Source organism: Rhizobium etli CFN 42 (assembly GCF_000092045.1).
In the GTDB taxonomy this organism is placed as follows: Bacteria; Pseudomonadota; Alphaproteobacteria; order Rhizobiales; family Rhizobiaceae; genus Rhizobium; species Rhizobium etli.
In genome coordinates this window covers 115,104-172,774 of sequence record NC_004041.2, presented here as the reverse complement: position 1 = coordinate 172,774, position 57,671 = coordinate 115,104, and the positions used below count along the sequence as shown (strand labels likewise).

The 57,671-nt window shown below is 56.6% G+C and carries 51 protein-coding genes and 3 pseudogenes (1 of these 54 only partly in view); 8 read left to right on the top strand and 46 right to left on the bottom strand.

Going from position 1 to position 57,671, the window contains the following annotated elements:
* Positions 1-223 precede the first annotated feature (223 nt).
* Positions 224-670, top strand: a complete 447-nt coding sequence (locus tag RHE_RS30190; RefSeq protein ID WP_244425866.1) for a MerR family transcriptional regulator — start codon at positions 224-226, stop codon at positions 668-670.
* A 53-nt stretch (positions 671-723) separates the two neighbouring features.
* Positions 724-1,236, top strand: a complete 513-nt coding sequence (locus tag RHE_RS30185) for a PIN domain-containing protein (RefSeq protein WP_244425864.1) — start codon at positions 724-726, stop codon at positions 1,234-1,236.
* Positions 1,237-1,272: 36 nt separating this feature from the next.
* On the opposite strand, the gene virB11 is transcribed toward RHE_RS30185, so the two are convergent.
* Genes virB11 through RHE_RS30125 form a run of 13 tightly spaced genes read right to left on the bottom strand, consistent with a single transcriptional unit; the run spans position 1,273 to position 11,414 of the window.
* Positions 1,273-2,301, bottom strand: coding sequence for a P-type DNA transfer ATPase VirB11 (gene virB11, locus RHE_RS30180; protein ID WP_011053377.1), 1,029 nt, complete (start codon positions 2,299-2,301; stop codon positions 1,273-1,275).
* Positions 2,302-2,309: 8 nt separating this feature from the next.
* Positions 2,310-3,485 carry a type IV secretion system protein VirB10 gene (gene virB10, locus RHE_RS30175; RefSeq protein WP_011053376.1) on the bottom strand — a complete coding sequence of 392 codons (1,176 nt, stop codon included), beginning with the start codon at positions 3,483-3,485 and terminating at the stop codon, positions 2,310-2,312.
* Between the two features lie 8 nt (positions 3,486-3,493).
* Positions 3,494-4,351 carry a P-type conjugative transfer protein VirB9 gene (gene virB9, locus RHE_RS30170; RefSeq protein WP_011053375.1) on the bottom strand — a complete coding sequence of 286 codons (858 nt, stop codon included), beginning with the start codon at positions 4,349-4,351 and terminating at the stop codon, positions 3,494-3,496.
* Entirely contained in the window at positions 4,348-5,019 is a 672-nt protein-coding gene (locus tag RHE_RS30165; protein ID WP_011053374.1) for a virB8 family protein, read from the bottom strand. The genes virB9 and RHE_RS30165 overlap by 4 nt, the downstream gene beginning before the upstream one ends.
* 1 nt (position 5,020) lies before the next feature.
* On the bottom strand, positions 5,021-5,302 hold the full coding sequence (locus RHE_RS34730) for a hypothetical protein (protein WP_011053373.1): 282 nt from the start codon (positions 5,300-5,302) through the stop codon (positions 5,021-5,023).
* Between the two features lie 41 nt (positions 5,303-5,343).
* On the bottom strand, positions 5,344-6,276 hold the full coding sequence (locus RHE_RS30160) for a type IV secretion system protein (protein ID WP_011053372.1): 933 nt from the start codon (positions 6,274-6,276) through the stop codon (positions 5,344-5,346).
* Between the two features lie 2 nt (positions 6,277-6,278).
* Positions 6,279-6,512, bottom strand: coding sequence for an EexN family lipoprotein (locus RHE_RS30155; protein ID WP_008537008.1), 234 nt, complete (start codon positions 6,510-6,512; stop codon positions 6,279-6,281).
* Positions 6,509-7,210 carry a P-type DNA transfer protein VirB5 gene (gene virB5, locus RHE_RS30150; protein WP_011053371.1) on the bottom strand — a complete coding sequence of 234 codons (702 nt, stop codon included), beginning with the start codon at positions 7,208-7,210 and terminating at the stop codon, positions 6,509-6,511. The genes RHE_RS30155 and virB5 overlap by 4 nt, the downstream gene beginning before the upstream one ends.
* Positions 7,207-9,573 carry a VirB4 family type IV secretion/conjugal transfer ATPase gene (locus RHE_RS30145; protein ID WP_042120098.1) on the bottom strand — a complete coding sequence of 789 codons (2,367 nt, stop codon included), beginning with the start codon at positions 9,571-9,573 and terminating at the stop codon, positions 7,207-7,209. The genes virB5 and RHE_RS30145 overlap by 4 nt, the downstream gene beginning before the upstream one ends.
* The gene (locus tag RHE_RS30140) at positions 9,566-9,904 is read right to left on the bottom strand and encodes a type IV secretion system protein VirB3 (RefSeq protein WP_011053369.1); all 339 of its coding nucleotides are present in this window, start codon (positions 9,902-9,904) and stop codon (positions 9,566-9,568) included. Before RHE_RS30140 ends, RHE_RS30145 begins: the two co-directional genes overlap by 8 nt.
* Positions 9,905-9,909: 5 nt before the next feature.
* Positions 9,910-10,209: a TrbC/VirB2 family protein gene (locus tag RHE_RS30135; protein ID WP_011053368.1), complete on the bottom strand. Its 300-nt coding sequence runs from the start codon at positions 10,207-10,209 to the stop codon at positions 9,910-9,912.
* Complete coding sequence (locus tag RHE_RS30130; RefSeq protein WP_011053367.1) at positions 10,206-10,874, bottom strand: lytic transglycosylase domain-containing protein; 669 nt, start codon at positions 10,872-10,874, stop codon at positions 10,206-10,208. Before RHE_RS30130 ends, RHE_RS30135 begins: the two co-directional genes overlap by 4 nt.
* A 3-nt stretch (positions 10,875-10,877) precedes the next feature.
* A complete protein-coding gene (locus RHE_RS30125; RefSeq protein WP_011053366.1) occupies positions 10,878-11,414 on the bottom strand; it encodes a hypothetical protein in 537 nt (178 codons plus the stop codon).
* 98 nt (positions 11,415-11,512) lie between these two features.
* Here RHE_RS30125 and RHE_RS30120 point away from each other — a divergent pair, with 98 nt between their 5' ends.
* A complete protein-coding gene (locus tag RHE_RS30120; protein ID WP_042120136.1) occupies positions 11,513-11,884 on the top strand; it encodes a hypothetical protein in 372 nt (123 codons plus the stop codon).
* A gap of 742 nt (positions 11,885-12,626) precedes the next feature.
* Here the strand turns inward: RHE_RS30120 and RHE_RS30115 are convergent.
* A pseudogene (locus tag RHE_RS30115) lies at positions 12,627-13,542 on the bottom strand (ArdC family protein).
* 294 nt (positions 13,543-13,836) lie between these two features.
* On the opposite strand from RHE_RS30115, the pseudogene groEL reads away from it, so the two are divergent.
* Positions 13,837-14,060 (top strand): annotated as a pseudogene (gene groEL, locus RHE_RS34725) (chaperonin GroEL); the annotation flags it as partial.
* Positions 14,061-14,807: 747 nt separating this feature from the next.
* On the opposite strand, the gene RHE_RS30105 reads toward groEL, so the two are convergent.
* The 10 genes from RHE_RS30105 to RHE_RS30060 all read right to left on the bottom strand — a co-directional run bounded on the left by RHE_RS30105 (position 14,808) and on the right by RHE_RS30060 (position 29,044).
* Positions 14,808-17,606 (bottom strand): sensor domain-containing protein, encoded by a 2,799-nt coding sequence (locus RHE_RS30105; protein WP_011053362.1) that lies wholly within the window; start codon positions 17,604-17,606, stop codon positions 14,808-14,810.
* A gap of 175 nt (positions 17,607-17,781) precedes the next feature.
* Positions 17,782-20,043, bottom strand: coding sequence for a methyl-accepting chemotaxis protein (locus RHE_RS30100; RefSeq protein WP_008534399.1), 2,262 nt, complete (start codon positions 20,041-20,043; stop codon positions 17,782-17,784).
* 292 nt (positions 20,044-20,335) lie between these two features.
* The gene (locus RHE_RS30095; protein WP_008534397.1) at positions 20,336-21,301 is read right to left on the bottom strand and encodes a helix-turn-helix transcriptional regulator; all 966 of its coding nucleotides are present in this window, start codon (positions 21,299-21,301) and stop codon (positions 20,336-20,338) included.
* Between the two features lie 296 nt (positions 21,302-21,597).
* Positions 21,598-22,863, bottom strand: a complete 1,266-nt coding sequence (locus RHE_RS30090; protein ID WP_004671504.1) for an NAD(P)/FAD-dependent oxidoreductase — start codon at positions 22,861-22,863, stop codon at positions 21,598-21,600.
* A gap of 63 nt (positions 22,864-22,926) precedes the next feature.
* Positions 22,927-23,238: a putative quinol monooxygenase gene (locus RHE_RS30085; RefSeq protein ID WP_004671505.1), complete on the bottom strand. Its 312-nt coding sequence runs from the start codon at positions 23,236-23,238 to the stop codon at positions 22,927-22,929.
* A gap of 12 nt (positions 23,239-23,250) precedes the next feature.
* Complete coding sequence (locus RHE_RS30080; RefSeq protein ID WP_004671507.1) at positions 23,251-24,354, bottom strand: NAD(P)-dependent alcohol dehydrogenase; 1,104 nt, start codon at positions 24,352-24,354, stop codon at positions 23,251-23,253.
* 58 nt (positions 24,355-24,412) lie between these two features.
* Positions 24,413-25,411, bottom strand: a complete 999-nt coding sequence (locus tag RHE_RS30075) for an ABC transporter permease (RefSeq protein WP_026188838.1) — start codon at positions 25,409-25,411, stop codon at positions 24,413-24,415.
* A 5-nt stretch (positions 25,412-25,416) separates the two neighbouring features.
* Positions 25,417-26,358: an ABC transporter permease gene (locus RHE_RS30070; RefSeq protein WP_004671512.1), complete on the bottom strand. Its 942-nt coding sequence runs from the start codon at positions 26,356-26,358 to the stop codon at positions 25,417-25,419.
* 12 nt (positions 26,359-26,370) lie between these two features.
* Positions 26,371-27,900 (bottom strand): sugar ABC transporter ATP-binding protein, encoded by a 1,530-nt coding sequence (locus tag RHE_RS30065; RefSeq protein ID WP_004671513.1) that lies wholly within the window; start codon positions 27,898-27,900, stop codon positions 26,371-26,373.
* Positions 27,901-27,955: 55 nt separating this feature from the next.
* Positions 27,956-29,044, bottom strand: a complete 1,089-nt coding sequence (locus RHE_RS30060) for a substrate-binding domain-containing protein (RefSeq protein WP_004671515.1) — start codon at positions 29,042-29,044, stop codon at positions 27,956-27,958.
* Positions 29,045-29,299: 255 nt separating this feature from the next.
* On the opposite strand from RHE_RS30060, the gene RHE_RS30055 reads away from it, so the two are divergent.
* The 3 genes from RHE_RS30055 (at position 29,300) to RHE_RS30045 (ending at position 32,174) form a co-directional block, all read left to right on the top strand.
* Positions 29,300-29,929 (top strand): 2,3-bisphosphoglycerate-dependent phosphoglycerate mutase, encoded by a 630-nt coding sequence (locus tag RHE_RS30055; RefSeq protein WP_008534389.1) that lies wholly within the window; start codon positions 29,300-29,302, stop codon positions 29,927-29,929.
* 364 nt (positions 29,930-30,293) lie between these two features.
* On the top strand, positions 30,294-31,400 hold the full coding sequence (locus RHE_RS30050) for an NAD(P)-dependent alcohol dehydrogenase (RefSeq protein ID WP_004671520.1): 1,107 nt from the start codon (positions 30,294-30,296) through the stop codon (positions 31,398-31,400).
* A 189-nt stretch (positions 31,401-31,589) separates the two neighbouring features.
* Positions 31,590-32,174, top strand: coding sequence for a hypothetical protein (locus tag RHE_RS30045; RefSeq protein ID WP_042120096.1), 585 nt, complete (start codon positions 31,590-31,592; stop codon positions 32,172-32,174).
* An 81-nt stretch (positions 32,175-32,255) separates the two neighbouring features.
* On the opposite strand, the gene RHE_RS30040 is transcribed toward RHE_RS30045, so the two are convergent.
* The 11 genes from RHE_RS30040 to RHE_RS29995 form a co-directional block, all read right to left on the bottom strand.
* Positions 32,256-33,788 carry an IS66-like element ISRel8 family transposase gene (locus RHE_RS30040; protein WP_011053360.1) on the bottom strand — a complete coding sequence of 511 codons (1,533 nt, stop codon included), beginning with the start codon at positions 33,786-33,788 and terminating at the stop codon, positions 32,256-32,258.
* A gap of 68 nt (positions 33,789-33,856) precedes the next feature.
* Positions 33,857-34,210, bottom strand: a complete 354-nt coding sequence (gene tnpB / locus RHE_RS33970; RefSeq protein WP_011053359.1) for an IS66 family insertion sequence element accessory protein TnpB — start codon at positions 34,208-34,210, stop codon at positions 33,857-33,859.
* Entirely contained in the window at positions 34,207-34,593 is a 387-nt protein-coding gene (gene tnpA / locus RHE_RS33965) for an IS66-like element accessory protein TnpA (RefSeq protein ID WP_011053358.1), read from the bottom strand. The genes tnpB and tnpA overlap by 4 nt, the downstream gene beginning before the upstream one ends.
* A gap of 276 nt (positions 34,594-34,869) precedes the next feature.
* Positions 34,870-36,150 carry a bifunctional 3,4-dihydroxy-2-butanone-4-phosphate synthase/GTP cyclohydrolase II gene (locus tag RHE_RS30025; RefSeq protein ID WP_004671523.1) on the bottom strand — a complete coding sequence of 427 codons (1,281 nt, stop codon included), beginning with the start codon at positions 36,148-36,150 and terminating at the stop codon, positions 34,870-34,872.
* Between the two features lie 16 nt (positions 36,151-36,166).
* The gene (locus tag RHE_RS30020; protein ID WP_004671524.1) at positions 36,167-36,685 is read right to left on the bottom strand and encodes an NAD(P)H-dependent oxidoreductase; all 519 of its coding nucleotides are present in this window, start codon (positions 36,683-36,685) and stop codon (positions 36,167-36,169) included.
* 360 nt (positions 36,686-37,045) lie between these two features.
* On the bottom strand, positions 37,046-37,444 hold the full coding sequence (locus tag RHE_RS32575) for a GFA family protein (RefSeq protein WP_010029274.1): 399 nt from the start codon (positions 37,442-37,444) through the stop codon (positions 37,046-37,048).
* 11 nt (positions 37,445-37,455) lie between these two features.
* Positions 37,456-38,751, bottom strand: coding sequence for an LL-diaminopimelate aminotransferase (locus RHE_RS30015; RefSeq protein ID WP_011053357.1), 1,296 nt, complete (start codon positions 38,749-38,751; stop codon positions 37,456-37,458).
* Positions 38,751-39,920, bottom strand: a complete 1,170-nt coding sequence (locus tag RHE_RS30010; protein ID WP_004671529.1) for an ABC transporter substrate-binding protein — start codon at positions 39,918-39,920, stop codon at positions 38,751-38,753. Before RHE_RS30010 ends, RHE_RS30015 begins: the two co-directional genes overlap by 1 nt.
* Before the next feature lie 123 nt (positions 39,921-40,043).
* Positions 40,044-41,165, bottom strand: a complete 1,122-nt coding sequence (locus RHE_RS30005; RefSeq protein WP_011053356.1) for an LLM class flavin-dependent oxidoreductase — start codon at positions 41,163-41,165, stop codon at positions 40,044-40,046.
* 60 nt (positions 41,166-41,225) lie between these two features.
* A complete protein-coding gene (locus RHE_RS30000) occupies positions 41,226-41,633 on the bottom strand; it encodes a carboxymuconolactone decarboxylase family protein (RefSeq protein ID WP_004671531.1) in 408 nt (135 codons plus the stop codon).
* Between the two features lie 72 nt (positions 41,634-41,705).
* Positions 41,706-42,215, bottom strand: a complete 510-nt coding sequence (locus tag RHE_RS29995; protein WP_008534378.1) for a flavin reductase family protein — start codon at positions 42,213-42,215, stop codon at positions 41,706-41,708.
* Between the two features lie 134 nt (positions 42,216-42,349).
* Between RHE_RS29995 and RHE_RS29990 the strand changes: the two genes are divergently transcribed.
* Complete coding sequence (locus tag RHE_RS29990) at positions 42,350-43,117, top strand: SDR family oxidoreductase (RefSeq protein ID WP_004671535.1); 768 nt, start codon at positions 42,350-42,352, stop codon at positions 43,115-43,117.
* Between the two features lie 489 nt (positions 43,118-43,606).
* On the opposite strand, the pseudogene RHE_RS29985 reads toward RHE_RS29990, so the two are convergent.
* From RHE_RS29985 to RHE_RS29940, 11 genes and pseudogenes are all read right to left on the bottom strand, one after another.
* A pseudogene (locus RHE_RS29985) lies at positions 43,607-44,644 on the bottom strand (IS256 family transposase); the annotation flags it as partial.
* Positions 44,645-44,833: 189 nt separating this feature from the next.
* The gene (locus tag RHE_RS29980) at positions 44,834-46,063 is read right to left on the bottom strand and encodes an alpha/beta fold hydrolase (protein WP_008534369.1); all 1,230 of its coding nucleotides are present in this window, start codon (positions 46,061-46,063) and stop codon (positions 44,834-44,836) included.
* A 129-nt stretch (positions 46,064-46,192) separates the two neighbouring features.
* Entirely contained in the window at positions 46,193-46,882 is a 690-nt protein-coding gene (locus RHE_RS29975; RefSeq protein ID WP_004673291.1) for a GntR family transcriptional regulator, read from the bottom strand.
* Positions 46,883-47,002: 120 nt separating this feature from the next.
* Complete coding sequence (locus RHE_RS34720; RefSeq protein ID WP_276328767.1) at positions 47,003-47,527, bottom strand: N-acyl homoserine lactonase family protein; 525 nt, start codon at positions 47,525-47,527, stop codon at positions 47,003-47,005.
* Positions 47,528-47,551: 24 nt separating this feature from the next.
* Entirely contained in the window at positions 47,552-47,779 is a 228-nt protein-coding gene (locus RHE_RS34715) for an MBL fold metallo-hydrolase (protein WP_244425863.1), read from the bottom strand.
* 17 nt (positions 47,780-47,796) lie between these two features.
* On the bottom strand, positions 47,797-48,924 hold the full coding sequence (locus tag RHE_RS29965; protein ID WP_004673287.1) for a zinc-dependent alcohol dehydrogenase family protein: 1,128 nt from the start codon (positions 48,922-48,924) through the stop codon (positions 47,797-47,799).
* A gap of 12 nt (positions 48,925-48,936) precedes the next feature.
* Positions 48,937-49,821 (bottom strand): MBL fold metallo-hydrolase, encoded by an 885-nt coding sequence (locus RHE_RS29960; RefSeq protein ID WP_011053353.1) that lies wholly within the window; start codon positions 49,819-49,821, stop codon positions 48,937-48,939.
* 352 nt (positions 49,822-50,173) lie between these two features.
* Positions 50,174-52,732, bottom strand: a complete 2,559-nt coding sequence (locus RHE_RS29955) for a sensor domain-containing protein (RefSeq protein ID WP_004673285.1) — start codon at positions 52,730-52,732, stop codon at positions 50,174-50,176.
* A gap of 431 nt (positions 52,733-53,163) precedes the next feature.
* Positions 53,164-54,363: an ABC transporter substrate-binding protein gene (locus tag RHE_RS29950; RefSeq protein WP_008534366.1), complete on the bottom strand. Its 1,200-nt coding sequence runs from the start codon at positions 54,361-54,363 to the stop codon at positions 53,164-53,166.
* Positions 54,364-54,547: 184 nt separating this feature from the next.
* Entirely contained in the window at positions 54,548-57,061 is a 2,514-nt protein-coding gene (locus tag RHE_RS29945) for a methyl-accepting chemotaxis protein (RefSeq protein WP_011053352.1), read from the bottom strand.
* Between the two features lie 211 nt (positions 57,062-57,272).
* Positions 57,273-57,671 carry the 3' portion of an SDR family oxidoreductase gene (locus RHE_RS29940; RefSeq protein ID WP_010031458.1) on the bottom strand. The gene runs 243 nt beyond the window's last position, so the window shows 399 of its 642 coding nt (coding positions 244-642); its start codon lies beyond the right edge, outside the window; it ends in the stop codon at positions 57,273-57,275.

The following is a 57,671-nucleotide window of genomic DNA, read 5'->3' as shown; positions in this document are numbered from 1 at the left end:
CGGCCCTATTTTTCTGCATAGTTGGTGAGGCGGCCCCTTTGCATTGCACGATCACATCGAAAGCGGAGCGCTTGCCGTTGGCGGTAACCCACGCTTCAAGTGGTCGAGCTCGTTCGCCGCGCGCTCCTATGGCGCCCAGAAATCGGAGATGGAAAGCGGAAGATATTTCAGTTATTGCAGTTATGAGCGACTTGCCCTATATACATGGTCAGAGGTGTTCGCCATGACCAGCCATGTTCTTCAATTTACCAAGTTGTCGGATCGCGACCGCAAGGCCGTCGCGCCTATGCCAAATCTGGCGGAGGGCGACCAACTGGAACTACGGATTCGCCGTGAAGGTGGACAACTTCAAACCCTTTCTCTCCCAGCCTCGGCTCTCGCGCCTGTCGAGGCACTCCTCGAACATCTGTTGCGCGGCAAGCGTGTTGCCGTGCTCACGGAAGATCAGGAATTGAGCCCGACCGACGCCTCCACCATCCTCGGCATCTCACGTCCTCTCGTGGTGCTGCGCATGGATCGCGGCGATCTGCCCTTCCGCTATGTCGGCAAGCACCGCCGAGCCAAGTTGAAGGATGTTCTCGCGCTCAAGGTCAAGCTCGATGCTCGCCAGAAAAGCCTCGACGCGCTGGCCGAGGACACAGAGGATCTGATCGTCAATCATGGCCTCTAAGCCGCCTGTCGCGGTCTATGATGCCTGCGTCCTCTACCCTTTCCATTTGCGTAATGTTGGTCCAGTGTGCTTTCGACGGTCTCGTCGACGCACGCTGGACCGACGACATCCACGCCGAGTGGATTCGCAATCTGGCCATCGGCTCACCCGAGATACCCTTCTCCCGTCTGGAAGCGACCCGTGATCGGATCAAGGAAGTTTTGCCCGATGCCGATGTCGGCAACCACCGAATTCTCATCCCCGACCTCTCGCTACCGGATCCGGATGATCGTCATGTTTTAGCTGCAGCCATCGCCGGAAAGGCTTCTGTGATTGTCACGTGGAATCTCAAGGATTTCCCAGCCGCGGACCTTCGGCCTCATGGAGTGACCTGCGTGTCGCCAGACAATTTTCTCGTGGGCCTCCATTCCACCTTTTCGAACGCATTGATCGACAGCATCAGGCGCGCCCGGTTGAATTTGCGCAAGACAGCACCGGCGGTTCACGAGTTCATTGATGCACTGGACCACCAAGGGCTCCGCGCGTTTTCAGTGGTCCTGCGTGAGAAGGCCGCACAATTGGACTGACGGTCGAGAATTGTTAGAGTCCCGGACGCAACCCCGTTAAGCTCGATCCGACGAAGAGCGGCCGAGGTCAGTCGCGGCATCTCGATAGTAGATCTCACTCACCCGAAACCGCCCGTCGATCCGCTTGCATTGGACGATGACGTCGACCGCGATCGTCAACATCTCGCGGATGTCGTGCCGTTCGAGGTCCCCGCCGCCCTCCGACTCCTTGACCAGCAATGTCAGCTGCTCGAAGGCGAGGCGGGCGGAATCGGCATGGACCGTGGTGATGGAGCCAGGATGGCCGGAGTTGACGTTGCGGATGTAGTAGAAGGCGGTTCCGTCTCGCAATTCCTGCAGCAGGATGCGGTCGGGCCGCATGCGCAGGCAGGATTCGAGCAGGTCCTTCGCGCCGACCTTCGCCAGGCCCTGACCGCCTTTGGAATAGAAGAGCCGAACATGGTTGGGTTGCGGGACCACCAGCTCGGGAGTGTCTTCGATCGAAATAATCCGCTCGCTTTGCGGAATGTGGCGGATCAGCGCTTTCGATAGAGTTGTTTTTCCCGACCCGGTGGCGCCGGAGATGATGATGTTCTTTCTTGCAAACACCGCCTCCCGGAGAAACGCCTTGTAGGCGCCGATGCGATAGTATTCCAACAGCCTGTGGTCTGATCGTCTCCCGTCATCTTGGGCCGGCAAGACATCGGCGAACAATCCCCCATGATCGAGATCCTCGAGGGTCAGCGACACGGAGGACGGCTTGCGGATGGTGATGCTCACGGTTCCCTTCGTCGTTGCCGGCGGGATGACGATCTGGATCCGCTCATCGTCCGGCAAGGTCGCCGACAGGATCGGTCGCGTCTCGTCGATCGACTGATTGGAGAAGCTCGCGACCGAGCGGGCGAGACGCATCAACCTGTCGAAAGAGAGTTCGGGCATCTCATAGGTCTGCCATCCCTCCCTCCCCTCCGTGACGACCTGTCCCGGCCGGTTGACGATGACCTCATAGAGCGTCTTGTCGCGCAGGAAGCGTGATAGTGGCGAAAGCAGTTCGCGCACGACGCCGGCGTCGGCAGCTTCAGTCATTGCCGAACCTATTTTGTCACGAGCTTCGAGGAGGGGCTGAAATCCCCAAGCGCAGCACGGTCGTAGATTCGGTTGCGGGGCTCGGTCACACGAAGCCGGTAGACGCTGGAGAAATCGAGGTCGCGGGCGACGAAGATCGAAACCAGCTCGCCCTGATGTTTCATGAGCGTCGGCGGAATGTTGATCGATTGCTCGACGGCGATCGCCGCGGCCTGCTGACCGGCGCTGGTGGTATTTTGCGCTTCGACGTCGCTGTCCTGCAGCCGGCTGCTGGCATAGGAACTGGCATCACCGACGATCGACAGGAGCATTGCGCTGCCGAACCGCTCCCACCAATGGGTGTCCACATAACCATCGATGCCGGCCCGGCCAAGCGCATCGGTTGCCGGCGAAGCCAAAGTGATGATCACGCCTTTCGGCGTCTTCGCCCGGTTCCAGAGAACGAACAGGCGCTTTTGGCCACGGCGAAGACTGCCGCGATATTCTCCGACGATCTGCGTGCCTTTTTCCATCAGCACCACGCGGCCATTATCTGAGAGAACGTCCCGGTTGATGACGCAGCTCGTGAACCCTAGCTGATCGGAGGAGAGCGCGGTCTCGAGAACGCAAGGAATGGATGTCCCCATTGCGACAATGAAATCGCGGTTGCCCAACGTGCCGGCACGCGATCCCTGCAATTGCGTCGGCGTCAGCAAGCGGTCGAAGCGCTGGTCTTCGTTTTCACCCTGCGAGCCGAGGCCTGCTTGATTGTTGCCGAACGGCACATAATTCGAAGCCTGATCCGCCGCCGCATCCTGATCCTGCCGCCGCGTGGCCGGCGATTTCTCGCCGCCATAGGCGATGACCGGCGCACGGCGGGCAGCGTCGAGCAGCTTGTCATCGTCGGTCGGCGCCCGCTCGGCGGCGACAGGCGTCGGGAGTTGGACTGCTGGCGGCGGCACCACTGGTTGGACCGGCTCCTTCGCCGGTTCGAAATCCAATGTCTGCCGGATGACAACCCGCTCCGGCTGGGCACCGTCTGACGGTTTGTCCTGCCCTCGCATCGACCAGAGAGCGAAGGCGACAAAGACGACGATCGCCAAGGCGACAGCGCCGCGTTTGAGGATCGGGTTATTGTCGAGCCGGCCACCGGCCGACGTCTCGGCGCGCTCGCCCGGAATCTGGGTCATCTCTTCCTCGGCCATGTCACCTCCTATTGCGCCGCGCCGGGCGGCACTTTGACGACGCGCTCGACCGATGGTGACGTCGTGTTGGTCTCGGGATTGGTGCCGACGCGATCGTAGGCTTCGTTGAAGACGCAAAGCAGGTCGCCGCCACGGCGCAGTATGAACTTGCGGCTGATCGCGTGAACGAGGACGAGATTGCCGTCGACTGACTTCGGAACCAGGCTTTCGCTGCCGTCGGAATTTTCCGTATAGATCGCCGGCATTTCCTGGTTGCCGGCAAAGGCGAAGGTGGTGACCTTGCCGTTGTCATAGACCGCTTGCGGTTCGAGCGCCTGGGACCCTTGCGCCGAATAACGCCAGTTGCGCGGTCCATAAGCTTCGTGAAGGGCAAGCACGCGATCGGCCTCGCCGGCCTGTGCCGCCTGCGCGCGCGCAGCTGCTTCCTGGCGCCGCCGCTCCGCCTCATCAGCGGGATAGCGATATTTCACATAGAAATAGGTGTTCTGACCGGCTTCGACGCTGCCGTCGCGGACGGTGAGTTCCATCTGATAGCTGCGGGTCGAGCCGTCCCGTCGTGTCGTCACGACCGAGATATTCGTCACCGGCTGATTTTCCCTGGGCTTCAGGAACAGGATGTTGCCGGCCGGCGCCACTTCCCAAGCAACGCTGTTGCCAAGCGCCACATGAGCGATTTCCTCGTCGGCGGCGAATTCGATTTGCACCGAAGACCGCAGCGTGCCGACGACTTTGGTGATGTTATAGGGCTGGTAGTCGACGAAACGGATGCGGCTGTCCTGCGTGGCGCCGCGCGGCGTCTCGAGGGCGAGCGCTGCAGACGAAAACCCGGTGGCCAGGATGAGCGGAAGGAGAAAGTGCGGTCTCAATTGATGGTCTCCGGATCGGCGCGATATTCGCTGACGACGAAGCCGAGCGGATTGGTCAGCCGGTCGGTCGAGGACATCGGAGCGTTGGCATAGGAGAAGGTCAGGGTCGCAACCCAGTGCGTGGTGCGCACCTCGTCACCGCGGGTCACGGTCCTCATATAGCGGACGGATGCCACATTGGCGTTGATCAGCGAGATGGAAACAATGTTGATCCGCGACGTGGCGCTGCGGCCATAAATGTTTTGCGGGGAATCGGGATTGCTGCCGCGGTAGACTGCGGCAAATCGAGTCTGTTCCGGCTGCGTCGATAGCAACGCGACGGTGCGGAAATTCTCCTCGCCCTCGCTCCAGACGTAGCCCTCGCGGGCGCGGACATATTTGGCCGCGAAATATTTGGTGACGGCCTCGTCGTAGGTGCCGGCGGTCGATGTCAGCGCCGAGACGACGTCAACAATGCCTGTGGAATTGTCGACCCGCACGACGAAGGGCTGGACGGTTTTCAAAGGCGTGAGGCCGGCAATGGCAAAGACGGAAACGGCAGCAAGCGTGCCGGCGCAAACAGCGACGAACCAGGCGATGCGGGCAGAGCGCTCGACCTGGATCATCCGATCCTGATCGAACCGGCGGGCCTTGTCGAAGTAACTTTTGAGGTTATCGGTGGTCACCATGTCACTCGCCCTCGCATGGACGGTAGGAGCCCGCGACATGGAAATGCGCGAAAGCGGCTGGTCTGGCTGAAGATGGTTCCGCCACATAGGAGGCAGCGTGAGTGGTCGGCTCTGCGGGAACAGCCCCGGTCGCCGGCTGCTCGCCTCCACTGCCCTGCCATTGCCACATGGCGCGGTTCAGCGGCCGGCGGGAATAACCATCACATTTGGGCAACGAGTGGGAAATCGAACCGCAGCCTACGAGACCGGCGGTCAGCAAAAACGATAAAACGATACGGAGCATCCCAAAAAAACCTGTTCAATTGTCTGAAGCGTTGGTGGCCGTCATTCGGTCCGGCCTGGAGTCAGGCGGCGGCCAACGGAACGCGCGCCTCGGCCGACCGCTCTGACTGTGTGGGATGTCGCCCAGGCGAGCGTGCTTTCATGCGCATCGCGGGCGGCGCCGTAGCCGTAGGTGAGCGACGCCCCGCCCGCCGCGAGAGCTGAAGCGATGCCGGGCAGTTGGTAGAAGACGTAGAGTGCGGCAACGCAAATGGCGCAGAGCGCGATCGGCCGCATAAGCACGTCACTATAGCTTTCGATCGCCGTAAACGTCGTGTCGATGCAGGTGATCAGCAGCGAGCCGATCGCCACCACCAGCACCTGCAGGATGACGAAGTTGGCGAGTTGGCCGATCCAGGATTCCGTGAATCGGCGGGTCGACTGGAACATGGCGAGCGCGATGAAGATCGGACCTATTGCCAGCACGATGGCAAGCGCCAGCCGGGCATAGAGCGAAACTATATAACCGATCGCCGCGACAAGAAAACTTGCGCCGATAACCAGCAGGCCGCCCACGCCGGTGACGATATCGATAGGCCACGAACCCCGCGACCATATCTCTTTGGCGCACCTCTGGCCCTTATCCAGCAGGCTGTCGAATGTGGAGGCGCTCGGCGCCGCGCCGGAGTTCAGCGCCTGCGAGATTTCGTGCGGCAGCGCATCGAAAAAGATATTGGTGACGTAGGTTTGATACTCGCCGGCATTCCTCACCAGCATGACGATGATGGCGAGCTTCATCGCTCGGAAAGCGAATTCGAGGATCGGTTCCTGCACGGAGCCGCGCAGAACGAGATAACCGTAGAGCACGACATAAAGTGTAAGTGCGGCCGTCAGCGGGCCGCTGACCCAGCTGGCGATATTGGAGGTGCCCGACGAAATGAAGTTCTCGAGCGGTGCCTTGAACTGCCCGTCGACGAAGCTGAAGACCTGATACATCGTCAGCCTCCCAACGATTTACCCATCCGCTCCAGCCGCAGCTTGCCGTCGGCTGCCTCGGCGTTGCGGCAATTGGGCGTATCACGGAGTTCTCCGGGATTGTTACGGCATTCGCCGATGATTTTCGCGAGCAGAGCATCGTCCGCCATGAACTCATCGACCGTGTAAATCTTCTCCGCCTGCGGGGAGCAGGCCGCCAGAAAAAGCATTGCCGCGCTAAAAAGAAGCCACTTCATTTGAGCGCCGCTCCCATCGTGTCCATGCGCTTGCGCCAGTCCTCGGCCTTGCGTTGGTCATCGACCTGCACCTGGGCCTGCTGGACCATCTGCAGGCCCTGCATGCGCAAGACGTCGGTTTGCAAGAAGGCGGTTTCGGCCTGGAGGCGGGCCTGCAGATCGGCGATGTCCTTGGCGTCGGCAGCACCGGAGATTTTCTGGCGAAGCTCATCGATGCCGCCGATGCGCTTGGTCGCCGCATCGTAGATCTGCCGGCCGAGGCTCATCTGCCCGGCGTTCTGGTTCTGGATGCGCGACAGTTCCTGCGCATAGAAATCGTCGGCATCGGTGCGGTAGGTGGAATTGTCTTGAAGGAATTTGGAAGCGGAACTACCGAAGACGCCGCTGCCGGAACCTTTGAACAGCCCCTCGATCGCGTTGAAGTCCTGCGGAAGCGCCTTGCGGATCGACGGATCGTTCAGCAGGTTGGCGACGTCGGCCATGTTGGTGATCTTGTTCAGCGAGCCGTAGAGCTGCTGGGCTTGTTGGAGCTGCTGGTTCAAGGCGTCGAGCTGGGACTTCAGCTGCGCGATGCTCTCGATTTGCTTGGCGATCGATGTCTGATCGATGACGGGGATGCCCTGCGCCGATGCTAGCATCGCCGACGCCAAAAGAGCGGCCGATACAAACAATGGCCGCATCGTTCCTGTTCGGATCATGCTGTCTTCCTCCTCTGATGAAACACGGCAAGCCAGTCCTCCCGTCCCTCGCCGATCTCCAAACGGATAGCATCGGCAAGCTCGACATTGGCGGTCCGGCCGGAGAGGATGGCAAGTTCGTCGTCGAAGCCGTTGAGGTTCAGCTCGGCGACAACGCTGTTGTGCCCCTGCTTGACGATGAACCGGCGGCTCTCGACGGAGAGTTCGCGCGAGACGAGCTCGAATTCGCGCTCCGTCAGCTTGAAGCCGTCGACATAGTCGGCGCGGTCGCCGCGCGGGTTCGGAAGAAAGATCTGTGTCGGGCACTGCTCGATGATCGTGTGGGCGATCGGCGAGACGATGGCATCGCGCGGGCTCTGGGTCGCAAACAGCATGAGACCGTTCTGCTTGCGGATCGTCTTGAGTTTGTTCTGGGCGAGATCACGAAAGCCTTCGTCCTGCAGCGCCTTCCAGAACTCGTCGATGACAATGATGATGCGACGCCCGTCGATCAGCTGCTCGATCCGATAGAACAGGTAGGCCATCAACGGCGTGCGGATCTCCTCATTGTCGAGGAAATCGGTCATGTCGTAGCCGATGAACCTGGCGCCGATGCCGATATCGTCAGCCTCGTTGTCGAATACCCAGCCGAGCGGGCCGCCCTTTTCCCATCGTCGGAGACGTGCGGCAATGCCCTCGGGATCGGTGTTGTTGAGGAAGGTGCGCAGGGCGCCGATGGAGCGACGCTCCACCGGCAGGTCCGCCACCCCGTCGACCGCCAAGGCGATGTCGCGCAACTCGGTAATCGATAATTCGCCAGGTCCGGATCGGACCAGCTTGGCGATCCAACCGGTGAGGAATACTTTGTTTTCCGCAGTGAATTCCAATGCTTTCAACGGCGCGCAGCCGGTGGCGACACCATTCTTCAGCGGCAGATAGGTGCCGCCAGCCGCTCGCACGAAGAGATCGGCGCCACGGTCCTTGTCGAAGAAGACCATATGCGGACCATGCTTTTCGAGCTGGGACAGCATGAAGTTCAACAGCACCGTCTTGCCCGTGCCCGACGGGCCGCAGACGAAACTGTTGCCGAGATCGCCGTGATGAAAGTTGAAATAGAAGGGCGAGCCGGACGCGGTCTTGAGCATGGCGACCGCCGGTCCCCACTCGTTGCCGTCCTTCTTGCCCGCCGGATAGGAATGATAGGGAGCAAGGGCTGCGAAGTTGCGGGAGGTGATCGCTCCCGAGCGCGCGCGATAGCGGAAATTGCCCGGCAGTTGTGCCCACCAGGCAGCCTCGAGCCCAAGATCCTCGCGGGCGACGACCGCGCCGCCGCTGGTGAGATAGGCGCGCGCCTTCGCCATGTGATCGGTCAGTTCCTTGACCGAGGGAGCGAAGACGGCAAGCGTAAGATGATGTTCCCCAAGAACGAAGCGATTGGATTCGAGATCGTCCATCGCCTCACCGAGTTCTTCGATCTGCGAGGCTGCCTTGTCGCCGGCACTGACCATCTGGTTCTGCTTGCGACCCATGATCGTGCGGGCATCGGCCTTTGAGGTGAAGGCGAAGGACTGCGTCAGGATGAGCTCGAAAGGTGCGGTCAGGATAGCGTCGAGCATGCCGCTGCGCGTCGTCGCCGGATATTCCTTGAAGCCGAACATGCCGGCATAGCGGCTGTCGGCCTCGTGACGGATTTCAATGGTCTCGCGCCCGAAAATGACCCTATCGGAATAGATCGCCGAGGAAATTCGTCCCTCCGTCAATGGGATCGGCTCCCGCCGTCCACCGACGATCTGGTGGAGAACTTCGCTCGGCTCGGAGAACAGGATGCCGTCATGTTCGTGGAGGGTAAGCTGCCGCGGGCCAAAGCGCTGCAGGCCGGCGGCGACATCCGCCACGTGGTCACGCAGATGCTTCAGAGCCTGCCCGTCAAGTTCGGTATCGGATCGGCGCGCCTTGCTGAGTCGAGAGAGAAGCTTGGCCGCCTTTTCGGCAGGATCCCGGCCGGGATGCCAGACAAGGGTGAGGTAGAGATCGTTGCGAAACAGGTTTTCATTCACCATCCGCTCCCGATATCGCGCGTTCAGACCGTCGGAAAAGGGATTGGCGAAGCGTCCCTCGGGATAGGCATTGTCGCGGCGGCGCACCACATGCGTCCAGAGCGCCAGTCGCTCGTCGGCGATATTGCGATAGAGCGTGTTCAGGCTGCGGTGCAGGCCGTTGAGATCCCTGACGTCTGATGTCTCGAAGGAAACGCCGTCGAGAGCGATCATTGTCATCAACGCTCGGGATTCGAGCGCAATCGTCGTCTCGTCGACATGCCTGACATAGGGAATGAAGGTCTCCGGCCCTAGCTCGCGCGACCGGAGCGTCGCAATGTTAGACAAAGCTGAGATCCCTTTCGTCATAACGCCGGGTGAGCGTCAGAGGCGAGAGCGTGGCGCCGCCCCAATACGCGGTATTGCGGGAGCGGCCACGGGTTTCGATCCACGCAATCAGGATCCGAAACATATTGTGGTCGTGCTTGACGAGCGCGCGAAACAGGACATGGAAAACGATACCGACCAGCGCGTAGGCGATTGATCCCGCAGTGATATAAAGGATGGTCGTCAGCATGATGTTGACGCCCATCGCCTCCATCGTCACGCCAGCGATCATTGCCGGGCGCGTGCAGGCGAGAAACAACGTGTCGTCTTCGAGACTCGGAATGCTCGCCATAGCGCTCAATTCCCGACGATGGTATTGACCAGCTCGGTGGCGCCGAAAATGCCGCCGATCCCGATGATCCAGAAGCCGGCCCGCCTCAAATCCATGTAGCCAAACATCCAGGCGATGGAGATAATGATGACGGCGATGACGGCCAGTAGGCGGGCGATATTGCCAGTCAGCATGTCGACGATGTTCTGCAAAACGGTTTCGATACCGGCGGCCTGGGCGAAGGCTGGCTCGACCAGGCAGATGACAATGGCGGCCGCCATCAGCGTGGATGCGGCAAGGGGGCGAAGAGGGGCTTTGGAGATCATTCACTTTGCTCCGATCGATCATTCTGGAAAACGAGAACCGAGGATTGCCGCCCTGAGCTGAACACGTCCCAGGATGGGGCCTCGACGGTTTGGGAGGGTTGTAAAGGCGGTTCGGGAAGTGCTGGTACCACCTCATCCTGTGGCTGCCCGCCAGACCCGGCCTGGTCACCGCGTTCGCCAATGGTGAGCGAGGCAAGCGTCGGCGATAACTGCTTTGCTTCCTGGAGTACCTGCTCGTCATATTTGACCATGGCGCCGAGGGATGGATCATCGCGGCCATAATAGGACTGGAGCATCACCCTTTCGGCCTGAGCCGGATCCCCCGCGCGTAATGCGGCGCGGTAGTATCCGTCGAGAAGCGTGGCCGTGGCCTTGAGGTTCCGGCAGGGATCGAAGGCGTCGGCGACGGATAGATTCAGTTTCTGAAGGTGCTCGATGCCAAGGCCGCCAAGGCCGATCTGGATATCCTGGCGATCGGCAATCAGGGACGTGGCAACCTCGATCGCCTCCGCCTTCGATGCGGGTTGAGCAGCGAGTGGTGGGCCGCTGTTGATGCGGATGGCGAAGGGCTGAAACCGGCTCTCGAGGCTAACAACGCCGGCCAGCGTCTGCACCTGAACCATCGGCGCACAGGTTTGCGCGATTTCGACGAAGGCAGCACCCATCGGTCAGTACCAAACGCGCTGTTTACCGGCGCCGTCGATGGTGACATCGACATAGTGCGGCTGCGATCGCACATTCGGACGACTTATCGGATAGCCCATGCACTGGCGGTGCCCGTCCACGCGCTGCCAATGTGGCGACAGGACCGAATTGTCGCGGGAAGTATAGTCGTTCCCATCCCAGCAGAGGCTGTTGCTCACCGGCTGCGGCGATGTCGACACACAGGTTGCTTGCCGACCGCCGCGACCGCTATCAGTCGTGAGCTTGTACCCCGCATCGCAATAATAGGGTTCATAGCCCGGCCGCGAACTCTGAAAACCGACGCCGCTACAGGTCGGGAATGAGTGCCCCTCGGCAAGCTCCCGCCACAGCTTCTGGATCGGCGGCCGGCATTCTGCATATTGCGTCGGCCCGCCGGGATTGGAAAGGCATAGGATAACCTGGCATCCCCAGTCCTCGGCCCGCGCTTTGCTGCCGAAAATAAGATAGGGTGGCGCAACGAAGCAGATCGTAAGCAGTGAATTCAGGAGAAGGCTTTTCATGAACAGGATCCTTCGAGACGATGGCGCCCTATTGCGTTTCGGGAGACCCAATCTGCCTGCCCGCATTCATACTGCCGTATATAACACAGTTAAATGACATGACAAGCGCGATTAAAACGCAATGGCACAACCTTGCCTTCTCCGGACTCATTCTCCATGAGATCCTCGACCATCCGTTGGAGGACGAGACCCCCCAGGCGAGGCTGAAGCAGATCGGCATGATGACGATCCTCTACACGATGACTCAGGCCCACCAGAAGCTAACACTCTCTAATATCATTGAGATTACCGAGCTAACACGCAGCGGTGTGAAGGAGACGGTCGACCTTTTGGTAAAGCGAGGAATGCTTTTGGAGACGATGGGGAAGAACGCCATGGGCCGGGGGACGGCGCGGCAATTCGAGATCTCTCAGGACCTCCTGAGCAAGCTGAGCTCTTTCCGCGCCAGCCAGGAGGCGGGGTTAAACTGACTGATTTTCGGCCTTTAGTGAGGCGAGATAGCGAATCATCCGCCAGCCCGATCGCATGGCTGCCGGTAGTCATCAGGGACGATCAGGCAACCCGTCCGCAGGCGGGTTTCAATCAAACAATGAAGAGTATCGGAGAAATCAGCATAGCGGCGCCGTGAGGCGGATTTCGGGAATTCTCGCCCCGCTAAGGGCGGAACAAGGGCAGCCGCAGGAGCCTCAGCATAGCGGCCGTCAAGGGAGGCGGGACCGACTGCCCCCGCCCGTGCGTTCCCTATCTCCGTCGCCGCTCAGCATATGGAGCGCGTTGCGCACCGGCGAACTCGGCTGGAACATGACCTACCGGTGAGGGCGCCAAAGCAATATTTTTTGCTAGTTCCAAATAAATCATCCGACGACCCGCTGTCATCAACGCTTCTCTCGATGCTACGCACGACGACTCCTTCGCGCGGGACATCGTTCTCGTTCGCCCTCGGCGGACGATGGCTTCCGCCATCGCGATGCTAAGGGAGGATCTGCCGGAGGAGGTTGCAAGCCTGGACAGTCGCGTGATTTTCAGCATCGACGGTCGAGGGGATGCGCTGGTTCTCACCACGGGGCCGCATGACGACGCCGTCGGAAATACGCCCCACTAGCTGCGCGAGGTCAATGCGTGACGATTTTAGACGCCGGTTCGCGGGATAGGAGCTTGCGGCCGTCGGGTCGCGGCAGTGGGCGGCGTCCGGGTGGCTGATAAGGAGGCGGCTCAAGCCGCCTCCTCCTTGTTGAGATCCGGCTGCAGGTCATGCAGGTAGTCGACGGCCCGTTGCGCATGAGCTGCCGCTGAAAAGATGGCGCGCTTGTCGTTGCCGAGAACCTTGAGCCAGCTGTCGAGATAGCTCGCGTGGTCGGGGCGCGGTTCGAGCTCTGGAACGACACCCGGCGCAGAGAAAGCAGCTGCCAAGTTCGGCAATGAGCTCTTCGCGGGCGCGTTCGCTCCTGTCTTTCGCGTAGCGGCTCAGATCCCGATCGAGCCTTCGCGGTGCAGCGGTCCAGTGCGTCATCTCGTGACTGAGGACGGCGACGTAGGAGGCATCGTGCCGGAAGGCGTCGACGCATGGCATCTGGATGTAGTCCCGAGCAGGAGCATAATAGGCCGCCGATCCACCGTGGCGGATCAGGGCGCCGGTATTGGCAAAGAAGCGGCCGGCAGCACCGATGCGGCTCATCCAATCCTGGTCAGGCGCGATGGAATGGGCAAGGCCATTGAGCCCGGTGATCTGATCGGTGTTGAACACGGTGTAGGTTTTGAGAAAGGGGATATCCCGTTCGATTTCGGCGCCTGTCTCCGTCGTCTCGGCGCGAATGAAAGAGCTGGCAAAGACGACGGTCGTGCCGGTTTCGCCCCTGCGAACGGCGCCGCCAAGCTCGATTGCCTGACGAAACGTCATCCACCTTGGTGATGCGAAGCCGCGGGCGATGGCTTCAGACCAGAGGAGCAGAACATTGATGCCGGTGTATGGTTGGCCATTGTGGCGCAGTGGCCGGCTGACCTCGGCCGTCCCGCCTCCCGCCGTCCACGGCTTGGTCCATGGACGGACGCCCTGTTCGAGATCGGCGATGATCTTGGTGGTGATGCGGCTGTAGATATCGGATCGTTGATTGGATTGCTGCCTGTTCATGTCTGAACCTCCGTTCGAGGTCGCGGCCATCGCGACCTGCTACGGCGGTCCAAAAGCCGGGCTGCAAGCGCGGCCCGCACCCGCAGGGCCGCAACGAAGTGGAGGACGGCAAAGCCGTTGTGGGCGGCGCGAGCCTGGCAGGACCAAAAGCCGGGGCAGGACGGGATGCAGCAACACCACGGCGAGACTGGTTTGAAACCCAGGCAGAAATGAAAAATCCAGTCTATTACGCAAGGCGGGAGCGTCCGGGATGAATCGATGGACCCGAAGCGTGGCATCGACCTTGCGCGGCCGTTCCTCGTCGACGCAATGGAGAAGGTTAGCTACGAGAGTGCCATTTCGTCGAGGAAGCCAAGACCGCCGAGACCAAACTCGTAGTCTTCGCGCGCATGCAATTCGACCCGTACCTCAGCCCCTACTTCGTCGCCAACCAGGACAAGATGCGGGTAGAGTTCGAGGATCCGTATATCCTCATCCACGAAAAGAAGCTATCGAACCTGCAGTCCTTGCTGCCGGTAAGTTGAGGTCTGATGGAGCATTCCAATCGGCCGACCGCCTTCAGCAAATAGGCAGAACCATTACGAAATCACGGCGCAATCGCTGGCGTTTTTTTCCGCCACCCGTTCAAATGGCCGAAAGTTTCGAGTTGATCGAATTGAAGCTCCCGTGTTCGGGAAGTGGTGGGATCCGGGAACGTTTGGCAAGATTCAACGAACCACTGGCCGCCACGCCCAGAGAGGGTCATAGGGAATACGATGACAAGCGCGGACGCTCAGTCGTTCAGTCAGGTTGCGAGCACGTATCAGCTTGGGATCGGTATGACTCACATAGCGCCTCCAACTGATTTACGGCACTAGCCAAATCGTGAAGTTCCGATTTCAGCGATTGGATGATGTCGAAATGTCCGGAGCCATTCGAATTCGCAGTTGAACTTTTCAAATCCGCAGAATTTCTATTCGGATGGGGAAATGGGATGAGCTTTTGCACGGTTATGCTTTTGACGATATTGACTCAGAATAGTAGATTGTACTGGGCAAGTCTTTGCAATGGCAATCGAAAGCGAAAACACGTCAACGTATGTTTCGTCGCGCAATTCGGTACAGGGCCTGCATATTTCGGAACATCAAAGCACCTGAAGTTTTCAGTAGTTCCTGTTGGTCCGCGTTTTATCCAATCGCCCAGAGTAGTTTGGGCTTCCGTTGGATGAGTGCGGTATAAACAGCGCCGCAGGTGGCGTGGATCCTGCGCGCTGTTAGCCGTAGGCTTCACGCGGTTCGGGTCCCAACAGATGCGGGAGGCAAGCGCATGAGTGCCACCCCTTCCTCTGCGGGCATCGGCGTAAGATGGGAATCACCGCGAGAGAACTCGGGCACTGCGTTTGCAGCGAGAAGTTCGGACTTCGGGATGGGCTTGCTATAGTAGAACCCCTGTGCCACAGCGCAGCCGCTTTCAGCCAAGAATTTTTCTTGATCGACCGTCTCCACGCCCTCAGCGACTACATTTTGCCCTAGGCAGCGCGCAATTGAGAGAATTGCCTTGACCAGTTCTCTACTTCGCTTGTCGGATCGATTGATGAATGACCGGTCAATTTTGAGGGTATCAATGGGAAAGTTAGCCAAATAGCTCAGAGATGAGTAGCCGGTGCCGAAATCATCGATCGCTATGGAAATTCCGCTCGCATGCAATTGAGAGAGTGTCGTCGAAACGCCCTCGCAGTTATGGAGCAGGAGACTCTCAGTTATTTCAACCTCGATCCACTCCGCACGACAACCGGTTTCCTGCAATACGTCCGCCACCGTTTGCGACAAACGCGGGCATTGAAACTGCTTAGGAGACAAATTTATCGCAATCTTGTGCGGGGGCAGTCCATCTGCATTCATGACGGCAGCCGTGCAACACGCCTCATGCAGCACCCATCGTCCAAGATCGATGATCAATCCCGTTTCCTCGGCGACACCTATGAATTCTCCCGGAGGGATCATTCCCATCTTCGGATGATGCCATCGTAGCAGTGCTTCTGAACCGATCACCTTTCCGTTGTCCAATAGGACCTTTGGCTGATAATGGAGTTCAAGTTGCTCATGTTTCAAAGCTAGGCGTAGGTCTGATTCTAGCGCTAGGCGCTTTTCAGCCCCAATCGTGAGATCCTTTGAGTAGAAGCGGAAGTTGCTACGCCCCGAGCGCTTCGCCAAATACATCGCAGAATCCGCATATTTCACCAAATCGTCGGGAGCGTCGCCGTCATTTGGAAATACCGATATCCCGATGCTGCAGGATACAAAGATCTCCCTGTCGGAAAGCATGAAGCGTTCGCCGAATGCGGCAAGCATTCTGCTGGCAATTTGAGCCAAATCGTCATTGTCCTGAACATTGGGCAGCAAGACTGCAAATTCATCTCCACCGAGTCTCGCCACGGTGTCGCTGGCACGGACGCCTTTTTTCATGCGTGTCGCCACCTGCCGCAGCAACTCGTCACCGACGGGATGTCCCATAGTGTCATTGATCGCTTTGAAATGGTCCATATCGATCAGCATCACCCCGGCTCGCTGGCCCGCCGAAGCCGCGTCCCCGATCATCTCGCGTAGCCGTTCATTGAAAAGTGTCCGGTTAGGCAGGCCGGTCAGAGAATCGTAGAATGCCATCTGATGGATTTTCTTACGGGACGTGTCCAGTTCGGTGATATCGCGGGCGACGCCGAGGATCCCCATCAGCTTTCCCCCCGTGAATACCGGAACCTTACGAGTCTCCAAAAGCGTTGATCGACCGTCCTCGTGAGCGGTAAACCGTTCCTCATTGATGAGAATACGGCCGGCTTGCATGGCCTCCTCATCCTTGTCACGAAAAAACTGGGCGAGTTCGGGAGTAAACAGGTCATAATCCGTTTTCCCGACGATTTCCGCTTCTGCCTTGCCGACCAATTCTTCGAAGGCATGATTGCACAACAGATATTTGCCTGTTACGTCTTTCAGCCATACCATATCCGGAATGGTCTGCAGGACACTTAGGAGGCGAGCCCGAGCTTCAATAGTCGTGCCCTCGGCGTGCTTTCGTTCGGTAATATCGCGAGATAACACCAGAAAAGTGACGGTTGAGTGATTGCTGCTTGGTCGCCTTGCGACCGACAGTTCAAACCAACGGGATTCGCCGTTTGGTAGGGCTATACGGACACAACGACCGTAGGAGGCGCCGGTTTCATCGGCTTCTTCAAGAGCCAGCATAGCGATGTCGGCCTGATCTGGAGGGAGCACATCGCGGACAAGCTTGCCGAGCAGCACTTCTTTTCGCTGCGCCAGGATCTCCTGATTCCTTGCCCAGACCTGCAGGTAGCGACCGTCGGCATTTACCTCGAACAGAACGTCAGGAATGGCGGCAATAATTCCCTCTGCGAATTCAAGAGCCTCTTTGAGATCATGCTCCGCACGTTTTCGCTCTGTGATGTCCAACATCGCGCCAACCAAGCCGATCCTGTTACCAGCGATATCAGTGATTGCGGTCTTGCTGAGTAAAAGATCAACGACACCACCATTCTCGGTGGTGGCCTTTGCTTCATATTGCTGAACACCGCCATTTGCAAAAAGCGCCTCGTCCAACGCGGCATACGTCTCGGCTATGGGTGCGGGCACCAAATCGAAAACGGTTTTTCCGATAATATCTCCCTTTGAGCGGCCGGAGAAGCTTTCGAAGGCCCTGTTGCAACCAAGGTGTATCCCATCTCTGTTTTTGAAGAAGACGGGTAACGGGATCGCGTCGAGTACGACGGCACTGGACATCTCTTCGGCGTTGAATGGCAAGTCGATGTTTGTCGCAGGATGCCGCGGATTCGCCCGGAAAGCCTTCTCAAACGGTTGCTTCAGACTTGCGACATCTGCGTCGTGACCGTGCGATGGCCGGACAACGGAGGCTTCCGAAAATGGCGGGGCCGTGCCCGTGGCAAGCGGAGGGCTGGCATTGACCGCGTTGCGGAAGGCTCCACGCCCCTGGTCGATTTGAGCATCAGTCGGCATCTGCACTTCCACAGGCTGTTCGGGGCGGGATGTGCGTTCCGATTGACGTACGTGTTTCATGTGCCTGTCCTGCTTTGTCACGTGGCTGAGCAATCATGCGTCAAGCCAGCATTTTGTTAGGACCGCACAAGTCATTTGGCGGAGTACCATGCCGCTACCCCACCGGGATATCGCTCTCATTCAGAATCATCAAAGACGTGTATTTGCATGTGGTCGGCGACGCCGCCCATATCATTTAGAACGCTTGCCAATCATCATTCGAAGGCGCGAGCACCAGGTTACCACGGCGCATCGGATAGTCTCCGCGGTCAACCATTGTCTGACCGGGCGGGAAGCTCTTCCCAAGTTCGCCCGTGACCTTCTGTGGCTTCCCGCTCTCGTCTTTGAAGTGGAAATGTTTCAACAGTGCGGCTAGGCTTTGGCTCTCTTGAGCGAGGTGCGATCCTGCAGTATTCATCTCCGCGACCATGCTCGCATTTTCTTGAGTGGCATGGTCCATATGGTTAACCGCGCCGTTGATCTCGCGCAGGCCCGACGATTGTTCCTGGGAGGCCGTTGCGATTGCGTCCATATGAAGATTTACATCCTGCACAAGCTCTTCAATCGTTCTCAGGCCCGATCCGGTTTCACTCACGAGCCTTACGCCTTCGTCGACGGCAAGAGCTGAATTGCCGATGAGATCCTTGATTTCTTTTGCCGCTGTCGCTGAGCGCTGTGCAAGCTCCCTGACCTCCTGGGCAACAACCGCAAAGCCTTTTCCCGCGTCGCCAGCACGCGCTGCTTCGACGCCGGCGTTCAGCGCCAGGAGGTTCGTTTGGAAGGCGATCGCGTCGATGACGCTGATGATCTGGGAAATCTGCTTGGAGGAGTTTTCAATGCGATTCATGGCGCCGATAGCATCGCGTACAACCCGACCGGACATTTCCGCATGATCTCGCATCTGTTGGACGGCTCCGCGCGCCTCAGCCGTCCTCTTCGTGGTCGATGCAACGTTGACGGTTATCTCCTCCAACGCCGCTGCAGTTTCCTCGAGCGAAGCCGCCTGCTGCTCCGTGCGTCTTGAAAGATTTTCAGATGCGGCCGAGACGCCCGAGCTGCCATTCGTGACCGTTTCGACTGAATGGCCGACGGTAACAAGCACGTCCCGGAGCTGACGAATGGAAGCGTTGAAATCCCTGCGCAAACTTTCAAACTGTGGCGCTAACGGCTCCTCAATTTCATAAATCAAGTCTCCATCCGCCATCCGCTTCAACCCGGTTGCCAATGCCGTCGTCGCTCGGATGAGGCGCTCTTCTGCTTCTTTTTCCGCCCTTACCTGAATATCCAGCTTCTCTTGGTCAGAACGAATGCGCTCAGCTTCCGCGGATGTCTCCAGGTTACTTTTCTGTATGGCCGCGCCGCGGAAAAACTCAAGGCAACGCGCCATGTCCCCGATCTCGTCGCGTCGGATCGTCAAGGGCACCGGCGCCGACGTATCGCCTTCTGCGAGTGCCTTCATTCGGCTTGTCAGAGTCCGAATGGAGCTTGAAATTCTCCGAACGACCGAAATGCACAAAATGAGTACCGTAGACATGATCAGAAGCGTGGCGCCGGAGTAGCCGATAAAGGCATTGCGAAGATCGGCGTAACGCTGAAATGCCATCTCGTCCAACTCGTCGCCGGTGCGCATAATGAGTGCGGTCAACAAAGCAGCCCGCTGTTGGGTGATTTCATTCCATCGATCCAACGTCTCGGGGGGGAAGGAAACGCCCGGCTGGTTTGCATACATCTGATCGCGAACGCCCGCGATGAACTTGCCTGCGGCGCTGGCCTCGAAGTCGTCATAAGATTTGACGAGATCGGCGGGGAGAAATTCCTGCATCGCAGGCACATAAAGCTGCTTTAGATTTTTTGACTGTAAGAGGGACGAAAATAGATCGACGGACATGGCTGAATTTTTGACGTAGGCTCGGCCGGGCCTGATCTCCAGCAAACTAGCTTCCGTGATCTGCATGAGCGCGTGAAAACCGGTAATTTGGCGTGCTAAATCCAAATCATTGACAGTCGCCCCAGTGCGACGGACGAGCTCCAAGCCCGCAAGGGCAGCTGGGCGCAAAGCAACAGCTCCCTCCGCCTCGCTAGCCGTTCCGTCATCGACGCGCCGGCGGAAGCTATCGATATTGTCCCGCCTTTCACGAATGATCTGTACCGCCCGTTCTATGGCCGGATCGTCGAATGCCTTTTTCCAAGAGTCGTAAGCGGAAAAGACCGCTGTAAAAGCCCTGTCCGATGCAGCTTGCTTTGCCCGACGCACGTCGGCGCCTGCAAACGCTTCCGCCGCTATAGCTTGGGCGAGGAATCCGCCTTCCCGCCCAAGTCGCTGCGTTGTTTGTGCGCTGCGGAAGGTAGAGTATTCTCGGTAATATCCCAGTGATGTTGATACTCCGATGATTACGAACGCCGTCAACGGGATAATTGCCAAAATCATTAAAAGTAGAGATAGCGGCAGTCTCGACATATGTTCCTCATAGACGACTATAAATTACACCGGCTTCCATTAGCGACGCGGTCCAGAACATTGCGACATTGACCGCTATGTGTGAGATGACCTCGGCATAATTACTATAAGATTAACCCCTGTAGTGGTCTTGAACTGCGTTGCGCAGATCGGAACATCGTCGCGTTCAGGGGATCATCTGCAAGACAGATCTTGGGCCGAGGCAGTCGGCTTTTCTGGAGAGTGCTGTTGCTGCAAGCCTTGAGGACGGTCGAGCGTGCCGGCTGATCGTAGCTCGGTCGGCGCAATCTGCTTATGATATACGCAATGTTTCCGAGGGAAGTACCCCATAGCGCTTGCGATAGTCCGCAGAAAATCTGCCTCTATGCACGAAGCCCCATTTCAGAGCGACCTGCGTGACCGAGAGGCCAGGTTCGCCTGTCATCAGTTCCTGATGCACTAATTCCAACCGTAGGTGCTGCAGGAATGCCAGAGGGGTCGTATTCCGAAAGTTGCGAAAACCGCTTTGAAGAGTGCGTCGGCTTACGCCACAAGCCGTTGCGATTTCCTCAAGAGATAGCGGCCGAGTAATATTGGCACGCATATAGTCGACCGCCCGCTTAACGGCCTTGGGTAAGGGTGATTCAGCAACGCGGCATAACTCAGATGAGTAGCGATGCTGCGCAGCTTCGATCAAAAGCTCCATCGTCGTTTCAGTGAGGTGATGAAGTGCTATCGGTGATTGAAGGAGGGTTCCGTCTCGTAATCCAGCATACAGCACTGGTACCAGTTGAACCAAAAGGGAGCCGAACCCGACCGATAGGTCGATTTCTGGCGAAAAATCGAGGCTGCCTCTTATTGGCGTATTGAGCCGACATCCCAAACGGCGCGTCAGCTCATCATGGGCGATCCTAAGCCCCAAATGTTTCCTGGGCCCAATGAATTGGGTCGTACTCGCCGACATACTGTTCACGAAAACGCCCCGCGTTCCCTCTGACGGGATTTGTCTGCCGTCAACGGTAACGACCGATCGCCCATGTAGTGGAAGCATGATGATGTTTGCCTCCGCCGGTCCCCGGTGCTGGACGGTTAGGTCGCCCTCGTAGTGCGCGGCAATAACTGCAATCGGACCATTGGTAATCGCATGTACATCGTAGGCGATCGTCTTATCGCCATGTACATGCGCTTCAGATTGCGGGGAAAGCCTCGAAAGCGCTGCCGCGAGTTCCTCGCTGCAGGTACCTTTGAGCGAGAAATGGTCAATCTTAGAGGGGGACACTCTCAACTCTCCACATCATCACTTCCTTCCCGAAACGGTATTCAAGCATGAGGCCCGCCTATCGCTAACGACAGGCGGACAGGGCAATTGACTTGTCGCGGCCAGTCCTCGCCGTGAATTCGACGCAGTCGAAGTCGCCTAAGTTGATAGTGCGAAGATCAATCATTGTTATATATGGAACTCCGACAGAATTGTTACCTGCTGCCAACCATCGCTTCGCAACCGATTCCCAAATGTCTGGCCTTTGATGGTCTCCATTCACGGCCCAGCAGACTCGGGCGTGCTCGCGCTAGCGACTAAACCTCATCCTTTAAGGTTTCTTTTTGCGTGATCAAACGTGCGGAGTGATGGCCGGAAACAAAGATCCATAGCCAGCTTAGTCCCACTGCCAATCTGCTCCTCGTACCTATCAGGAAGTAGATATGGGCAAGCCCCCAAATCCACCATGCAATTCCGCCCTTGAGCCGGATCTTCCCAAAGTCGATAACAGCCGAATTCGGCCCGATGGTAGCCAGGTTTCCCAGATGCCTATATCTGAACGCACTTGGAGTGGGTGTACCCAGACGTCGTGCTTCAATTACCGAAGCGACATATTTGCCTTGCTGTTTGGCGGCGGGAGCCACTCCGGGGACGGGTGTTCCATCAGCGGCCTTCACGGAGGCAGTATCTCCAATAATAAAAATCTCGGGCTTACCGCCAACAGTCAGATCTGGCTGCACGACCGCCCTACCCGCCCTGTCCTTTTCAGCACCGACCCAGGCGGCGGCGTTCGACGCTTGCACCCCCGCAGCCCAGATGACGGTCCGGCTTGAAACGAACTCATCTCCGATCGCGATGCCGTTCTCGTTGCATGCCGTCACGGGAATGCCTGTTCTCACTTCGACGCCCATCTTGATTAGCGACTGCTCGGCATATCTCGAAAGTGCTTCCGGGAACACGGGTAGGACACGTGGACCTGCCTCGATGAGAAGGATGCGCGCCGATCTGGTGTCGATGCTACGGAACTCCTCAACAAGGGTTCGTTGGGCCAGTTGCGCTATAATCCCAGCCATCTCCACGCCTGTCGGGCCTGCTCCGATTATGCTGAACGTGAGCATTGCCTTCCGCCGTTCGGGATCAGCCTCCAATTCGGCCTTCTCAAACGCGAGAAGAAGCCGCCGCCGGATGGTCGTCGCGTCTTCGAGTGCCTTTAGCCCGGGCGCAAACGGCTCCCACTCGTCCCGGCCAAAATAGGCGTGCCTTGCACCTGTCGCGAGAACGAGCGTGTCATAGGGAATAGCATTCCCATCCTTGAGCGATACTACGCGTGCCTCGGTATCAACGCCAACAACCTCGCCCAGCAGCGTCGATACATCCTTTCGTCCTCTGAACAATGCTCTGATGGGCCAGGCTATCTCCGAGGTTGCCAATACAGTCGTGGCAACTTGGTAGAGGAGCGGTTGAAAGAGGTGATGGTTGCGCCTGTCGACGATCGTTATGGAAGTGTCGGGACACTTGAGGTCCTTCGCTAACTGGAGTCCGGCAAAGCCACCGCCGACTACGACAACTCGATGCGTATCCATTTCGTCTCCCTCAAACCTGCGCGCTCGGGGCGCGCGCCTCGTAGAAATGGCCATTGCGCCCGATCAGTCGCTGATACGGGTATTTACATTAATCGACGGTGGACTCACCAACAGTGGAAGAAGAGGCTCCAGCACCCGCTTGACATTAGGATGTTCGCCATGGCCAACGACAGCCGCCTCATTCTGCCAGCCGTCTAAGATGATGAAAGTGTTCGGATCGTCCGACCGCTGGTAGAGGTCGTAGTAGAGACAACCAGACTCTTCGCGGGCGGGTCCAATGAATTCCTGAAGGAGTTCTTTTACGCGATTTCGATTTTGGGACGTGGTTTTGAATTCAACGACAAGGTGCTGTTCCTCTGACTTCTTCGATGTCATTTGCGCTGGCTCCTAATTGAAAACGACGACCGGCTTGATCACTCGCCCGGCTTCGGCGTCCGCGATCGCTTCGTTGATCTTCTCGAAGGGATACTTGGTGATCAATTTTTGGAAGGGGAAAAGCCCAGCCTGATTAAGATCCATCATCTGCGGAATGAACAGCTGTGGAATCTGATCACCAAGGATCGCACCCTGGATCTTGCGATTGAACACCATTAGATCGAGGGGGATGGGAATGTCGTTCCCGAGCGCGTCGAGGCCGAGCAAGACAACGTGCCCGCCGGCACGGGTGCACTTGATCGAGTTCAGAATAACCGGAATGATGCCAACTGCGTCGATCGCGAAGTCGGCACCGCCGCCCGTCAGCGCATGGATCTGGTTGACTACGTCGGGATCTTTGCCGTTGATCGCATGTGTGGCACCAAGCCCCATGGCCATGTCTAGCCTCTGCTGATTCAGATCTATGATGATAATCTTGCTGCACCGACGAACTTTGGCGGCCATCACGGCGGCCATGCCGACAGCACCTGCGCCGAAAACGGCTATCGTCGACCCTATTTCCGGCTTCATCGCGTTTATCACTGTTCCTGCACCCGTTGCCATGCCGCACCCGAGTGGCGCAGCGTCGGTAAGGTCGAGGTCTGTTTTCGGCAAAAGCGCTGCATTGTTTTCAGTCGCAAGGATATGCGTCGCAAAGGACGACTGGCCCACGAAATTGCTGCCAATGCCAACTTCATCGCAGAGCAATGCCTTCTTACCATTCGGACGAAGCCCCGTAAGATTGTACTGGGTATAGTTTTGGCAGTTCATTGGGTGAGAACGGCGGCAGTCGGCGCAGAATCCGCATGAGCTCTGGCTCAGTGCGACGTGATCACCCACTTTGAGGCTCTGAACTTCTGGTCCGACCGCCTCGACGACGCCGACGCCTTCGTGCCCCGGGATCACCGGTGCCGGCGGGCCAAAAATACCGTCGCGAAGCAGCAAGTCCGTGTGGCAGATCCCGCTCGCAACCGTGCGAACCAGGATCTCGTTGCCTTCGGGGTCAGCCAGTTCGAGTTCACGGAATTCCAGCGGGCTCTTTGGCTTCACGGCGACAGCCGCAGTGATTTTCACCATTATATTCTCCTGCGTTCTCCCGCAATTGCTACGGGAATGACTTGATCGGCCCGACGGACTAGACGCGACCCGCGCGCGCACCGTAGATGATTGCGGCAAATGCAATGATCACGCCCTGGACGATAAGCTTGCCCGGCTCCTGGATGCCGAAGACGGTCAGCATCGCGAACAGGAAGCTGAAGGCAACGACGGCAACGAACGGCCCGGCGACGCCGCCCCGGTCGACGCCGAACGTCACACCGCCGAGGATCGTGGCGGCGAGAGCATTCATGAAGGTGTCGAAGCCTGGCTTGATGGTGCCGACCGCCAACGCGGATACCTGGACCAGGGCCGCGATGCCTGTCAGGGCGCCCGCGAGCGTGTGCGAGACAAAAATCGTACGTGCCAACGGAATTCCTGTAGTTTCCGCCGCCCTCGGATTGTCGCCGACGGCCCTGAAGTAACGCCCGACGATGAGAAAGCGAAATGCGATAGAAATCAGGGCGGCGATGACGATCCACAGGACCACGGAATAGGAAAGGCCGTGGATATTGCCGCTCGTAAGTATTCGAAGCCAGCTTGGCGTTGAACCGGGCGCGCGGCCGGCGCTCATGTATTGGACGATCCCAATCAGAATGGCCGAAACACTTAGTGTGGAGATAACGGCAGAAGCGCGCACGTATGCTACGAGTATTCCGTTTACACCCCCCACAGCTAGCCCAATCACAACAGGCATGAGGACGGTCATTAGCGGTGGATAGTTGTTGAGCTGGCCCGAGCTGGCCAGATAAATCGCGAACGCGAAAATACCGCTGACAGAGAGATCGATGGATCGCACCCGCATGACAAGCGACTGGGCGAGCACCGCGATCCCGAGCGGCGCTGACTGCTTGAGGATTACAAACCAGTAGTTGGGATTTATGAGCGTGGCGCTCACTGCTGGAGCAACCGCAACCAGGATTGCGAGCACATAGTATGCGGGCGGTAGCCCGAGTATCCACGAAATGGCGCTCTTACCCCTCAATGAGCGAGATGGTGCTTCAGTTTTCGAGTCTGATGTGGTCATCGAGAAGTCCATTTCTTTCAAAGTCCGATTGTTTTGCGTCGCTGCGAAACGACGAGTACGAGAAGCAACACACCCTTGACGACCGACTGAAGAAATGCAGAGACGTTGGCCAGATTCATCACATTATTCACTGTCCCGAGGATCGCCGCGCCAACGACGGTTCCCACAATGCTTCCGATGCCCCCGGCGAGGTGGACCCCACCCAATGCTGCAGCCGTTACAGACTCAATCCCGAATGAAGCGCCGCCCTTAGGATCACCCGATGCAAGGCGACCTGCAAGAAACATCCCCGCAGCGCATGCGAATAGAGCGGAAAGAACATACGCTTTGATGATGGTGCGCTCGACGGGAACACCGTTCATCCGTGCGTTGAAGTCATTGCCGCCGGAAGCGAAGAGGTAGAGGCCGAAGGGACGACGATAGAGAATCCAGGATGCGAAGAGCGATGCCGTGATCAACCAAAACAATGAGTTAGGTACGGGGCCGATGGATCCGGCTACCGAGCCGGAAAGCCACTCCGGCACGCGCCCGCCTGGGATTGGCAAAATGATCAACGCGATACCTTGGCCGATGCCCATTGTTGTCAGCGTCATGATGATTGGATGTACATTGAGGCGCGCGACACCGTAACCGTTCGCTACTCCGAACCCCATCGCCACCGCGATGCAGATAAGCACGCGGGTTATCTCAGGAAGATCAAGCGTCATGATCGTCGTCGTTAGACTGATGACGGACCCAACCGACACGTCGAGGCCGCCAGTGAGAATGACGAACGTCTGACCGAGAGCCGAGATGACGAGCACCGTCGATTGCGCCAGGAGATTAGACAAATTCTCCGGATCCATGAAGTCCGGCAATAATATTACCGAGGCGACAACCATCACCAGGAGCGTTCCAATGGAAAGCCCGATCGCTCCCGCGCGATAAGGGAGCTTCAGGCGACTGGCAAATGAATTCATAAGTTATCCTCCTCAATGCACCGCAGCACGGGGATCCGGTGACGCACTCGCCCCCAGCGCAGTCTCGAGGATTCTTTCCTCGGTCGCCCCCTCTGCGGACATCTGCCCGACGATCTTCCTGTCATGAACGACCAAAATGCTGTCGCAGAGCCCTATAAGCTCAGCGTGCTCGCGCGACGAAACCACGACCGCACCGCCACGATCACTGAAGTCCCGCAGCAATCTGTAAATCTCTGCCTTTGCACCGACGTCGACGCCGCGCGTGGGCTCCTCAATAACGAGGATGTCCACTCCGGAGAGCAACCAGCGGCCCAGCAGCACCTTCTGCTGATTCCCGCCCGAGAGTTTACCTACGGGCGCATTGGGATCGGCGGCCGCAACTCGTAACGACTTGATCACCTCGCGGACCCTCGACACCGATCGCCACGCAACGCTTGCCATATTCCGATTGAGCTGTTTTCCCAGCGCGATGTTGTCGTAGATAGGCAGGCGCAGGAACAGCCCTTCCTGCTTCCTGTCCTCAGGGATAAAACCGATTCCTGATGCGACCGCGCGAGCGAACCCTGACCCTACATTCACCACGTGCATGCTGTTGTCGGGGCCGGCACGCCACACGGCGATGGCCTTTGGCGATTCAACGCCCACAATGGCACGCATTATCTCTCGCTGGCCCTGTCCTTCGAGCCCTGCCAGCCCGATGATTTCACCTTTTCTGACAACGAAAGTGACTGTCGAGCTGCTGTCGTCGAGGCGCAAGTCCGAAACCTCCAGCATTGCCGCTCCGGTGGCCTGCGAGCGCGGCGGAAAGAAGTTCTGAAGTTCGCGACCAACCATTGTCGCTACCAGCGTTTGCAAGTTGAAGTCCTGCGCTCTTGCAGTCCTTACCCAAGCGCCATCTTTCATGACGGTGATGGTGTCGCATAGTTCGAAGACTTCATTCATGCGATGAGAGATGTAGACGACAGCCTTATGTTGAGCCTTAAGGTCGCGGATAACCTTGAAAAGATGCGCGACATCGGTCGAGTTCAACGCCGCCGTTGGCTCGTCGAAGATGAATACGTCCGCGTTCGACGTAAGTCCCTTCGCGATCTCTACTGCCTGCTGCTGCGCGACAGTCAGTGTCTCGACGATCGCGGTTGCGTCGAGCTGTGGAAATACGTCAGCCAGCAAAGCGCGAGCGCGTTTCACTACCTCGACGCTATCGATCGAACCGTCAATGCGACGAGGTTCGTGGCCCAGGAACATGTTCTCAGCAACGGTGAGATTGGGGATCAGGGTAAACTCCTGAAACACCGTCGACACTCCCGCCAACCGTGCCTCCTTAGGGGAACGGAAATTGACTTCCTCCCCGCGGAGCCGAACACTTCCTGCGCCCGGCTGATATACCCCCGCCAGAATACGCATCAGGGTGGACTTCCCCGCGCCGTTTTCCCCCATCAGAGCGTGCACGGAGCCACGTTCCAGGGAAAAGCGAACGTCCGAAAGGACTTTCGTGAAACCAAACGATTTGTTGATGCCGACCATCTCGACAAGCGTGCTCATGGGAATTTCCATCTTCGACAGGGATACGGGCACGAGTGATCGTGCCCGTAGTTCATCAAGCCTTGAAATAATCAAGGAGCTTTTCGTTCGGCATTTCGGTCGGCGCCCAGTACGCATCAGTGAGATCTGCGCGATAGAACTGGGAGAGCGTCTCGTCGGTGATCGGCTTGGGGCGGTTCGTCCAGTTACGCTGAATCGGCTTCCCATCCAGCAAGGCGAAGGCGGCCCGTAGCGCGGCAGTAGACAGAGCGGGTGGGCAAATCGGACCGATCGAGGAAAGTTTTTCGTCATTCCAACGACGCATCCAGCCGTTAAGTGCTTCGCCCGTGATTGGCGGGATCGTTGAGGCGCCAGCCTCCTGCAAGGCATCCAAAACGCCAAGAGACATGTTGGCTCCATCGGTCCAGATGCCCGCGACATCTGGGTCGGAGAGATACAAGCTTTCGGCGATCTTCTTTGAGTCCTCATAAGACCAGCTTCCGTGCTGGGTCGACGTGATCTGAAGTCCAGACTTGCTGAAGACTTCCATGGCGCCTGCATAACGATCTGCATCGATGGGATGCCCGGCGACGCCACGCAGAACCCATACCTTGCCCTTGTTGCCAAGCTTGTCGACGAGGAACTGAGCCATCACGCGCCCGAAATAGAAGTCGTCGCCCTGGACCTGAACCGTAAACTCCTCGGTGTCGACGCGTCCGAGATAGACTACGGTTGGAATGCCAGCAGCCTTTGCCTTCTTGATGCCCTCGACGGCGGAACCGGTGGTTAGCGGTGCGATGATGATCGCATCGACCTTCTGGGCGATCAGATCCTCGATATCGGCAACTTGTTTGGAGGCATTGAGATCAGCGCTCCGGAACTGGTAATCAGCGATCCGATCCTTGTTCTTTTTTATTTCATATTCGGCTTCAAACGCCGTCTGGTAGGTATGCGTTGAACCAGCGAGGCCGTAGTGGCTGTGTCCGATCTTCCACGGGCCTGACTTCTTGAACTTACCCGCGTCGACAATTGGGTTGGCGCCTTCGGAGGGCCAAGTGTCAGGTAGGAGACTGATCGCGTCGTCGGCGCGAAGAATCCCCGGCATTCCGAACGTGCCGGCTACAGCAATTGCCCCGCTCGCTTGTAGAAATGTACGTCTCTTCATGAAAATTCCTCCTCCGGCCGCTCTGGGCGGCATTGTCTGTTAAGGCGAGAGCCTTGCCTTCCCAAGCCGTGCCGGACTCTCCTCAATACGGCGGAGTGCATTGGTATGAGCTATCAGACAATCTGTCAATAAATATAAACTTCGACGTTTGTTTTTTCGACATCGTTTTGTTTTCACTTGCACATAGTCGCACTTGACGGATTGTCCGATAGTGCGACAATATTCGTGTTCGCTAAATCGATGGGAGGGTTATGAATGTCCACTCTGGTGATTGTCCGGCATGGCCAAAGCGAAGGGAACGCGCGCGGGGAGTTCACGGGTACGAGCGACGTGCCGCTCACACAGGAGGGCTGGTCTGAGAGCAGGCGAGCCGGCTCACTGCTCGCGAACCTCGGCATCTCGTTCGATATTGCGTTTAGTTCTGCCCTCTTGCGCACAGTCGACACTTGCAGAGCGATTTTGAACGAAACCAACGGCGATCTGCTGGAGCCAATCAGGAGAACCGAGTTGAACGAACGCGACTACGGACAGCTCACCGGCATCAACAAGAACGTGGCACGTGAGCGGTGGGGCCAGGATGTTGTCCAGGTTTGGCGCCGCTCGTACAGCACTCCACCACCTGGGGGAGAAAGCATACGGGACATAAGCGCGAGGGTTCTGCCCTTTTTGATAAGCGAAGTGTTCCCCCCCTTGTTGAGAGGGAAATCGGTTCTTGTGGTGGCCCACGGGAATACGATCAGGTCACTAAAGCAGGGCATCGAACGCCTCACGATCCAGGATACGCTCGCTATTGAGTCACCGACCGCCGCGCCAACTGTATACCGGATTGCGTCGGACCTCTCGATCATCGAGAAGACTAACGTCCTGGTTGGTACTGTCTGTTAAGCCTGGCTGGCAGTAGCATCGTTTGTAGTCGGTTGAACTTGGCAATACCGGTGTCTCGAAGCTGTCGATAGCCTTCAGAACCGGCTCGACGTCGGCAAGCGACGCCATCCGGCTCGCCTCACACGTTGCTACTAAATTTTCGTCTGCCGATCTTTCAGCCCAAAGCGGGACAAAACGCATGCTCCCTTTCGAACATGCATCGGAACCCTTTGATCACTTCAAATCAGCGTTCACTCGTGACTTTGCAAAAATGCAGCCCTGCTCCGGTTGAACTGATCTAATTTAATAGAGTAATTATTGACTGATTGTCTGACGATGAGTACGTTCGCGCGAATTGCGTTGTGAGCCTTGGAGGAACAGTTACATGAAGCAGGCATATGCGGCGGTCTCGCGCGAAAAGGCGAAGCCCTTGATCTTGGAGTGCATAGGGATTGAGGAACCTCGTGCAGACGAGATTTTGGTCCGCATCGTCGCATCGGGGGTATGTCATACCGACCTGGTGGTCAGGGACCAGGGATATGACGTACCTCAACCTGTTGTGTTGGGACACGAAGGCTCTGGCGTCGTCGAGGCCGTCGGGAGCGCAGTTAAAGATCTTGTGCCCGGTGATCACGTTGCTTTGAGCTACGCCTATTGCGGCAAGTGCGAAAAGTGCCTTTCCGGTACACCTTTCTACTGCGAGGACTTCTTCGGTCGCAATTTCCGCGGCACTCGTCCGGATGGCACCTGCCCGATCCATGATTCTCACGGGAAACAGATTAGTGGCTGCTTCTTCGAGCAGTCGTCTTTTGCAACCTACGCCATCGCCAGCGAACGAAACGCCGTGAAGGTTGCAAAGGATGTTCCACTCGAGTTGATCGGACCGCTCGGGTGCGGGCTTCAGACCGGTGCTGGCGCGGTACTGAATTGCCTCAAGCCGAAGCCCGGCTCGTCAATAGCAGTGTTCGGTGCTGGTGCGGTTGGAATGGCGGCTACGATGGCCGCGAAAATCGCCGGATGCGCGACCATCATCGTGATCGACTTGAACGATGAACGGCTGGAACTTTCGCGCGAACTCGGGGCGACGCACACGATAAATGCCCGCAAATTGGACAGCGTTGCCGCGATCAGGAAGATCGTCCCCGCAGGCGTTGATTTCAGCTTGGAATGCACGAGTTCGCCGCGAGTTTTCCGTCAGGCAGTCGACTGCCTTGGTACGCCGGGAACATGCGGTCTCGTTGGCTCGTCCGCTCTCGGCACTGAAGGCACGATCGATATCGGGAACTTCCTTTTCGGCCGCACATTGATCGGCGTTGTCGAAGGACAAAGCGTTCCGTCCGAGTTCGTCCCGCAGTTGATCGAGTATTGGCAGCAGGGACTTTTCCCGTTCGACAAACTGGTTCAGTTCTATGACCTCGACCAGATCAACGAGGCGATGGCTGATTCCGAGAGCGGCAAAGTCATTAAGCCGATCCTTCGCATGAAGCATTAGTTTTGCGAGACTTTTCGAAAGACAAGACGGACCGCGATTAAATGCGATCCGTAAGCGATGTGCCGCTCACACCTCGACAAAGAAGCAGTTTTTTGATGGCTTGGAGCGGGGTCGCAACAGCCATGTCATTGTCTTCCAACATTTGCGGTGTTACTCAACCTCGAGTGTTACTTCGGAAGTGGTTATTGGATGAAGGACGAGGTCAACGAAGATATTTTCGATCACGTAGCCAAGAAGATTAAGGCAGATCAAAATATTGCAAGCCGACAGTTAGGCATCATTTGCGCCACCATCGCAGCCTATGGTGCCGTGATATTCTTTGCGTTTCTCATTTTTCGAGCCCACCCGTCAATATCCTGCGAGTTTGTCAATAACCAGGTTATGCTGCGGTTTTGGCCCCCAAATACCGCGATACTATCTGCTTTAAAAACAAGTCGTTATTCGCAGTCTGATCAATGCCTGTTGATCGCAATGCGATCCCTTGCCAGCGTGGTCATGCTTCCTGCCGTCGTCGTGTTTCTTGTAAAGCAACTGTTTGCATCCGACAGCTACCACGTCCAGGGAATGATGACAGCGTTCATCATTATATTAGCTGCCAGCTTGGCGTCGGCGTATATCGGTCCAACTGAGCATTATTCGCGTTATCGAATGAGCTTCGAGTCGCCGATAGAGGTGAACATCTGGAAGAGTATGATCCACATCTTTGGATTTTACCTAGCCGCATTCGTACTTGCATTTAGGCTTCCCGCTTACATCAGATCAACCCGTAGATAGCGTTAATCGTAGCCGACGGAACGATAAGGTTCCTATGTCTCTTCGCGTCTGATTGCTGCAGTCATTTTGCGATTGACCATACTAAACCGGATGATTCCACGGCAGGAGTTCATCGATCCGGTTTTGCTTATGGCCGTTTACGATAGCGGTGAGCGTGCTGGTGAGGTAGGCTTGTGGATCAACGGCATTGAGCTTGCACGTCTCGATGAGCGAGGCGATGGTTGCCCAATTCCGTGCTCCCATGTCGTGCCCGGCGAAGAGAGCGTTCTTCCGATTGAGCGCTATCGGCCGGATAGTTCTCTCGATACTATTGTTGTCGATCTCGATCCGACCGTCGGTCAAGAAGACGCAGAGGCCATCCCAATATTTGGCGATGTAGGCGAGCGCCTCGCCAAGCGACGACTTGCCAGCGACGCGGGCACGATGCTGCGTGAGCCAAGTTCGCATGTCCGCAATCAATGGCGCTGATCGTTCCTGTCGCCCGGCGAGGCGAGCTTCTGCGGGAAGCCCGCGTAGCTCGGACTCGACCCGATAGAGTTCACCAATCCGCTCCACGCCTTCCTCGGCAATCGGCGCTGTGCCGGTACGAGTGATCTCGACCAGCTTGCGCCGTGCATGTGCCCAACAATAGGCAAGCCGGATGTCCGGGCCGACACGGTCCGGTGCGATCAGCCGATTATATCCGGCGTAGCCGTCCACTTGGAGAACGCCCGTGAACCCCCGCAATATCCGTTCGGCATGTTGGCCGCCACGACCGGGAGCGTAGGTGAAAGCCACTCCGGGTGGAGCCCCGCCGCTCCATGGTCGGTCGTCGCGGGCCAGCGCCCAGAAGTATCCGGTCTTGGTTTTGCGAGAGCCTGGATCGAGGACCGGCGCACGGGTTTCGTCCATGAACAGTTTTGTCGAGCGCTTTAGATCGGCGATCAAAGCGTCGAAGACCGGGCGCAACTCGAATGCCGCCCGACCAACCCAATCGGCCAGAGTGGAACGGTCGAGATCGATGCCTTGGCGGCTCATAATCTGGGCCTGTCGATAAAGCGGCAGATGGTCGGCGTATTTGGACACCAGCACATGCGCGATGGTTGCCTCTGTCGGCAATCCGGCTTGGATCAGTCGTGCGGGCGCTGGAGCCTGGGCAACGCCATCAGTACAGGCACGGCAGGCATATTTGGGTCGGCGAGTGACGATGACGCGGAACTGCGCCGGGATAACATCCAGCCGCTCAGACACGTCCTCTCCGATGCGATGCAGGCAACCGCCGCAAGCGCAGATCAGGCTTTCCGGTTCAATTATCTCTTCGATACGAGGAAGATGGGCGAGAAGAGAGCCGCGATTGACGGCGCGGGATTTGGATCGCTGCTTGCCCGAGGATGTATCGGCCTCGTCTTCGGCATGGATGGCAGCGATGGTCGTTTCCAGGTCTTCCAGCGCGAGATCGAACTGCTCAGGATCAGCCTTCTCGGATTTGCGACCGAAGGCAGCCTGCTTGAATGCGGCGACAAGCTTCTCCAGTCGCTCGATCCGCTCATCCTTACGAACTTCACGCGCTTGCGCCGCGATCAGCATCGTCTTCAGGGCATCGATATCGTCAGGGAAATCGGCGGTGTCCAACATGGTGGAAGCCTATCAAAACCAGCGGCGCTTCGCCGTCGGAATTTGCCGACCGAGTCATCGTGCCGCATCTATTCGATGGCGTCCGGTGCTCTCGCTTCTACCGCACGGACCCGACGCCAGTCGAGCCCTGCAAACAGCGCCTCGAACTGAGCATGGCCCAGTGTCATCAGGCCATCCTTGATGCCCGGCCAAGTGAACGTGTGTTCCTCCAGCCGCTTGTATGCCATCACCAGACCGCTGCCGTCCCAGTAGATCAGCTTTAACCGATCTGCTTTGCGCGACCGGAATACGAAGACAGTTCCAGTGAATGGGTCTTTGTGTAGCTCGTTCTTGACCAGTGCCGCCAAGCCATCATGGCCTTTGCGAAAGTCGACTGGCTTGGTCGCCACCATGATCCGCACGCGGTTGGATGGAAAGATCATGCGGGAGCCGCACAGGCACGCGCGACAGCGGCGATCCGAGCGGCAGACGCACCTTCTTCCAGACGAATGGTGACGGAACCGACGATGATCTCGGCGCGACTGGCTTTCTTGATCGGCGGCTCCGAAACGGGCGGATCAACGATTACCGCTGCAAACTCCATCGGGTCTTCGGGTGCGGGCAGAAGCAACTTACCCTGCCGCGCCATCGTTCTCCAAGTGGAGAGGTGGTTCGGCTTCAACCCATGCCGCTCTGCGACCTCACTTACCATCGCGCCGGGCCGAAGGCTCTCCGAAACGATCTGCGCCTTCACGTCATCCGGCCAATGCCGGTGAACCTCACGTCCAGACTTCCTGGTTGTGAGAACCTCCAATGTAGTCTCCATGGAGAAACTCCCGTTGCTCGTCCATGGAAAGGCGATCACAGATCATGGCAGGAAAGACAACGTGGGAGCGGAGCACCGGTTACTGCGATCCGTCGGAACAGCCGTGCTCAAGACGAGATATGGTCGAACGCTGCTTTCGATGCAATCGCGGGCCACATCACTCCGATAGGCCTGCACGAATGATGTGCTGGCAGGGCCCACGCAAAAGCTCTAGGACTCTGCCGGTCAAAGGCGGCCCCCTACAATCACCGGCAGGTAAGTGGCGGGGCGGCTCCGTTATCCAAGGGGTCCAGAGAACACCTGCGCGCCAAACACTGAAAAGACGTTGCTCCGGCCGACGTGTTCAGCTGACGTGTCCTGGTCCAACAGGTGGCCAAACCGATCGCGCTTTGTCTTAAAATAAGTGATGTTGGACGCGCTAGATGCGGCGATCAGACTCTGGCGAGACGACACGATGACGCCTGACGTTCGCAGCGCCTCTATTTTTGTAGGATTGTTGGTCAGAAGCCGAACGCTGCCGATACCGAGGTCGCGGATGATATCCGCCGCTGCGTTATATTCGCGGGAATCAGATGCGAAGCCGAGTTCCCGATTTGCCTCAAGAGTATCACGACCATGATCCTGCAGGCTGTAAGCCGCAATTTTGTTTCCTAAGCCAATGCCACGCCCCTCTTGCCCACGCATGTAGATCACGCAACCAGCGCCCGCTAACTGGACCGCCCGAAGAGCCATTTCGAGCTGTTGACCGCAGTCGCATCGCATGGACCGGAACGCCTCACCTGTCAGACATTCAGAATGCACCCGTACCAGAACGTCTTCCTTCTCGCACAACTCGCCAAGTGTCAAAGCTAAGTGTTCCGTTCCCGTCAAACTATCGCGATAAGCAATTGCCTTGAAATCCCCAAACCGCGTTGGCATAAAGGACTGCGCGTAACGCTTTACCCTCGTATCACGACTCCTGCAGTACTCAATCAAAGCGTCGATCGTTACTATGTGCAGGCCATGTTCGATTGCGAACTTCTCGAGATCTGGCAGTCGAGACATGGTTCCGTCGTCATTGGCGATCTCGCAGATTACGCCAGCCGGCGCCAGGCCGGCAAGTCGTGCAAGATCCACGGCAGCTTCGGTGTGGCCAGGACGGCCCAGGACACCGAGACGATTTGCACGCAAAGGAAAAATGTGACCCGGTCGCGATAGGTCTTCCGGCCGCGTCTGCGGATCGATGAGCGACTTGACGGTTGCTGCTCGATCTTCGGCTGAAATCCCTGTCGTTGTGCCGTGTTTGCAATCGACGGAAACGGTAAATGCCGTCTGCAGTGAGTCCGAATTACGTGTGACCATCAGGGGGATCTCGAGTTTGTCGAGACGTTCGGCTGGAAGTGGCACGCAGATAAGGCCTCTCGCATATTTCATCATGAAAGCGATGTGCTCAGCTGTTATTTTTTCGGCAGCAACGACTAGGTCGCCTTCATTCTCCCGGTTTTCGTCGTCGACCACGATAACCATCTCGCCCGCTTCGATCGCCTCGATCGCCTCATCTATGCTCGAAAAAGACATGGAATCCTCCTCCTTATTATGGGCTGACGGCGCGACGCGCGGCATCGAGCTCTCTGTCGACAAGCGCGCGCAGGTTCTCAGAAAGAGCATCGTTCTGAAAATCTTCATCGAGAGCGAAAATGAAACGGCTATGTATTTGCGCTTCGAAAAAGTCGAATAAGGCTTCCATCGAGGCTTCGACGAGCGGCTTGTGACTCGATGCTTTACCGGTTGCAAAAGGGATCACATAGCGGCCCTTAAGCGCTTTCATGTCGACAAGGTCGAATAAATGCTTCAGCAACCCAGTGTAAGATGCTTTGTAGACCGGACTACCAACAACTAGCACGTCACTAGCCAAAATATCGTTGAGTGCCGCTTTAACAATCTCAGCGGCGCTGGAGGGCAACACTGTTGCCCCAAGGTGCGGATGAAGGTCGACAAGGTCCCAGCAGCTTGCTTCGTTGCCGGACGCGCGCACCCGATCCACCATGAAGTCTGCTACGGCCCGGGTTTTCGAGGGGCGCGATAAATTCCCCGTTATTACAACAACTTTCATGTCACAGGACTCCCAACATTCTCGCATAAGACAATCTTACAATTTTCACTCACACCGCAATGGAGGTCGTTGAGGACCCGTGGGGGCAAAAATAGTCCTGCGGTGTCCTGAGCCCTCACAACCCGTAATTTCCCAACCTCGAAGGCTGGATTGCTTCGCAGAAGTCTTCTGTCTCGTACGACTTTATTCTCTCAATGGGTGGGCTCGCCGTGCAAGCGCACCTACTGTCTGCAATCCCTGCCGCTTTTACCGACCCAGCACGTTTGCGTTAGAACCTCCTGGACACGGAATGAGGCGTTGCCGCTTGATATACGGTCGCCGTGGCTCCACCTCAGTTACGACAGGTAGTATCCCGGTCACTTACGGGAACTCTGGTGAGCTTGCCTTCGATGGATCATGGGCGAGCCAAGGTTCCGCATGCGATACCCATACGTTTGACATCGGCACACTTCCAGGATCGGTATCGAACGTGCCGGCTCTAACGACTTTGAGCTCCGGGCTGGCCGGCCGCTCCGCATAAACGTGCGAGCCACATACCGAACAAAACCACCGCAGCTTTCCAGGCGTCGATTCGAAGCTATGAAGCGTATCTTGGCCTGTAAGGATCTTGAAGTGCTCGCTTTTCACCTTCGCAGCGGTATTGTGATCAGCGGCGTGTGACTTCCGGCATGTTTGACAGAAGCAATTCCACATGGGTCCATCAATTTCCTGAACCTGGTACGTTACCGCTTTGCATTGGCATGATCCGAAGATTGGCATCGGGTATCCTTTCACTGATTCATTACGTTGATTTCAAATTTCTCGTCGCCGCTAAGCCAGCGTTTGATGTTGCGCGCAGCCTGGCGGATGCGGTGTTCGTTCTCGACGAGCGCCAGACGGACGTAGTCGTCGCCCATTTCGCCGAAGCCGATACCCGGTGCAACGGCGACGTCGGCCTTCTCGACCAGCAGCTTGGAAAACTCCAGCGAACCGAGATGACGGAACTTTTCCGGGATCTTTGCCCAGGCGAACATGGTGGCAGCCGGCGGCGGCACGTCGAAGCCGGCCTTCCCGAAGCTTTCGACCATGACGTCGCGGCGACGCTTGTAGACGTTGCGAACCTCCGCAATGTCGGAACCGTCGCCGTTCAGCGCATGGGTCGCGGCCACCTGGATCGGCGTGAAGGCGCCGTAGTCGAGATAGGACTTGACGCGGGTGAGCGCCGCGATCAGCCGCTCGTTGCCGACGGCAAAGCCCATGCGCCAGCCGGGCATGGAAAAGGTCTTCGACATCGAGGTGAATTCGACGGTCACATCCATTGCACCCGGCACTTCGAGAACCGATGGCGGCGGAGCGCCGTCGAAGTAGATCTCGGAATAGGCAAGGTCGGAAAGCACGATGATGTCATGCTTCTTGGCGAAGGCGACGACGTCCTTATAGAAATCGAGCGTCGCGACGAGGGCCGTCGGGTTCGACGGATAGTTGAGGATCAGCGCCAACGGCTTCGGGATCGAATGCCGGACCGCCCGCTCCAGCGGCGGGAAAAAGCTCTCATCCGGCTCAACCGACATCGAGCGGATCACGCCGCCGGCCATCAGGAAGCCGAAGGCGTGGATCGGATAGGTCGGGTTCGGGCAGAGGATCACGTCGCCGGGCGCGGTGATCGCCTGCGCCATGTTGGCGAAGCCTTCCTTGGAGCCCAAGGTGGCGACCACCTGGGTATCCGGGTTGAGCTTGACACCGAAACGGCGGGCATAATAGGCGGCCTGGGCACGGCGCAGCCCCGGAATGCCCTTGGAGGAGGAATAGCGGTGGGTGCGCGGATCCTGCACGACCTCGCACAGCTTGTCGACGATCGACTGAGGAGTGGGAAGGTCGGGGTTTCCCATGCCGAGATCAATGATATCGGCGCCGCCCGCTCGCGCGCTTGCTTTCAAACGGTTGACCTGTTCGAAAACATAAGGCGGCAAACGTTGAATTCTGTGAAAGTCCAGCACACTATTTCCAATCAAATCGCAGATACCTCCCGCGCCGATTATAGAAACCGACGCGGGAGGCTGGGAGGTCTCCTTCCGGAGAACATTCATTACTTCTTCGGCCGCCAAGCTAACGGATCTTCAGGACGTTCGAAGTAGTTTGCAGCGACGTCTGCAGGCCACCAGCCGTTGTTCTTCGGCTCGATCCAATCCGTGGAATTGGGATCGCAATCTTCCTTCAGCACTTCCTTCACGTCATCAATGGTGTAAGGAAGCGCAGGACGAAGAATCGACTGGATCTTTGGTCCCTGGCCTTCAAGCGTTCGCATCATGACGTCCCACACAAGGCGGGCATCAGACCGCGGCGGCCAGAAATGGAAGCTCTTGCTTATGAAATCAGGGTTCTTACGCCAGTAGCAGGCTGCCGAAGCCTCACCCCCGAGCACGATAGGCATCATGTCGCGGCCGGATTGCTGTACTGCGTTCACGACACCGTTTTCTGAAGCGGACTGAACGAGAATGCCATTAACCTCAGCAAGATTGGTGGCAAGAAACTTCTGAACCTCAACCTGGGCGACCTGGTCGGTCCATTTGCCAGCTATCGTGCCTACAATTTTGATACCGGGGAATTTATCGAACGCGTTCTTCGCGCCGATGTCGAAGCTGTCCGATGATGCGAAACCGGGGATGCCCGATACCATCAGGACGTTGCCTTTTTCACCGATTTCCTTGGCAAGCCATTCAGCAGCCTTGTAGCCACCGTCGGTGTTATTCTCTGTGGCATTGATTGCGTAGGGTGATGTGACATAGCCCGAGACTGAGAAGACTGGCACGCCTTTCGAATGAGCATACTCTATGGTCTTGTTAAGTGCGGTAATGTTCGAGCAGCAAATGACGATCGCATCAACACCGTCGTCAACCATCTGCCGCATCTGCTGGATTTGGACAGCGTCTTTGAGGTCAGACTGCGTGACGATTAGATCGGAGACTAGGCCTGCTTCCTTATATCTCGGAAGCAATACGTTGGTGAATTCGTCCAGGATGTTCGCGCGCCAGGTATTACCGGCATATGTGGATGCATAACCAATTTTCCACGGCGGTGGACGTTTTGGAACAAAATCTTTGTACACCGTCCCCCCGAGCGGAATGGCGGGATCGATATTCTCGTAAAGCGCCTTTTGGTCCGGCGGCAACGAATCGAGGCCGTCAGCCTTCGCCACGCCGTTCATGTGATAAAGGCTCGACAGCGTAAAAAGCGCTGCAACGATTTTCTTCAGCATTCAGGGCCTCCTCCCCTTGTGGTTCCGCTCAACCGCCGGCCCCTTTGGCCGCCAGCCGCGAAAATCCTGCCAGAATCTGGCAGAGTTCGTGTCGGGACGGCAATCGCCGTCCCGAGGACTGGTTCAGTTGCGCAGACCGGCTTGCTTGAGCAGCGGCATGACACGGTCGTTAAAGAAGGGAAGTTCCTCGTTGTAATCGACCATTGTCAGCAAGGCGCCGTTGACGCCTGTATTGCTGAGATCCACGAGCTTGTCGGCGACTTGTTCTGGATTGCCGACGATCGGGTATCCACCCCAGCCAGCGACGAAGCGTTCCTTGAATTTTTGATACATTTCGGCAGAATGGTTTTGAGATTGCACCTGCAGAACTTCACAGATGTTCTCGCATGCCTCCCAGTCACCCTTCTGGTTGACGTAGTAGTCGTAGTATTCCTTTGCTTCCTTCTCCGTTTCGCGAACGATAACGGGGCAAGCTGTGAATGTGCCAAGATCACGGTTATATTCAGTACGCGCCAGGTCCTTCACCTTTTTGACCCAGGCAGCGCCGGATTCCATGTCTTGCATGAAGCCGAAGTTGAAGTCGCAGAACTTGGCGGTGAAATGCAGTCCCTTGCCCGAGGCGCCGGCGCAGATCAGGAGCGGGCGACCCGCCTTGTTGTAGGGTTTGGGTTCACTGAAGGCGTCTTTGACTTTGAGGAACTCGCCTTCGAAGGTAACGCCATTGCGTTTCCAGAGCGTCTCGACGATATCCATCCATTCAGTGGCGTATTCATAGCGGGTGTCGTGCTCCATCATAGGAACTCCGAACATTTCCATTTCGGGAGTGAACCAGCCGGTAACGAGATTGAGGCCGTATCGACCCTTCGAGATGTGATCGATTGTTGTCGCCATCTTGGTTGCAACAATCGGGTTTAGCGTCGGAATGTGAGTCGTTGAGAAGAACTGGAGCTTCGTGGTGACCGCCGCGAGAGCGGCCGCCCAGGTGAACGTATCCATGTTCACGCCATTGAAGTTTGAAGGACCGCCAAAACCACGCCAGCGTGCAATCGGCACCATGCATTCCCAACCGGCTGCCTCAAGCTTCTTTGCAATCTCGACGTTGTGGTCGAAGGTAGGTTCGAACGTTGTCTCAGCGAGCGTAATCGCGCATGCATTCGAGCAATTCGTGCCAAATACGCCGAGCTTGAGCTTGTTATCATTGAACATTGGGTTTCCGGCAGCGCGGAAATCGTCTTGTGCGGTCACTGTAGTCCCTCCTCGGGCTGGCAACGGATGATGCTCAGCCCACTCAAATGCGTTGAATAACTAGATGCCCATCTCGTCGAAAACTTCCGCTGCCACGCGGAAGCTGTCGATGGCCGCAGGAACACCGCAGTAAATCGAAACCTGGAGGAAAACCTCCCGAATTTCCTCTTTGGTAAGACCGTTGTTGATTGCTCCGCGAACATGCAGTTTCAGCTCATGCGGACGATTGAGGGCCGAAATCATCCCGAGATTGAGGATGCTGCGCTGCTTGCGCTCCAGGCCCGGCCGATTCCAAATCGCGTCCCAGCAGTATTCTGTGACGAGGGTTTGCATCGGCCAATTGAAGTCGGTGGCTTTGCTGACCGACGCATCAACATAGCCCCCCCCCAAGACTTCGCGCCGGGTCTTTAGTCCGCGCTCAAAGCGCTCTGTGACTTCACGTCCATGAATTTCTCTTGCGGGTGCCATATTGCTCACGCTTTTCTCCTTGCCGCCCTTGGGCTTTCGATGAGTGATGTGATTGGTGGTTAAAGCCACCTACTATGCGGCCGATCCACTGATGGACGACGACCTGACGAGTTGACCGTTTTCGTAGAGAAGCGGCGCGATTGACTCGATGAACCGTGCTTCGAGCACTTCTCCGAGCACAACATCATGCGTTCCAACGTGAACGACATCTTTTAGCTTGCAGACAAACGCCGCCTGCGCATCGGACAGGACCGGCATGCCGTCGAGAGACAGCCACTCGCCGTAATGAAAGCGCTCTTCACCCTTCAATTGCCCACTGAACAGCGGCACAAGATCGGCATGTGAAAGATGCAGCATGTTCACGGCGAACTTCCCGGAGATCTTCAAAGGCTGATTCACCGAAGCCGATTGGTTGATGCAGACAAGAACAGTTGGTGGGTCCGCGGTAACCGACTGGACCGCGGTGGCGGCCATGCCATGACGGACCCCGTTGAGTTCGGTCGTGATCAAGCAGATGGTTGATGTGAACCGACGCATAGCTGCCTTAAAAGCCAACTGCGCCTCAGTGCTGGTATCGGCCATATTGTCCTCCCACGGCCAAATTCGATCGAGCCTAGATAAACAGATCAGCAGACAATCTGTCAACTGGATTTTCACAATTGACAGATTGTCTGCTAAAATGTCTTCTAAGGCACCCAAAAATGAGGAGATGGTCGATGGATTTGAATCAAAGAGTTTGTATCGTCACAGGGGGCGGCAGCGGCATTGGTCGTGCGACAGCCGAGCTTTTCGCAAAGAACGGCGCCTATGTGGTTGTTGCTGATGTCAATGAAGACGCCGCGGTTCGTGTGGCGAACGAGATCGGCTCGAAGGCTTTCGGTGTTCGCGTCGACGTCTCGTCCGCCAAGGACGCGGAAAGCATGGTTGAGAAGACGACCGCAAAGTGGGGCCGGGTCGACGTGCTCGTCAATAATGCCGGGTTCGGAACGACGGGGAATGTGGTGACCATTCCTGAAGAAACTTGGGACCGGATTATGTCCGTAAACGTCAAAGGGATCTTCCTTTGCTCAAAGTACGTCATTCCTGTTATGCGACGGAACGGCGGAGGTTCGATCATCAATACGACTTCCTACACCGCAACCTCAGCAATCGCGGACAGGACTGCCTACGTAGCATCGAAAGGAGCAATATCTTCGCTGACGCGCGCGATGGCCATGGATCATGCGAAAGAGGGAATTCGTGTCAACGCGGTCGCTCCAGGGACAATCGACTCTCCTTACTTCACGAAAATCTTCGCCGAAGCGAAGGACCCCGCGAAGCTTCGCAGCGATTTCAACGCCCGTGCCGTCATGGATCGGATGGGGACAGCTGAAGAGATTGCTGAAGCAATGCTTTTTCTTGCGTCCGATCGTTCGAGGTTCGCGACCGGTAGCATTCTGACGGTCGATGGCGGCTCCTCGATCGGAAACCACCTGGTCAAGTGAAGGAAAGGGCGGCACTCGTCATGCCCTTACATTTGAGGCAGGAACACCGGGTATAAGGCTCCAGCCTCGTTGATCATTGACGTGTTCCTAACCCGTCAATGACAGCACAGAGCTGTTGGCCTAGGCGCAGCTCTTGTCGGACTTGCGGCACGCTCCAGCAAATATGATAGAGAAGGAGAAGGACTGCCGGCGACAACGAGATCTAACAGCGGAAACTGGATCAAGGACATTTCGCAATTTTTGTCGAATAACCCCACGATGTCGGTCAGATGACGTCATGCGAGTGCCGACCTTCCGGAATAGCCGCATGCTGGTTCCGAATGCCCTCTATCGCAACGCTGTCGGCATAAGTTTAGTCCGGAATACAAGGTGATACGATCGTGTCCCGGGAGGTGGTGTAGGTCGCGGCTGATGGCCGTGCTTTCCCGACATGGGTCGGAAGGGGATATCAGCGTGCCACAGCGGGGCAGGCTGATTTGGGGCTCATCTCATTTGGGCCATGGTCTCAAGCGTCATATACTTGGCGCGTTGAACGGCCCATTCGTCATTCTGTTCGAGCAGCAGTGCGCCGACGAGACGGACGATGGCTTCGTCGTTCGGAAAGATGCCGACGACCTCGGTGCGTCGCTTGATTTCGCCGTTGAGACGCTCAATTGGATTCGTCGAGTGCAGCTTTGCCCGGTGCTCTTTCGGGAAGGTCATGTAGGCGAGCACGTCCTCTTCAGCGTCGTCCATGATGGTGGCAAGCTTCGGCACTTTCGGCCTGATTTGATCGGCGACACTGCGCCATTGTGCGGCTTGCTGCCTCCGGGGTCTCCTGGGCAAAGGCCGTCGCGATGAAGGCGGATACGACCCGCCTGCCGCTCTTTCCAGCATGCGCGAGCACGTTCCTCATGAAGTGAACCCGGCACCTTTGCCAAGTGGCATTGAGAACCTTGGAAACGGCAGCCTTGATGCCCTCATGTGCATCAGAGACAACCAACTTCACCCCGCGTAGACCGCGGCGCGTTAGCCTGCGCAGGAATTCCGTCCAGATCGGTTCGGCCTCCGAGGTGCCAACTTCCATACCCAGGACCTCGCGCCGACCGTCGTTATTGACGCCGACCGCGATAATGACGGCGACTGAGACGATGCGGCCGCCACGCCGGACCTTGAGATAGGTCGCATCCACCACAGGTCGTCGACAGAACGAGTCGAGATTCCCTGGATATACGCTTCCTGGATAACGGCCGTCAGAGCTTTCTCTGCCATGCGGCGCGGTTCAAGGAAGCTCGGAAAGTAGCTGCCTTTGCGCAGCTTCGGAATGCGAAGCTCGACGGTGCCAGCCCGCGTCTCCCAATCGCGGTCACGGTAGCCATTGCGTTGAGTGAGCCGCATGGGGTTCTTCACACCGAAGTCAGCACCCGTAGCCGAGCCGACCTCCAACTCCATCAGCCGCTCGGCGGCAAAGCCAATCATCTCACGCAACAAATCTGCATCGGCACTCTTCTCAACAAGCGAACGCACGTTCATCATGTCATTGGTCATCGGTGATCTTTCCGTCAGGTTGGTCTTGAACAACCCGACCCTAGCGGAAAACACTGATGGCCGCCCGCAAAGCCGATCACCCGCTACAGCGCAACGAGAAGCGCGCGGGCGCTCGGCTTTACTCCCTACCGTCAGCTACACCAGGTGCTGGGACACGATCGGTAAATGGCCAACGCGGTTGCTTTGTGATCAGCCGTTATCTTCGACGAACCGAATAGCGTCTTGCAAGAAGCTCCGGAAATAGTCAGGATTTTCGCACATCGGAAAGTGCCCAAGCCCCTCCATAACGACATGACGGCTGCCAGGAATGAGGGCCGCTAGCGCTGCTCCGTCTGCAGGCGTCGCAGAGTAGTCATAGGTCCCGGAGAGAAGAACGGTCGGTGTTCGCTTGGCATCAATCTTCGGACCGACGACGGCACCGTCGAACTCGTCGCTGTAGAACGAAAGATCGCCGGGATAAACTCCAGGAGCACCCTGCGAGTAGATCCAACTGGCGCGGCGTCGCTCTTCTTGCGGGCTGAGCGGGCTCATGATTCCGCGGACATAGGCTGAGTTATGAAGCGACCCATGAACGTTGACGTTGTGTTGAAAGGGGTTGCGACGGCCCTTTGACTTCAACGGCGGCTCGACCGCAATTACACCCATTAGACGTTCCGGTCGCTCCGCCGCCAGCACCATGCACATCGCCGCGCCCATAGATCCTCCAACGACGATAGCTCTGTCTCCGACGAGCTGGTCGAGTATCGCCGTGCACCAGGTCAGGTAGAGATCCGTTGTGAGTTGATAGGGCGAGCCGTCCCAAGTTAAAGGAGGCATCGAACGTCCGTGAAACGGCAGATCAACTGAGATCAATCGGTTCGTACGCGCAAACCCAGTGTCGGAGAGTTGCGGTAGAAACTGACGGCCGTCTGCGCCAGCCGTATGGAGGAAAAGGATAGGAGTTCCTGCACCGGCTTCCTCGTAAAAGATATCGTGTTCTACGCCGCCGACCTCTACCCGCTTATAGCGTCCGGTGACCTGTTCAATATTTCGATCGACCTTCGGCGCAACTAGGGGCGGAGACGCTACGACGATTTCGAACAGTCGCTCCAGAGCGGGACGCGCTTGAGCGATTGCTACGGGCGAACCAGATAACGTGAACTCAGGGTTAGCGAGTTGAAAGGCGGTGAACGAATGGTAGGTTGCCGGCGGCGGCACCTGCATAACCTTTTCCCAAGCTCCTTCTGGGGCACTCAGTATGACGTCAGCATTTTCGTCCGCGCCGTCCAGTGCGACTATCCCGCCTCCCACAGCAAGTGATGACTTTTCTGGTCCAACTTGCAACGAGATCCGTGTTGTAAGACCTGGGGTCAGTCGCGGTAGCTCCGGATCTTCGATCGCCAGGGTTACGCGTTTAATCAGCTCGGCATGGGCGCCCATACGTCCTCCCTAACAAAATGATGTTGTTGGGAAGCCGCACTTCCTGTGTCTCACCTCCCATAAGAGAGGTAAGCAGATTTTCAGACAATCTGTCAACCTTAGCCGTCGCCTGAACTTCGTTTTGTGGAACTACTCGGAGGTTTCGACGGGGTTCTTGCTCAAGTAGTCCAACGCCACCTTAGCCGCGATTTCGATATGGCGCTTGCAAAGCGCGGCTGCCCTGTCGCCATCACGCAACGCAATAGCGGCCGCAATCTCTCTTATTTCGAAAACGCTGTTCTGCAGCCGCCCTGGCTGGGTCATCGATGTCATCCGCAACAATGTGACCCGGTTGTGCAACGACGTGAGCATTTGCTTCACAAACACGTTCTTGCTGCCGGTCATCAAACAATCGTAAAAAGCGGTCTTGGCTTCGATGATCCGCGTTCCGGAACCGCTCTTGGCTGCGGCTTCGAACGCTTCCACGGTCTCGAGGAGAGCAACGATCTCTTCATTCGAACCGTTCTCGGCGAACTCCTGGCCGGCAAAGCTTTCAAGCAGCGCGCGTACACTATAAAGCTGCCTAGCCTCCTCGTAGCTGATAGTGCTGACAACCGGCCCCCGATGCGGATAGCTAGTAATAAGCCCTTCAGCTTCTAACTGGCGTAGCGCCTCGCGAACTGAAGTTCGGCCAACCCCGATAAGTTCGCACAACTCGCGCTCCACCAGCCGCTGCCCGGGCTTGAAACGGCCACTTGAAATAGCCTGCCGGAGCTTATCCTCAACAAGGATTCGAAGAGAGGCGTTTTGACGTCTAATCTGGAGGTCGATCGTTCCCATTCACAACAAACCTTCGATGAAATTTCTAGTGACGCACAGAATCAATATACTGCCGGAGCGTTTCGTAGGACAACCCGATTGTCTGCAAACAGCAAAAAATTTCAATCGGTTTATTGTGGGTCACAGGAGAACTCTAGCGAACTGGAGGTCTGGCGCAAGGGGAGAAAATTTCTGTAGCACCTCAGGGTCATGACCCGGAATGATGAGTCCGTTTGCTCCGGCAAGGACGCGGAGCTTGTTGTAACCCTCGATGACCTCTAGGTAATCTGCAAACAGGGGAAACGCGCCGTCATTTTCAAGATAGTGCTGGAAATGAAGCGCGTCGGAAGCGATAACCAGCAAAGCGCCGCCTGTTGCCACCGTAACAACTTGCAAACCTTTCGAGTGACCGCCAACCAGATGCACCCTGCATCCAGGAACAATTTCCCCATCCCCATCATGGAACCGTACCCGTGACTGAAAAACGAGCCGGACCGCGTCGACGACACCTTCTGTAGCAAAAGGCCGACGCATTCGCTCATGGCACATACACCGCCCCGTTCCATACGCCATCTCCCGATCCTGAATGTGAAAAGTGGCGTTAGGAAAGGCCGGGAGGTTTCCGGCGTGATCGTAGTGCAGGTGTGTCACAACGACATCAGTAATTTCTGATGAACTACTGTACGTTCATCACAGTGCTGCCACCGGATGGATCAAGAGGGTCCGCCCTCTGGCCGCGCCCTCTCCGGCTTCGAAACCAGTGTCAACAAGAATTAATCGGTCCTCGAGACGGATCAGCCACACGAAGTAGTCGATTTGTGATGGACGATCATGAATGTCATTCGTCTCTAGTATCAGGTCACTTACTGGTCTTTGCGCGGTGCCGTAATGGATGGCGAGCACTGTCCACTCGTTCAAGAGAATTCTCCCCGCCATCAGTCCATCAAGACTAGGTGTCGATTGATCTCGGCCCTGTCAAGACGGTCGAAAACCTCATTGATCTCATCAAGGGGGCCAGTGCTCGACAGCAATTTGTCCACTGGCAGCTTACCTTTGAGGTAAAGGTCGATATAGCGGGGTATGTCGCGCGATGGCACGCAGGAACCCATATAGCTGCCCTTGATCGTTCTCTCCTCTCCGACCAACGGCAAGGGCGAAACCTCGAAACGGGAATTTGCGCTGGCCAGTCCGGCCGTAGCGGTCATCCCTCCGCGCCGGGTAATCTCATATGCAAGCTCGAATGCCTTTTTGGATCCAGCCATCTCTATCGCGTAGTCTACCCCGCCGCTTGTCGCGCCTTTTACTTGGGCAACAATATTCGGCGAGGTGGCCAAAAAAGTCTTCGTCGCTCCCAGCTCCTTGGCAAGATCCAGCTTCGCTTGGATTAGGTCGATCGCCACGATATCGCTTGCACCGCTCGCAACAGCGCCAAGTATCGCCGAAAGGCCTACGCCGCCGAGCCCGATTACCGCCACACTACGGCCTGGGCGGACCCCACACGTGTTCATCACAGCTCCAACGCCGGTCATAACGGCACAGCCGAAGAGAGCAGCTGTCGCCAAATCGATATCTTTGGTCACTTTGACTACCGAGCTCGCCGACACGACAGCATATTCGGAAAACGCAGAAACGCCGCTATGGTGGTTAATTTCGTATCCTCTCAAACGGATGTGCTTGCCGCCGGATAGAAGCGTTCCTGCAGCATTGGCCTGGTAGCCCGGTTCGCAGAGGCTGGCGCGGCCTTCAGCGCAATATGAGCAATGGCCACAAACCGGCAGAAATGACATGACTACATGGTCACCAACCTCAACCTTCTCGACACTCGGTCCGATTGCTGCGACGACGCCAGATGCCTCATGGCCTAGAGCGACTGGAAGCGGACGCGGTCTGTCCCCATTGATTGCGGACAGGTCAGAGTGGCAGACACCGGCAGCCTTGATCTTGACCAACACCTCCATGGGGCCAGGCGGCGTCAGTTCCACAAGCTCAATCTTAAGAGGTTTCGAATTTGAATAGGGCTTCGGCAGACCCGACTCCCTGAGGATTACCGAACGCATCTGCATCTTTGAAATTCCTTATCGATGTGCAAGCAACTGCATTGGAGAGGGGATATAGCGGAATCCGTCTCCGTTTCGCACCACATGCCCGGCACCTGGCCATGCGAAGTGATAGGACATTACCGCAATGCGATCTGTCGCCAGCATATCAAGCACGCGCGTGCGGGATCTAGCTGACAGCTTCGGGTCCGTGTCGTATCGGAATTCCATCATCGGCCTCTCCATCAACAGGATATGATGGTGCGTAAGGTCGCCGAGAAAACAGAGGCGATCGTTTCCCGACTGCAGCATAAAACAATGATGACCGAGCGTGTGGCCGGGGGCCGAAATCGCGTGAACGCCCGGCAAGAACTCCTCGCCGTCTTTGAAAAAGAAGGTCCGATCCTTGTGGGGAAGCAGGTTTCGCCGAGCGTTATCGATTTGAAATTGAAATGAAGAATCGATCGACGACCCGTCCGTCCAGTCCGTGAAGTCTCGCTCACTGATGAAGATGTCGGCGTTCGGGAAATTTAACCTTCCATTGGCATCGCACAGACCGCCGATATGATCGATATGGGCGTGCGACAGAACCACCGCATCGATCTCCGTCGGATCTCGACCTGCCTCTCTCAGGCTGGCTAGGAGTCGACCTGTGGTGGGCCCGAAAGCTTTGGAAGACCCCATCCCGGTATCAAATAGAATTGTTCTTCCATTTATCTCAACAAGCGGCACGTTTTGCTCGAGTACAACTTTGTTCGTTGGCAGGAAATTGTCCTCTAGCATCAGGCTGACCGTGCGTGGCTCTACCCCCAAGAAGTTCAGGCGAGGATCTCCTAGCTCTAACGGCCCGTCGGACAGTACCGTGATTTTTCCATCGCCAAATTCGAACGGATAAAAATACGGAAGCTTGGCCAGGTGATGCATACTAAGAGACACTGATTTTCCTCCCATCAGGTGCTTGGCGACATTTTTGGCAGATTGTATGATAATCTGTCAAATATTTTTGAAGAAAGCCATATCGAGAGCGACTGCCTTGCTTTAGGAGCCGGTGTACCGCGTTTTCCCCGGCCTACCGAATGCCGCGCAGTAGGAGCAGAGCATTCGAGAATGCGGCTCGCGGGGCCGCACAACGCATGGTCGTTGACCCAGCGTTGCCCCCTGTTCCGCGAAAAACCGCAGACATTCAGAGATTGACGAGGCTCAAGTTGAGTTGTCTCACAGCGCGCACCGCATCACCGTCCATCAGACAGGTGACATTTTTCCTTATTCGCGCTCATCATCGCGAAGCGGCGTAACGATCTGAAACGAAGCCGGTGGCGGACGCGCGCACCCAAAGAGCGATCAATTCCATCTTCGGCAGGGCCTTGCTGTAAAAGAAGCCTTGCGCCGAACCGCATCCGTTCGCTGCGAGAAATGCTGCCTGCTCGGCGGTCTCAACACCTTCCGCCACCACGTCCTGCCCAAGACATTGTGCAATGGACAGAATCGCTTTGACCAATTCTTCGTTCCTTTTGTCCGAGCTATTTATGAATGACCGATCGATCTTCAGCGTGTCGATCGGGAAGCGGGCTAGATAGTTGAGCGCCGAGTAACCGGTGCCAAAATCATCGATAGCAATCGAAAATCCCATTTGACGCAGCTTAAGAAGCGTCTGCAGGGTCTCGCCCTTCCGATCGAGAAGCAGACTCTCCGTGATTTCGATTTCGATCCATTCCGCGCGGCAACCGGTTTCACCGAGGATTGCAGCGATCTCGTTTACCAACCGTGAGCATTGGAATTGCTTACCCGAAAGGTTGACTGCAATCTTGTGCAGGTGGTGGCAATCGGCGTTCAGCTCCTTCGCCGTCTTGCACGCTTCACGCAGCACCCATCGCCCGAGTTCAACGATCAGCCCGGTATCCTCAGCGACCGGAATGAATCGAACCGGCGGAATCATGCCCATCTCGGGATGAGGCCATCTCAACAACGCTTCCGATCCTATCATTACGCCGCTGTCCAGAAGCACCTTGGGCTGGTAGTGCAGCTCCAATTCTTCGCGCTCGATAGCGCGGCGCAATTCAGATTCCAACTGCATGCGCTCCTCCACGCCCACAGTCAAATCCTTCGAATAAAAGCGAAAACTGTTTCTCCCCGAGCGTTTGGCAAGATACATCGCAGAGTCGGCGTATTTCACCAGATCGTTGACATCTGTGCTGTCGTCGGGCGAGATCGCGATGCCTACACTGCATGACACGTAGACTTCCTTGCCATCCAATAGGAAAGATTCCTTGAATCTCTCGAGGATCGAGCACGCAACCCAATCGAGATCGTCGGTTGTCTGGATTTCCGGCAACAGAATCGCGAACTCGTCGCCGCCGAGACGCGCAACCGTGTCGAGATCGCGGACAGATTTCTTAAGCCGGGTAGCGACCTGGCAGAGTAGTTGATCACCCACAGGGTGACCCATCGTATCGTTCACGACTTTGAAATGGTCGATGTCAATCAGCATTACCCCTGTCCGCCGACGTTGAGACGACGCGTCACTGACGACCTTTTGCAATCGCTCGTTAAACAGCAAGCGGTTCGGCAAAGAAGTCACCGGATCGTAAAAGGCCATTTGCCTGATTTTTTCCCGCGAGGCGTTCAGTTCCGTGACATCGCGAGAGACCCCGAGGACTCCTGTAACCTCTCCCCCGGCGCCGAGGACCGCAAGTTTACGTGTTTCGAGAAGAATGGACTGACCGTTCTCCGGGGAAACCACCCAATTCTCGTCGATAAGTATGCCACCGGCTTCGATCGTGGCCTCATCAGATTTTCCGGAAATGTGAGCTCTCTCAGCCCCGAACAATTCAAGGTCCGTTTTTCCAACGACCTCCGCCTCCGATTTCCCGGTCAGCCGCTCAAATGCATGATTGCACAACAGGTGTACGCCATCGACATTCTTTACCCAAACCATGTCAGGAATGGTTTGCAGCACACTTAGCAATTGCGTCCGCACGGAGTTGATGGCGTCTTCCGCCTGCCTTCGTTCCGTGACATCACGCGAAAATGCCAGGAGCGTGGTGGCGGCGTCAGGATCGGCGCTTGGTCGTCTAGCCACCGACAACTCGAACCATCGGGTCTCGCCGTTTGGCAAGGATACGCTAATGCATCGACCGTAGGCAACTCCTTCACTGCTTGCAGTTCGAAGCGCCTCCATTGCAATAGCCGCTTGATCAGGCGCAAGAACTTGGTCGACCGTCCTACCCAGTAGCATTTCCCGCTGCTGGGCTAGTAGTTCGGGATTTCTGGTCCAGACCTGAAGATATCGCCCATCCTCGTCGACCTCAAACAGAACGTCTGGAATAGCGGTGACGATCCCTTGGGCTAGTTCGAGAGCGTTTTTGAGTTCCTGCTCCGCCAACTTGTGTTCGGTTATGTCGATGATAACGCCAATCAGACCCGCGGGCTCGTCGTCGTGACCTCTGAAAACTGCCTTGTTGCAGACAACATCCAGGATGGCGCCGTTTGCGAGAGCGATCTTACGCTCGGAGACTTGGGCTCCACCCCTTTCAAGAAGGCCTTTCTCTTCAATAGAATAAATTTCCGCCAGTTGCGTTGAACTGAGATCAAAATCTGTATTCCCGATGATCTCGTCGCGCGAGCGACCGAGGAGATCTTCGAAAACCTTGTTGCAACCGACATAGCGACCGTGCAGATCTTTGAAGAAAATTGGGAGGGGCAACACGCCGATCAATGCTTCAAGCAGCGCTCCTCGGTCGGCTGAGGTATCATGATGCAGCGCTTCGTCTCTCCGGCGATTGCGCCTTTTCTGAAAAAAGGAGCGTTGCCAAAGCGGTTGTAAAGTCGAATTCATCGTGAAGCTCCTTACCGAGGGCCAAGACAGATGCATCATCCATCCGATCAGGAATTCCGGGAACGCCACCCAAATCATTCGAGCAACAAATTGATGCAGATATGTCAGTAAGGCGTCGAACCGCGCGTCGGCCTGAGCCGGATAGTGCGGTCGGAAATGAACTTTGCTTTCACATTCGAAGCAACAACCTTCGCGGCAGCACGTAGATTGAAAGGCGCAATGAGTATGTTGTCCCGTTTGGCGAGAGGAGGGCCGGAGGAAGAATGCTACCGCGGAGCAAATATGTTCGTTGGAACCGGATCGCTTGTCTCATGTCTCCTGAGGCGACCCGGGCATTTCCCAATTTGAACTGTCATTCCTTAGCGCAGCCTACCTTGCACGAGAGCCGATCATGAAGGCACCGCATTCCACACAGACCCCGCATGCGATCTTCAATCGGCCGGCTTCCAGGAGAGCGGATCCGCTGGGTTATCGAAATATTTAGCAGCAGCGCTGGCAGACCACCAAGCTGTATTCTTCGGCTCGATCCAATCCTCAGAGTTAGGATCGCAATCAGCTGGCAAATCCGCCATTACATCCTCTATGGTACTGGGAATTGCTGGCCGCAGGATTGTCTGAATTTTGGGGCCCTGTCCCTCAAGAGTTCGCATCATTACGTCCCATACGAAACCCGCCTCAGAGCGCGGCGGCCAGAAATGAAAACTCTTGCTTACGAAGTCGGGGTTCCGTCGCCAGTAACAGGCTGCCGAAGCTTCGCCCCCTAGAACGATTGGGATCATGTCGCGCCCGGACTGGCGCACCGCGTTGATAACACCATTCTCAGCTCCCGACTGAACGATAATACCATCAATTCGACCGGGATTCGCTGCAAGGAATTTTTGCACCTCGGCCTGCGCGACCTTGTCTGTCCACTTCCCGTCGACATGACCTACGATCTTTATCTCGGGATAATACTCCAGAGCCTTCTTTGCGCCGACGTCAAAGCTGTCCGAGGAGGCAAAGCCGGAGATCCCCGAAACGAGAAGCACATTGCCACTTCCTTCGATTTCTTCAGCGAGCCACTTCGCCGCCTCAAACCCGCCTTGCATGTTGTTCTCAGTTGCGTTGACGGCGAACGGCGATGTTACGTAACCAGAGTACGAGAACACAGGCACTCCTTTTGAATACGCATACTCTATCGTAGGATTAAGCGCCGTGAGGTTCGAACAGCAGATAATAATTGCATCAACGCCGTCGTCTACCATCTGCCGCATCTGCCTGATCTGGACAGCGTCTTCAAGATTTGACTGGGTGACGATGAACTCGGAGACCAGCCCCGCTTTCTTGAAAGCTGGAACAATCTTGTTTGTGAACTCATCAAGAATACTCGCACGCCAAGAATTGTCAGCATATGTCGATGCGTACCCAATTTTCCACGGCGGTGCTCGCTGTGCCTTAAACGTGCGGAAGACAGATTCACCTGTAGGCAACTTTGGATCGAGCAACTCGTAGGTTTTTCGTTCCTCCCGCGGCAATTCCGTAAGGCCACCGGCGGCCGCTACAGAAGGGATCACCAAGCCGGTGATTAGAATAATGGCTCTTGTAATTTCACGTATGCGCACGGATTTGATACCTCTCGTGTCTCTGAGCATTGCAAAGCAGTTGATCTCTTGAAGGTTGATCGGCTCTAGGTGGGTTTTTTACAGTCAGACGGGCGGCGAAAGGGAGACCAAGAGCCTAAGGCCGGATTTCGCTTCCGTAAGCGGATTTCCCTTCAGTAGAACGCCGCTATCACAGTGGCCATCCGACGCGTGGCAGTCCCGTTCGATGCGTAGCTTACGCCACTAACCTAACCCGACGCGTCGACTTATCTTCGGTCAATTTGAATGAAGCGAGCCGCTCGCTGAGTTCGTTAGTCTGATCCGAGAGAGTCTTTGCCGCGGCATTTGTCTGCTCGGCCATGGCAGCGTTTTGTTGTGTTCCCTGGTCAAGTACATTGACGTTATTGTTGATCTCGGCGAGGGACGCCGCTTGCTCGCGGCTCGAATTGACGATTTGATCAATCCGATCGGAAATCTTCAAGATCGACGCCGTTATGTTGTGTAACGCCTCACCTGCTTTCCCCACGTAATCTGAGCCGATCGCCACCTCCGAAGAGGATTCCGAAATCAGGTGGCGAATCTCGCGGGCTGCAGCTGATGATTTCTGGGCAAGTTCGCGCACTTCCTGGGCTACGACTGCAAAACCCTTTCCGGCATCTCCAGCACGAGCCGCCTCGACACCAGCATTTAGTGCCAAAAGATTTGTCTGGAACGCAATCGTATCGATCAAACCAATGATTTGGCCGATCTTGTGGGACGCGTCTTCTATTCTGCCCATTGCGTTGATCGCATCGGTCACAATGGTTGCCGCACCCTCGGCGTGTTCTTTAACAACGGACACGAAAGCCTGGGTTTCATAGGCATTCTCGGATGATTTTCTGACCGTGACCGTCACCTGTTCGACGGCGGCCGCAGCCTCCTCCAGTGAGGCGGCTTGCAATTCAGTTCGCCGCGACAGATCATCTGAGGCTTTGAAAAGCTCGCTGGTTCCCCATTGAATTTGATTGGTATTCTCGTCGATATGAGACACTGTCTCTCTCAGGATCGAAAGCGAGTGATTGAAATCGCGCCTCAGCGGCTCAAGATTGGGATGGAATTGGCGGTCAATTTCTTGAGAGATGTCGCCACGCGCCAATCGAGATAACGCCTCTCCTAGAATGGTGACGGCAGTTGCGACCTCCTCCTCCATCTGAGCGCGTTCGCGTTCACGATCCATCCGCTCCTGTTCAACGGTTTTCCTATCGGCTTCCGTTCGTGTCTCGATGTCCATCTTCGAGACAGCATTTTCACGGAAAACCTCGAGTGCGCGAGCCATTTCACCTATTTCGTCTCTCCGGTCACGTCCGACAATCTGCGATCGAAGATCGCCCTTTGCCAGCTCTTGCATGCGCTTCGCGATCCGTTCGATCGGGGCGCGAAGTGTCGCCATCAGGCCGGCGCCAGCCGCCAAGGCTACCAAGACGCCGGACACTGTGGCGATAGTTGACAGCAAGCGGGCAAGATTGCTTTCATTGCGAGCATCGTTTTCCTGAGTTGCTGCAAAAGTTACGAGGTTTTTCCAGATCTCCTGACCGGTTTTGTCCGCCTCAGAATATTGCGCTTGGCGGGCTTCCGCTATCTTGACCAGCTTCTCTGTGTTCTCTTGGATAGAATCCACCTGGGCGAATAGATCTTCCTGCATTTTATCGAAGCCAGATATCGAGCTGGCAACGCCTCCAACTGCCACGGTGTCACGCGCCAATTTTGTAAGTTGCTCAACGAGGCGCTGCTGATTCTCTGCGTTGGCTGTACGGAACAGGTTATTGATTTCGATTTCGATCGAATCGGCGTCCTGGCCGATCGTTGTCGCCGTCGCAACAAGCATTTCGGAATCCGTCAACGCTTTATCCAACGCCCGGATCGCATTTGTTCCTTCAATCATGTGCTGGATCGCATCCACTCGCAGGTTCGTCGCAAAGCTCTGTAGGTCAGAGCCGGCAAGCCGTGTGGAAGGGTCGACAAATTCGGGGTTGGCGATTAGCTTGGCGATAGTCCTCTCAATTTTAGTAACGGCCTGCTCGTCAGCAGTCGAGACTACCCGCTTAACTGTTTTTAGCGACTTTTTGATCACAAGCCCTTGCTGGGCGACAGTCGGAGGCTGCTTCGCTCCGTCCGGCAAGCTCACCAAGTCTTCCGCCATGTGTTGCATAACTGATGCCGTATCGAGTGAGCGGGTAGCCTCCCGGAGCATGGTTTTCCCGGAGTTCTCCTGATTGCGTACTTGTGAGCGCACATCAACCGCAGCCAATTTAAGGGCGCCTCCGACCTCCTTGATCTTCGACAAGTTGGAAACAATGTCGCTGCGAACGGATTCCTCGTCATTATGCAAAGACCACATGCGGCCGATGCTGCCCGAGATAACGGACATTGCCGATACACTGTTTTCGAGCGCACCAGTTTCGCTCCCGCTACCTGCCGCCGCTTCCTGGAGCGACTGCATGGTTGCGGTCTGCCCGTTTAAACTTGTCAGCGCCTCATCTCGGTACTCCGTTGAGCTTTGCGCCAAAAAGCGGTTCATGCTTTCCGCGACACTTCGAAACCCGCTCAAGGTCTGAAGAACCTCATTTGAAAGCCGAAGACGAGACTGAAGCAAGCCAGTTGCTTTTAAGCCGACCCCACCAACTGCCGCCAATATCAGGATCAAGGGTACAAGTACCAATAACACCTTTGCTCTTATGGTAAAGGTGGATAACAGGCGATCGACGAACATACTTACCTCCAAAGGGCTCAAACGGTGCTGGGGCCTCGCTTTTGGAATAGTAATGTTTGAGCCTGAACGAACATGGATAAGAGTTTCACTAAAACAATCGAAACTTTTTTACGTGTTGTTAGGATTTGACCTCTTACCCATTGCGTCTTTCGAGAAACTTAACGGAAGGTTAATACCTGCAGATTTGCCGGATCAGAACGTGGGAGTGGATCTATCTGCACCGAGGATCGATCTCCAGCACGTTCCCTGTCAGCTTTCCGGACAGTTCCGAATTCGCCAGGAATTGCACGGCGTGGATCACTGTTCGAAGCACGTCATTTTCGCTTGAAGACGTAGAGTTCACATCGCTGGCGTGTACAGCATTTATCCTCAGCCCGGAACCGAAATATTGCCTAGCAATTGCGGAGGTAGTAGTGCGCAACGCCGCTTGAAGGACGGCTTCTGCTTCCAGCGAGGTCGTCTCTTCGAACCATGCGACGTCCACTACGGCAAGCTCCGCGCCCTGAAGTCGAGAGCTAAAGGCACCTGTAACTCTGATTAGATTGGATACGGCATCAAGCCCCAGATTCGCGCTGGATAGCGATCCCGTTACAGTTTGGGTTGTTTCATT

Coding starts and splice junctions, on each gene's coding strand:
- RHE_RS29995 (WP_008534378.1), bottom strand. CDS start 42,215: ATGGCCGATACCAGCACTGAGGCGCAGTTGGCTTTTAAGGCAGCTATG.
- RHE_RS30165 (WP_011053374.1), bottom strand. CDS start 5,019: ATGGTGACCACCGATAACCTCAAAAGTTACTTCGACAAGGCCCGCCGG.
- RHE_RS30130 (WP_011053367.1), bottom strand. CDS start 10,874: ATGGGTGCTGCCTTCGTCGAAATCGCGCAAACCTGTGCGCCGATGGTT.
- RHE_RS30090 (WP_004671504.1), bottom strand. CDS start 22,863: ATGGATACGCATCGAGTTGTCGTAGTCGGCGGTGGCTTTGCCGGACTC.
- RHE_RS30060 (WP_004671515.1), bottom strand. CDS start 29,044: ATGAAGAGACGTACATTTCTACAAGCGAGCGGGGCAATTGCTGTAGCC.
- RHE_RS30120 (WP_042120136.1), top strand. CDS start 11,513: ATGACAAGCGCGATTAAAACGCAATGGCACAACCTTGCCTTCTCCGGA.
- RHE_RS30085 (WP_004671505.1), bottom strand. CDS start 23,238: ATGACATCGAAGAAGTCAGAGGAACAGCACCTTGTCGTTGAATTCAAA.
- RHE_RS34730 (WP_011053373.1), bottom strand. CDS start 5,302: ATGCTCCGTATCGTTTTATCGTTTTTGCTGACCGCCGGTCTCGTAGGC.
- RHE_RS30080 (WP_004671507.1), bottom strand. CDS start 24,354: ATGGTGAAAATCACTGCGGCTGTCGCCGTGAAGCCAAAGAGCCCGCTG.
- RHE_RS30020 (WP_004671524.1), bottom strand. CDS start 36,685: ATGAAAGTTGTTGTAATAACGGGGAATTTATCGCGCCCCTCGAAAACC.
- RHE_RS29960 (WP_011053353.1), bottom strand. CDS start 49,821: ATGCATCACCTGGCCAAGCTTCCGTATTTTTATCCGTTCGAATTTGGC.
- RHE_RS30040 (WP_011053360.1), bottom strand. CDS start 33,788: ATGTTGGACACCGCCGATTTCCCTGACGATATCGATGCCCTGAAGACG.
- RHE_RS30000 (WP_004671531.1), bottom strand. CDS start 41,633: ATGGCACCCGCAAGAGAAATTCATGGACGTGAAGTCACAGAGCGCTTT.
- RHE_RS30160 (WP_011053372.1), bottom strand. CDS start 6,276: ATGTATCAGGTCTTCAGCTTCGTCGACGGGCAGTTCAAGGCACCGCTC.
- RHE_RS30140 (WP_011053369.1), bottom strand. CDS start 9,904: ATGGCGAGCATTCCGAGTCTCGAAGACGACACGTTGTTTCTCGCCTGC.
- tnpA (WP_011053358.1), bottom strand. CDS start 34,593: ATGGAGACTACATTGGAGGTTCTCACAACCAGGAAGTCTGGACGTGAG.
- RHE_RS30155 (WP_008537008.1), bottom strand. CDS start 6,512: ATGAAGTGGCTTCTTTTTAGCGCGGCAATGCTTTTTCTGGCGGCCTGC.
- virB10 (WP_011053376.1), bottom strand. CDS start 3,485: ATGGCCGAGGAAGAGATGACCCAGATTCCGGGCGAGCGCGCCGAGACG.
- virB11 (WP_011053377.1), bottom strand. CDS start 2,301: ATGACTGAAGCTGCCGACGCCGGCGTCGTGCGCGAACTGCTTTCGCCA.
- RHE_RS30050 (WP_004671520.1), top strand. CDS start 30,294: ATGAAGCAGGCATATGCGGCGGTCTCGCGCGAAAAGGCGAAGCCCTTG.
- RHE_RS30105 (WP_011053362.1), bottom strand. CDS start 17,606: ATGAAACACGTACGTCAATCGGAACGCACATCCCGCCCCGAACAGCCT.
- RHE_RS30070 (WP_004671512.1), bottom strand. CDS start 26,358: ATGAATTCATTTGCCAGTCGCCTGAAGCTCCCTTATCGCGCGGGAGCG.
- RHE_RS30015 (WP_011053357.1), bottom strand. CDS start 38,751: ATGAATGTTCTCCGGAAGGAGACCTCCCAGCCTCCCGCGTCGGTTTCT.
- RHE_RS30045 (WP_042120096.1), top strand. CDS start 31,590: ATGAAGGACGAGGTCAACGAAGATATTTTCGATCACGTAGCCAAGAAG.
- RHE_RS29975 (WP_004673291.1), bottom strand. CDS start 46,882: ATGGGAACGATCGACCTCCAGATTAGACGTCAAAACGCCTCTCTTCGA.
- RHE_RS30055 (WP_008534389.1), top strand. CDS start 29,300: ATGTCCACTCTGGTGATTGTCCGGCATGGCCAAAGCGAAGGGAACGCG.
- RHE_RS30135 (WP_011053368.1), bottom strand. CDS start 10,209: ATGATCTCCAAAGCCCCTCTTCGCCCCCTTGCCGCATCCACGCTGATG.
- RHE_RS30010 (WP_004671529.1), bottom strand. CDS start 39,920: ATGCTGAAGAAAATCGTTGCAGCGCTTTTTACGCTGTCGAGCCTTTAT.
- RHE_RS29950 (WP_008534366.1), bottom strand. CDS start 54,363: ATGCTCAGAGACACGAGAGGTATCAAATCCGTGCGCATACGTGAAATT.
- RHE_RS29990 (WP_004671535.1), top strand. CDS start 42,350: ATGGATTTGAATCAAAGAGTTTGTATCGTCACAGGGGGCGGCAGCGGC.
- virB5 (WP_011053371.1), bottom strand. CDS start 7,210: ATGATCCGAACAGGAACGATGCGGCCATTGTTTGTATCGGCCGCTCTT.
- RHE_RS32575 (WP_010029274.1), bottom strand. CDS start 37,444: ATGCCAATCTTCGGATCATGCCAATGCAAAGCGGTAACGTACCAGGTT.
- RHE_RS29945 (WP_011053352.1), bottom strand. CDS start 57,061: ATGTTCGTCGATCGCCTGTTATCCACCTTTACCATAAGAGCAAAGGTG.
- RHE_RS30065 (WP_004671513.1), bottom strand. CDS start 27,900: ATGAGCACGCTTGTCGAGATGGTCGGCATCAACAAATCGTTTGGTTTC.
- RHE_RS30025 (WP_004671523.1), bottom strand. CDS start 36,150: ATGTCTTTTTCGAGCATAGATGAGGCGATCGAGGCGATCGAAGCGGGC.
- tnpB (WP_011053359.1), bottom strand. CDS start 34,210: ATGATCTTTCCATCCAACCGCGTGCGGATCATGGTGGCGACCAAGCCA.
- RHE_RS29955 (WP_004673285.1), bottom strand. CDS start 52,732: ATGAATTCGACTTTACAACCGCTTTGGCAACGCTCCTTTTTTCAGAAA.
- RHE_RS30190 (WP_244425866.1), top strand. CDS start 224: ATGACCAGCCATGTTCTTCAATTTACCAAGTTGTCGGATCGCGACCGC.
- RHE_RS29965 (WP_004673287.1), bottom strand. CDS start 48,924: ATGCAGATGCGTTCGGTAATCCTCAGGGAGTCGGGTCTGCCGAAGCCC.
- RHE_RS30075 (WP_026188838.1), bottom strand. CDS start 25,411: ATGGACTTCTCGATGACCACATCAGACTCGAAAACTGAAGCACCATCT.
- RHE_RS30100 (WP_008534399.1), bottom strand. CDS start 20,043: ATGTCGAGACTGCCGCTATCTCTACTTTTAATGATTTTGGCAATTATC.
- RHE_RS29980 (WP_008534369.1), bottom strand. CDS start 46,063: ATGGGCGCCCATGCCGAGCTGATTAAACGCGTAACCCTGGCGATCGAA.
- RHE_RS30185 (WP_244425864.1), top strand. CDS start 724: ATGTTGGTCCAGTGTGCTTTCGACGGTCTCGTCGACGCACGCTGGACC.
- RHE_RS30125 (WP_011053366.1), bottom strand. CDS start 11,414: ATGAAAAGCCTTCTCCTGAATTCACTGCTTACGATCTGCTTCGTTGCG.